Source organism: Marinobacter sp. (genome assembly GCF_034669625.1).
In the GTDB taxonomy this organism is placed as follows: domain Bacteria; phylum Pseudomonadota; class Gammaproteobacteria; order Pseudomonadales; family Oleiphilaceae; genus Marinobacter.
In genome coordinates, this window is sequence record NZ_JAXMOY010000013.1 from 1 (window position 1) to 57,671 (window position 57,671).

At 53.1% G+C, this 57,671-nt stretch carries 43 protein-coding genes and 2 tRNA genes (1 of these 45 running past the window's edge); 31 read left to right on the forward strand and 14 right to left on the reverse strand.

What is annotated here, in order from left to right; genetic code table 11:
* The first annotated feature begins 51 nt into the window (after window positions 1-51).
* The 5 genes from ispG (at window position 52) to der (ending at window position 5,838) form a co-directional block, all read left to right on the forward strand.
* Window positions 52-1,170 carry a flavodoxin-dependent (E)-4-hydroxy-3-methylbut-2-enyl-diphosphate synthase gene (gene ispG / locus VOI14_RS11720; protein WP_416361418.1) on the forward strand — a complete coding sequence of 373 codons (1,119 nt, stop codon included), beginning with the start codon at window positions 52-54 and terminating at the stop codon, window positions 1,168-1,170.
* 66 nt (window positions 1,171-1,236) lie between these two features.
* Window positions 1,237-2,484: a histidine--tRNA ligase gene (hisS, locus tag VOI14_RS11725; protein WP_416361419.1), complete on the forward strand. Its 1,248-nt coding sequence runs from the start codon at window positions 1,237-1,239 to the stop codon at window positions 2,482-2,484.
* Window positions 2,485-2,533: 49 nt separating this feature from the next.
* The gene (locus VOI14_RS11730; protein ID WP_323752238.1) at window positions 2,534-3,187 is read left to right on the forward strand and encodes a YfgM family protein; all 654 of its coding nucleotides are present in this window, start codon (window positions 2,534-2,536) and stop codon (window positions 3,185-3,187) included.
* Window positions 3,187-4,356, forward strand: coding sequence for an outer membrane protein assembly factor BamB (gene bamB, locus VOI14_RS11735; RefSeq protein WP_323752239.1), 1,170 nt, complete (start codon window positions 3,187-3,189; stop codon window positions 4,354-4,356). The genes VOI14_RS11730 and bamB overlap by 1 nt, the downstream gene beginning before the upstream one ends.
* Window positions 4,357-4,416: 60 nt before the next feature.
* The gene (der, locus tag VOI14_RS11740) at window positions 4,417-5,838 is read left to right on the forward strand and encodes a ribosome biogenesis GTPase Der (RefSeq protein ID WP_323752240.1); all 1,422 of its coding nucleotides are present in this window, start codon (window positions 4,417-4,419) and stop codon (window positions 5,836-5,838) included.
* A gap of 33 nt (window positions 5,839-5,871) precedes the next feature.
* Here the strand turns inward: der and pta are convergent, their stop codons facing one another.
* The 3 genes from pta to VOI14_RS11755 are packed head-to-tail and all read right to left on the reverse strand — an operon-like array spanning window position 5,872 to window position 11,675.
* Window positions 5,872-8,025: a phosphate acetyltransferase gene (gene pta, locus VOI14_RS11745; protein ID WP_323752241.1), complete on the reverse strand. Its 2,154-nt coding sequence runs from the start codon at window positions 8,023-8,025 to the stop codon at window positions 5,872-5,874.
* A gap of 27 nt (window positions 8,026-8,052) precedes the next feature.
* Window positions 8,053-9,237, reverse strand: a complete 1,185-nt coding sequence (locus tag VOI14_RS11750) for an acetate kinase (RefSeq protein ID WP_323752242.1) — start codon at window positions 9,235-9,237, stop codon at window positions 8,053-8,055.
* 20 nt (window positions 9,238-9,257) lie between these two features.
* The gene (locus VOI14_RS11755) at window positions 9,258-11,675 is read right to left on the reverse strand and encodes an EAL domain-containing protein (RefSeq protein WP_323752243.1); all 2,418 of its coding nucleotides are present in this window, start codon (window positions 11,673-11,675) and stop codon (window positions 9,258-9,260) included.
* A 276-nt stretch (window positions 11,676-11,951) separates the two neighbouring features.
* Here VOI14_RS11755 and ccoM point away from each other — a divergent pair, with 276 nt between their 5' ends.
* Window positions 11,952-12,107 carry a cytochrome c oxidase subunit CcoM gene (ccoM, locus tag VOI14_RS15640; RefSeq protein ID WP_416361420.1) on the forward strand — a complete coding sequence of 52 codons (156 nt, stop codon included), beginning with the start codon at window positions 11,952-11,954 and terminating at the stop codon, window positions 12,105-12,107.
* A gap of 10 nt (window positions 12,108-12,117) precedes the next feature.
* Here ccoM and VOI14_RS11765 read toward each other — a convergent pair.
* From VOI14_RS11765 to VOI14_RS11775, 3 genes are all read right to left on the reverse strand, one after another.
* Window positions 12,118-12,193: transfer RNA gene (locus VOI14_RS11765), tRNA-Glu, on the reverse strand.
* Window positions 12,194-12,280: 87 nt separating this feature from the next.
* The gene (locus tag VOI14_RS11770) at window positions 12,281-13,186 is read right to left on the reverse strand and encodes a TIGR01777 family oxidoreductase (RefSeq protein WP_323752244.1); all 906 of its coding nucleotides are present in this window, start codon (window positions 13,184-13,186) and stop codon (window positions 12,281-12,283) included.
* Between the two features lie 36 nt (window positions 13,187-13,222).
* On the reverse strand, window positions 13,223-13,600 hold the full coding sequence (locus tag VOI14_RS11775) for a CbiX/SirB N-terminal domain-containing protein (RefSeq protein ID WP_323752245.1): 378 nt from the start codon (window positions 13,598-13,600) through the stop codon (window positions 13,223-13,225).
* A gap of 54 nt (window positions 13,601-13,654) precedes the next feature.
* On the opposite strand from VOI14_RS11775, the gene VOI14_RS11780 reads away from it, so the two are divergent.
* The 4 genes from VOI14_RS11780 to VOI14_RS11795 all read left to right on the forward strand — a co-directional run bounded on the left by VOI14_RS11780 (window position 13,655) and on the right by VOI14_RS11795 (window position 17,385).
* A complete protein-coding gene (locus tag VOI14_RS11780; RefSeq protein WP_323752246.1) occupies window positions 13,655-14,257 on the forward strand; it encodes a DUF924 family protein in 603 nt (200 codons plus the stop codon).
* A 175-nt stretch (window positions 14,258-14,432) separates the two neighbouring features.
* Window positions 14,433-14,508 (forward strand) — tRNA-Gly (locus VOI14_RS11785).
* A gap of 136 nt (window positions 14,509-14,644) precedes the next feature.
* Window positions 14,645-15,442, forward strand: coding sequence for an MOSC domain-containing protein (locus tag VOI14_RS11790; RefSeq protein ID WP_323752247.1), 798 nt, complete (start codon window positions 14,645-14,647; stop codon window positions 15,440-15,442).
* 5 nt (window positions 15,443-15,447) lie between these two features.
* Entirely contained in the window at window positions 15,448-17,385 is a 1,938-nt protein-coding gene (locus tag VOI14_RS11795) for an ATP-binding cassette domain-containing protein (RefSeq protein WP_323752248.1), read from the forward strand.
* Between the two features lie 107 nt (window positions 17,386-17,492).
* Here VOI14_RS11795 and VOI14_RS11800 read toward each other — a convergent pair whose 3' ends face one another.
* Both VOI14_RS11800 and VOI14_RS11805 read right to left on the reverse strand, forming a co-directional pair.
* Window positions 17,493-17,924 carry a universal stress protein gene (locus VOI14_RS11800; RefSeq protein ID WP_323752249.1) on the reverse strand — a complete coding sequence of 144 codons (432 nt, stop codon included), beginning with the start codon at window positions 17,922-17,924 and terminating at the stop codon, window positions 17,493-17,495.
* A gap of 123 nt (window positions 17,925-18,047) precedes the next feature.
* Complete coding sequence (locus VOI14_RS11805; RefSeq protein ID WP_323752250.1) at window positions 18,048-18,866, reverse strand: hypothetical protein; 819 nt, start codon at window positions 18,864-18,866, stop codon at window positions 18,048-18,050.
* A gap of 340 nt (window positions 18,867-19,206) precedes the next feature.
* On the opposite strand from VOI14_RS11805, the gene fadB reads away from it, so the two are divergent.
* The 3 genes from fadB to topA all read left to right on the forward strand — a co-directional run bounded on the left by fadB (window position 19,207) and on the right by topA (window position 25,468).
* Complete coding sequence (gene fadB, locus VOI14_RS11810; protein WP_305897809.1) at window positions 19,207-21,354, forward strand: fatty acid oxidation complex subunit alpha FadB; 2,148 nt, start codon at window positions 19,207-19,209, stop codon at window positions 21,352-21,354.
* Between the two features lie 33 nt (window positions 21,355-21,387).
* Window positions 21,388-22,563: an acetyl-CoA C-acyltransferase FadA gene (gene fadA, locus VOI14_RS11815; protein WP_323752251.1), complete on the forward strand. Its 1,176-nt coding sequence runs from the start codon at window positions 21,388-21,390 to the stop codon at window positions 22,561-22,563.
* A 265-nt stretch (window positions 22,564-22,828) separates the two neighbouring features.
* The gene (gene topA, locus VOI14_RS11820) at window positions 22,829-25,468 is read left to right on the forward strand and encodes a type I DNA topoisomerase (RefSeq protein ID WP_323752252.1); all 2,640 of its coding nucleotides are present in this window, start codon (window positions 22,829-22,831) and stop codon (window positions 25,466-25,468) included.
* A 92-nt stretch (window positions 25,469-25,560) separates the two neighbouring features.
* Here the strand turns inward: topA and VOI14_RS11825 are convergent, their stop codons facing one another.
* A complete protein-coding gene (locus tag VOI14_RS11825; RefSeq protein ID WP_323752253.1) occupies window positions 25,561-26,430 on the reverse strand; it encodes an NAD(P)-dependent oxidoreductase in 870 nt (289 codons plus the stop codon).
* 82 nt (window positions 26,431-26,512) lie between these two features.
* A complete protein-coding gene (gene gltA / locus VOI14_RS11830; RefSeq protein ID WP_323752254.1) occupies window positions 26,513-27,787 on the reverse strand; it encodes a citrate synthase in 1,275 nt (424 codons plus the stop codon).
* A gap of 475 nt (window positions 27,788-28,262) precedes the next feature.
* Between gltA and sdhC the strand changes: the two genes are divergently transcribed.
* From sdhC to rluB, 13 genes are all read left to right on the forward strand, one after another.
* Entirely contained in the window at window positions 28,263-28,640 is a 378-nt protein-coding gene (gene sdhC / locus VOI14_RS11835) for a succinate dehydrogenase, cytochrome b556 subunit (RefSeq protein WP_303291960.1), read from the forward strand.
* Window positions 28,637-28,978, forward strand: a complete 342-nt coding sequence (gene sdhD, locus VOI14_RS11840; RefSeq protein WP_114335755.1) for a succinate dehydrogenase, hydrophobic membrane anchor protein — start codon at window positions 28,637-28,639, stop codon at window positions 28,976-28,978. Before sdhC ends, sdhD begins: the two co-directional genes overlap by 4 nt.
* 3 nt (window positions 28,979-28,981) lie before the next feature.
* The gene (gene sdhA, locus VOI14_RS11845; RefSeq protein WP_323752255.1) at window positions 28,982-30,754 is read left to right on the forward strand and encodes a succinate dehydrogenase flavoprotein subunit; all 1,773 of its coding nucleotides are present in this window, start codon (window positions 28,982-28,984) and stop codon (window positions 30,752-30,754) included.
* Between the two features lie 15 nt (window positions 30,755-30,769).
* Window positions 30,770-31,474, forward strand: a complete 705-nt coding sequence (locus VOI14_RS11850; RefSeq protein ID WP_323752256.1) for a succinate dehydrogenase iron-sulfur subunit — start codon at window positions 30,770-30,772, stop codon at window positions 31,472-31,474.
* A 314-nt stretch (window positions 31,475-31,788) separates the two neighbouring features.
* On the forward strand, window positions 31,789-34,626 hold the full coding sequence (locus tag VOI14_RS11855) for a 2-oxoglutarate dehydrogenase E1 component (RefSeq protein WP_323752257.1): 2,838 nt from the start codon (window positions 31,789-31,791) through the stop codon (window positions 34,624-34,626).
* Window positions 34,627-34,651: 25 nt separating this feature from the next.
* Window positions 34,652-35,875 carry a 2-oxoglutarate dehydrogenase complex dihydrolipoyllysine-residue succinyltransferase gene (gene odhB, locus VOI14_RS11860; RefSeq protein WP_323752258.1) on the forward strand — a complete coding sequence of 408 codons (1,224 nt, stop codon included), beginning with the start codon at window positions 34,652-34,654 and terminating at the stop codon, window positions 35,873-35,875.
* Window positions 35,876-35,910: 35 nt separating this feature from the next.
* Entirely contained in the window at window positions 35,911-37,353 is a 1,443-nt protein-coding gene (gene lpdA, locus VOI14_RS11865) for a dihydrolipoyl dehydrogenase (protein WP_323752259.1), read from the forward strand.
* A gap of 194 nt (window positions 37,354-37,547) precedes the next feature.
* Entirely contained in the window at window positions 37,548-38,714 is a 1,167-nt protein-coding gene (gene sucC, locus VOI14_RS11870) for an ADP-forming succinate--CoA ligase subunit beta (protein ID WP_323752260.1), read from the forward strand.
* Complete coding sequence (gene sucD, locus VOI14_RS11875) at window positions 38,714-39,586, forward strand: succinate--CoA ligase subunit alpha (protein WP_323752261.1); 873 nt, start codon at window positions 38,714-38,716, stop codon at window positions 39,584-39,586. The genes sucC and sucD overlap by 1 nt, the downstream gene beginning before the upstream one ends.
* A gap of 195 nt (window positions 39,587-39,781) precedes the next feature.
* Window positions 39,782-40,996 carry a tryptophan--tRNA ligase gene (locus VOI14_RS11880; protein ID WP_323752262.1) on the forward strand — a complete coding sequence of 405 codons (1,215 nt, stop codon included), beginning with the start codon at window positions 39,782-39,784 and terminating at the stop codon, window positions 40,994-40,996.
* Between the two features lie 38 nt (window positions 40,997-41,034).
* Complete coding sequence (locus VOI14_RS11885) at window positions 41,035-41,862, forward strand: ScpA family protein (RefSeq protein WP_323752263.1); 828 nt, start codon at window positions 41,035-41,037, stop codon at window positions 41,860-41,862.
* A gap of 16 nt (window positions 41,863-41,878) precedes the next feature.
* The gene (gene scpB, locus VOI14_RS11890) at window positions 41,879-42,541 is read left to right on the forward strand and encodes an SMC-Scp complex subunit ScpB (protein ID WP_323752264.1); all 663 of its coding nucleotides are present in this window, start codon (window positions 41,879-41,881) and stop codon (window positions 42,539-42,541) included.
* A gap of 39 nt (window positions 42,542-42,580) precedes the next feature.
* Window positions 42,581-43,588, forward strand: a complete 1,008-nt coding sequence (rluB, locus tag VOI14_RS11895; protein WP_323752265.1) for a 23S rRNA pseudouridine(2605) synthase RluB — start codon at window positions 42,581-42,583, stop codon at window positions 43,586-43,588.
* A 10-nt stretch (window positions 43,589-43,598) separates the two neighbouring features.
* On the opposite strand, the gene VOI14_RS11900 is transcribed toward rluB, so the two are convergent.
* On the reverse strand, window positions 43,599-44,525 hold the full coding sequence (locus tag VOI14_RS11900) for a GGDEF domain-containing protein (protein ID WP_323752266.1): 927 nt from the start codon (window positions 44,523-44,525) through the stop codon (window positions 43,599-43,601).
* 264 nt (window positions 44,526-44,789) lie between these two features.
* Here VOI14_RS11900 and VOI14_RS11905 point away from each other — a divergent pair, with 264 nt between their 5' ends.
* The 5 genes from VOI14_RS11905 (at window position 44,790) to VOI14_RS11925 (ending at window position 54,963) form a co-directional block, all read left to right on the forward strand.
* Complete coding sequence (locus VOI14_RS11905) at window positions 44,790-45,467, forward strand: GntR family transcriptional regulator (protein WP_323752267.1); 678 nt, start codon at window positions 44,790-44,792, stop codon at window positions 45,465-45,467.
* Window position 45,468: 1 nt separating this feature from the next.
* The gene (gene smc, locus VOI14_RS11910; RefSeq protein WP_323752268.1) at window positions 45,469-48,963 is read left to right on the forward strand and encodes a chromosome segregation protein SMC; all 3,495 of its coding nucleotides are present in this window, start codon (window positions 45,469-45,471) and stop codon (window positions 48,961-48,963) included.
* Between the two features lie 120 nt (window positions 48,964-49,083).
* Window positions 49,084-50,079: a cell division protein ZipA gene (gene zipA / locus VOI14_RS11915; RefSeq protein ID WP_323752269.1), complete on the forward strand. Its 996-nt coding sequence runs from the start codon at window positions 49,084-49,086 to the stop codon at window positions 50,077-50,079.
* Between the two features lie 23 nt (window positions 50,080-50,102).
* Entirely contained in the window at window positions 50,103-52,139 is a 2,037-nt protein-coding gene (gene ligA / locus VOI14_RS11920) for an NAD-dependent DNA ligase LigA (protein ID WP_323752270.1), read from the forward strand.
* 154 nt (window positions 52,140-52,293) lie between these two features.
* Window positions 52,294-54,963, forward strand: coding sequence for a hypothetical protein (locus tag VOI14_RS11925; protein WP_323752271.1), 2,670 nt, complete (start codon window positions 52,294-52,296; stop codon window positions 54,961-54,963).
* Between the two features lie 30 nt (window positions 54,964-54,993).
* On the opposite strand, the gene VOI14_RS11930 is transcribed toward VOI14_RS11925, so the two are convergent.
* From VOI14_RS11930 to VOI14_RS11940, 3 genes are all read right to left on the reverse strand, one after another.
* Window positions 54,994-55,629 carry a CBS domain-containing protein gene (locus VOI14_RS11930; protein ID WP_323752272.1) on the reverse strand — a complete coding sequence of 212 codons (636 nt, stop codon included), beginning with the start codon at window positions 55,627-55,629 and terminating at the stop codon, window positions 54,994-54,996.
* Window positions 55,630-55,726: 97 nt separating this feature from the next.
* On the reverse strand, window positions 55,727-57,613 hold the full coding sequence (mnmC, locus tag VOI14_RS11935; protein ID WP_416361421.1) for a bifunctional tRNA (5-methylaminomethyl-2-thiouridine)(34)-methyltransferase MnmD/FAD-dependent 5-carboxymethylaminomethyl-2-thiouridine(34) oxidoreductase MnmC: 1,887 nt from the start codon (window positions 57,611-57,613) through the stop codon (window positions 55,727-55,729).
* 5 nt (window positions 57,614-57,618) lie between these two features.
* Window positions 57,619-57,671, reverse strand: partial view of a peptidylprolyl isomerase gene (locus VOI14_RS11940; RefSeq protein ID WP_323752274.1) — the final stretch only. 553 nt of this gene lie beyond the right edge of the window; 53 of the gene's 606 nt are visible here — the last part of the coding sequence; its start codon lies off the right edge, out of view; it ends in the stop codon at window positions 57,619-57,621.

Consider the following 57,671-nt stretch of genomic DNA (forward strand, 5'->3'; position numbering starts at 1 on the left):
TCACACTCGAACCCTGAATTAAACGTCCGGATATAGTGTTGGTTCCTGTCAATGAAACAAGATTCCCCGATCAAAAGACGTAAATCCCGGCAGATCATGGTTGGTGATGTGCCCGTAGGTGGTGATGCACCTATCGCGGTTCAGAGCATGACCAACACCAATACCTGTGACGTGGCTGCCACGGTAGGTCAGATTAATGCGATTCAGGAGGCCGGGGCCGATATCGTTAGGGTATCTGTGCCGTCTATGGAGGCTGCTGAAGCGTTTGGTCAAATTCGTAAACAAGTATCGGTGCCGCTGGTAGCGGATATTCATTTCGATCATAAGATCGCGCTGCGTGTCGCAGAGCTGGGCGTTGATTGCCTGCGAATCAACCCGGGAAATATCGGTCGAGATGATCGTGTCAGCGCCGTGATCAATGCTGCCAAAGATCGCAACATTCCCATTCGTATCGGGGTGAATGCGGGTTCTCTTGAAAAGGCATTGCAGCGCAAATATGGCGAGCCGACGCCTGAGGCGTTGGTTGAATCAGCGATGCGCCACATCGATATTCTGGACCGCCATGATTTTCAAGACTTCAAGGTCAGCTTGAAGGCTTCCGAAGTATTTATGACGGTAGCTGCATATCGCTTGATCGCGGAACAAATTGAACAGCCTTTGCACCTGGGCATCACCGAGGCGGGTGGTTTCCGCTCGGGTACCGTGAAGTCTTCAATCGGTCTGGGAATGCTGTTGATGGATGGCATCGGTGACACCATCCGGGTATCACTGGCTGCGGATCCAGTCCAAGAGATTAAAGTTGGTTTTGATATTCTGAAAAGTCTCCGGTTGCGTAGCCGCGGGATCAATTTTATCGCTTGCCCGAGCTGTTCCAGACAGAACTTTGATGTTATTCAGACCATGAACGACCTGGAAGGGCGGCTGGAAGATGTGAACCGTTCGCTGGACGTTGCGATCATCGGTTGCATTGTTAACGGCCCGGGTGAAGCCCGTGAGGCGGATATCGGTTTAACCGGCGGTTCACCGAAGAATCTGTTTTATCTTCACGGAAAGCCAAACCAAAAGTTGGTCAATGAAACGCTTACGGATGACCTGGAACGGTTAATTCGAGAAGAGATTGCTCGTCGCGAAGAGCAGGACTCGCTGTTAATTGCTAAGTCCGAAGATTGATCTCCAAACATTTATTTAAGAAGCAATCAGGGTTTTACTTTGGCTAAAATTCAGGCAATTCGGGGGATGAACGACATTCTTCCGGACCAGACACCTGTCTGGCAGTACGTTGAATCAACAGTTCGAAAAGTACTTTCACAATACGGCTATCAGGAAATTCGTATGCCGATTGTAGAGCAAACCGATCTGTTCAAGCGTTCCATCGGCGAAGTCACCGACATTGTCGAAAAAGAAATGTATACCTTTGATGATCGCAACGGCGATAGCCTGACTTTGCGCCCGGAAGGTACTGCAGGATGTGTGCGTGCTTCGGAAGAGCATGGCTTACTGTTCAATCAGACTCGGCGCCTTTGGTACACCGGCCCGATGTTCCGTCACGAGCGTCCCCAAAAAGGCCGTTACCGCCAGTTCCACCAAATTGGCGTTGAGTGCTTTGGTATGGCTGGTCCGGATATCGATGCCGAGCTGTTGATGTTGACTGCTCGCCTTTGGGACGAGTTCGGCTTGTCTGCCCATGCCCGCCTGGAGATCAACTCCATCGGCACCAGTGAAGCCCGCAAAGTGTATCGGGAAGCATTGGTTAGCTACCTTGAGCAGTTTCGTGATGAGCTCGATGACGACAGCAAGCGTCGGTTAACGACCAATCCGCTTCGAATTCTCGACAGCAAAGATCCCAATACTCGAAAATTGCTTGAGAACGCTCCGAGCTTGGATGAGTATCTCGACGAAGAGTCTGTGGCGCACTTTGAACAGCTTAAATCACTGCTCGACGCGGCAGGTGTTGTATATACGGTGAATCCGGCGCTGGTCCGAGGTCTCGATTACTACGGTAAGACCGTGTTTGAATGGGTTACCGAAAGCCTCGGCGCGCAAGGAACCATTTGTGCCGGCGGTCGATACGATGGACTGGTCCAACAGCTCGGTGGCAAACCAACGGTTGCCGTCGGCTTTGCAATGGGCCTGGAACGTCTGATATTGCTTTTGGAAACGCTGAACTTGATTCCAGAAGACGTTAATAATCAGGCGGATGTCTATGTCACCGCGATGGGTGACCAGAGTGTGGCGTCGGCCATGGCTATTGCGAATACATTGAGAAATGAGTTGCCCGGCAAAGTCGTGATTACCCATTGCGGCGGCGGAAGTTTTAAAAGCCAGATGAAGAAGGCTGATCGTAGCGGAGCACGCTATGCAGTGATTCTTGGCGAAAATGAAGTGGCCAATCGGACCGCAGGCTTAAAGCCCTTGCGCGATGATCAGCCTCAACAGGAAGTCTCGCAGTCAGAGTTGGCCAGTGTTCTGGCTGCACTTGTGTAACGAATTCGACCGACTAACGGGCAACAACAAATAATTGACAGGAGTTTTCATGGCTGAGTTACGCACCGAAGAAGAACAGGTCCAGGCAATTAAGGACTGGTGGAAGAAGAACGGTAGCTCACTGCTAATCGGTATCGGCGCGGCCTTGGCCATTGTGTTTGGTTGGCAGGCTTGGCAAAACCATCAGGCTCAAGAGCGTGCGGAAGCCGCTAATCAATTTACAACGTTGCTGACAGCGTTCTCTACAGGCGATGAAGACAGCAAAAATACCGTTGAGTTCGTGGCCGAATCTTTGCGTGAAGAGCATAGCAGCAGTGCCTATGCCATTTATGGAAACCTGGTATTGGCACGTCAACAGATGATGGTAGAAAACGATCCTGAAGCGGCCATCGAATCGTTGGAATGGGCATTGGACAAGGCCGCTGATTACAAGGCGCTGTCGCTGGTTATCCGGAACCGCCTTGCTCAGGCTCAATTCGCGGCCGGTGATCACGATGCCGCATTGGCGACGTTGGATGGTGCAGGTGATGCGCAAACCTTCGCAGCTGTTTTTTCCGAACTGAAAGGCGACATCCTATTGGCGAAAGGTGACAGCGAAGGTGCGCGGAAAGCGTATCTTGCTGCACGAGAGCAAGGGCAGGCACGCGGTGGCGACTTGCTGGAGCTAAAACTGTCTGACCTTGGTGTCGGGGAGGGTGCTTGATGCCTTTGGGGCGCAATAAACCGTTTGGGTTAGTTTCAGCATGTGCTGCCTTGGTCTTGTTACTGGGCGGGTGCAGCGCAACGGATACGTTTGAGCAGCCAGCGCCGGTACCTGAGATTGAAACCAGTGTCGGTTTTGAGCGCGTTTGGAAAATGTCCGTCGGTGAAGGACATGACGGTGAATTTCTGCAGTTAGCGCCCTTGTATGCAGGTGACGTAATTTACGCTGCCTCTGCGGATGGTGAAGTGGTTACCGTCGCTGCGGAAGATGGCAAGGTGGTTTGGTCAAGGGAGCTCGATGACCGTATCTTCGCCGGCCCTGGTGCCGATGGGAATCAGCTTTATCTCGTAACCCGTGATGCAGAACTGATCGCATTGTCCAGTGAAGATGGCGCCGAAAACTGGCGCGTCGATTTGCCAACAGAAGTTTTGGCAGCACCGCAGTCAAATGGCTCTCTCGTGGTGGTTCAAACGACGGATGGCCGAGTGATCAGTTTTGATGCCGAAAAGGGTGAGCAGATTTGGCACTATGAAGCGCAAGTGCCCGTACTCACAATGCGCACAGCCGCAGCCCCTCTGGTAGGAGCAGACATTGTCATTGCCTCGTTCGCAAATGGCCGGGTGATTGCCCTTGGGGCTGAGAATGGCCAGCCTGTGTGGCAGTATCAGGTAGGGCAGGCGCAAGGGCGCACTGAATTGGAAAGATTGGTCGATATTGGCGGCCAGCCACTGGTATTGGATTCGGCCATTATGGTGGTCGGTTATCAGGGTAAGCTGGCGTTGGTTGACATTCGTTCAGGCCAGGAAATCTGGAGTCGCACGGCATCCAGTTACTATTCGCCTGCGATCGGCAATGGTAATATTTTCCTTGCAGTGGCAAACGGTGATGTCCTCGCACTGCGTGGTAACGACCGGCGTGAGCTTTGGACGCAAAGCGATTTGGCATGGCGTCAGGTGACTCGCCCTGCGGTGGCCGGAGAGTACTTGGTTGTTGGTGACTACGAAGGATATCTGCACGTAATGCAGATGAGCGACGGTCGCTTGGTCGGCCAAATGAAATATGACAGTGACGGTATCCGCGTACCTGTCCAGGTACTCAGTAATGGTAACCTGTTGGTTTATGGTAACGGTGGCAAATTGTCGGTTCTGACGCTTGAACAGGACGACTGAAGGCACGCTGAATTTACCCGGCTCAGGCCGGGTTTTTGTTTCTTTGTATAGCAGATAATTATGACCCCAGTAATTGCCCTTGTAGGACGCCCGAACGTTGGCAAGTCCACCTTGTTTAACCAAATGACCCGATCTCGGGACGCTTTGGTCGCGGATTTTCCGGGACTAACCCGTGATCGAAAGTACGGGGAAGGTTTCTGCGAGGATCGTAAGTTTATTGTTATTGATACTGGTGGACTCACGGGCCAAGAGGCCGGTTTGGACTCGGAAATGGCCCAGCAGTCCTTGCAGGCAGTGGACGAGGCAGACATTGTATTGTTTCTGGTGGACGGCCGTGCAGGTCTGACAGCCGGGGATGAAGTGATTGCTGATCATCTGCGTCGCTCGGATAAGCAAGCCCATCTGGTGGTGAATAAAACCGATGGCCAGGACCCCGATGTCGCGGCGGCTGACTTTTACAAGTTAGGTTTTCAGTCTGTTTTCATGATTGCAGCCGCTCATAACCGCGGCGTCCGTTCGTTGCTTGAATACTTGCTTCCGGAACCTGAAGAGCCGCTTGATCAAGATCGGGCGGATCGTTATCCAGGTATCCGTATCGGTGTTGTGGGGCGTCCAAACGTGGGTAAGTCCACTCTGGTCAACCGCATGCTTGGCGAAGAGCGAGTGGTGGTTTACGACATGCCGGGCACGACCCGGGACAGCATTTACATTCCTTACGAACGACATGGGCATGAATACACCTTGATCGATACTGCGGGTGTACGCCGAAGAAAGAACGTAAAGGAAGTGGTCGAAAAGTTTTCCATCATCAAGACCTTGCAAGCGATTGATGATGCCCACGTTGTGATTCTGGTGATTGATGCGCGTGAAGGCTTGGTTGACCAAGATTTGCACCTGATCGGCTTTGTGCTGGACGCCGGACGTTCGTTGGTCATTGCGATCAACAAGTGGGATGGCATGGGCTCGGAAGATCGAGCGAAAGTAAAAGAGCAGGTCGCGCGCCGTTTGGACTTCCTCGATTATGCTGATAAATACTATATCTCAGCGTTGCACGGTACCGGTGTCGGCACCATGTATGAGTCAGTACAGGCCAGCTATGAGTCTTCGATGGCCAAGTGGCCAACGAATCGGTTGACGGCCATTCTTGAAGATGCGATTGCGCAGCATCAGCCACCGATGGTCCATGGCCGTCGAATTAAGCTTCGATACGCCCACCAGGGTGGTTCCAATCCCCCTATTATTGTCGTACACGGTAATCAAGTGGGCTCTTTGCCAGGGGCTTACAAACGCTATCTTGAAAACACCTTCCGTAAGGTGTTGAAAGTGGTTGGTTCGCCAATTCGTTTCGAGTTCCGCGGCGGCGAAAACCCCTTCGCGAATAAAGTGGATCGACTCACTCCGAGGCAGAAGGTTAAGAAAGATAACGATATGAAGAAAGGTCGTATCGTGAAGAGAGTCCGACAGAAAAGCACAAAGCGCTGATCCGCCGGATTACCTGTCTGAACAGAGAGCGGCCTAGGCCGCTCCTGCATCTTCTACCTGTTTAGCCTGAACGCAGGTCAGTGCGATGGTGAAGACAATATCTTCTACCAGAGCACCCCTAGACAAATCGTTGACAGGTTTTCTCAGGCCCTGCAGCATCGGACCGACACTGACAACATTAGCGCTACGCTGAACGGCTTTGTAGGTTGTGTTGCCCGTGTTGAGGTCAGGGAATACAAAGACCGTTGCCTTGCCTGCCACTTTGCTGTCAGGTGCCTTCGATTTACCCACGCTCTCGATCACCGCTGCGTCGTACTGCAATGGGCCGTCGATTAAAAGGTCTGGCCGGCGTTCACGGGCAATGCGTGTTGCTTCCCGTACCTTTTCAACATCCTGACCTGTTCCGGATTCTCCGGTGCTGTAGCTGATCATGGCTACGACCGGTTCAATTCCAAAGGCTTCGGCGGATTCTGCACTCTGAATGGCTATGTCTGCCAGCTCCTCGGCGTTCGGGTCGGGGTTGATGGCGCAGTCGCCGTAAACCAGAACCTGCTGTGGCAACAGCATGAAAAAGACCGACGAGACCACCTTGGCTTTGTCGTGGGTTTTGATCAGCTGCAGTGCAGGGCGAACGGTATTGGCTGTGGTGTGTATGGCACCCGACACAAGTCCATCGGCTTCGTCCATGGCGACCATCATGGTTCCAAGTACAACGTTATCCTCGAGGAGTGCTTCGGCTTGATCCGCAGTCAGTCCTTTATGTTTACGCAGTTCTACCATTGGGGCGATATAGCGTTCGCGCACGGACTGTGGGTCGATAATCTCCATATCGTCCGGTATTTGAATGCCCAGCGAGTCGGCTACCGACTGCACCTCTTGGGGGGGGGCAATCAGCGCGCAACGGGCGAGTCGCCGTTCATGGCAGATGATGGCAGCCTGAACCGTTCTGGGCTCGCTACCCTCAGGCAGAACAATGCGTTTATCGGCCGCGCGGGAGCGCTCAGACAGTTGATAACGGAATGCCGGCGGCGAGAGTCGGCGCTGCCGTGTTACTTTCAGGTGCTCTTCAAGCCATGCCGTATCGATGTTTTTAGCGACCGCTTCCATGGTCTGCTCAACCCGTTCCGTATCGTCAATAGGCACTGTCGGGGAAAGACTGGCCAGTCTGTTGGCAGATTCATAGGTGTTGTTGTTGGAGCCAAGAATAGGTAGCCCTGTATCAAGCGCGCGTCGACAAAGTTCGATGACGTTGTCGTCGGGGATCAGGCCGCCTGTAAGCACCAGTCCCGCAAGCGGAACGCCATTCAGAGCGGCAACGGCCGTGGTGACGATAATATCGTCCCGGTCCCCCGGTGTGACCAACAGCGTGCCGGGCTTGAGTATGTCGGTCATGTTTCGGATGGTGCGGGCGCAGACGGATACTTTCTGTACCCGGCGTTGGTGCATCTGGCCTTCATGGAGTACGTCGATCCCCAACTCTCGGGCCACGTCCGACACTCGGGGCGCAAGGAGTTGGGGGTTCCAGGGAATTTGGCCCAACAAGTGGAATCGCCCGCTCGAAAATACCGTGCAGGCGATCGGGAAATCGATCGTAGGCCTGTCGTCTTTGGGCTGGAACGACAAATCCGGGCGTGACTGTTGAGGCTCGCCCACTTTGTTGAGAATAACGGCGATGACCTCCGGGTCGGAAGGCGCTGCGAATAAGCGAGCGGAGAAGTCGAGTTCTTCATCCAGCTCTTTCGCTGAGCAGTCTTTGGGGGCGCTCACGAGAATAACTTCAGAACCTAGATTGCGCGCTACCTCTACATTCAGGCGCGCGATGTAGGTCTCGCCGCTGTCGGGGACTAGACCTTCGATAATGACGACGTCGACTTCTTTGGCGACCTTTTGGTATTCGCCAATCACGTTTTCCAACAATAGGTCTGCTTTTCCGCGATTCAATAATTGTTGAGCTTTTTTCAGCGGGATTGGATCCGGAACTAGCTGTTCGCTGTGGGCGCGCACAAAAGCAACGGAGGAATCTAGACCACCATTATGAATGGCTTCTCCTTGATGTACGGACTGGGTGAAGGGTTTGTAAAAACCAACGCTAACTCCCTCTTGTTCCAGTGCCCTCAGCAGCCCGAGGCATACTGAAGTCAGGCCTGAATTCATTGACGTTGGCGCTATAAAAAGACTTTTTGCCATGATGTATCCAGTTTGAGTCGTAAGTGGTCAGGCGTTGGCGAGCCGGTTGGCTTCACGGGCGATCACTAATTCTTCATTAGTCGGGATCGTGAGCACCGGAAAACGAGAATCGACACTGCTGACTCGGTTATTACTCTGTGCACCGTGTTGCTGGTTCCGTTCGGGATCGATGTCCAGGCCTAGCAACCCCAGATGATTGATGGTTTCTTGTCGGACATGGGCGCTGTTTTCACCGATTCCGCCGGTGAATACCACCGCGTCTAGATGCGAAAGTGAAGCGGTCATTGCGCCGATATAACGCGCTAACCTGAAGCAAAACACGTCTATCGCTAACCGTGCGGGTTTATCGCCTTGATCGGCGAGGTCACACAGCGTACGCATGTCGTTGGTATGCCCGGATAGACCCATCAAGCCACTATCGTTATTCAGCATCGTATGGACTTCCGCCGCACTCACGCCGCGACCTGAAAGGTAATCGAACAAGCCCGGGTCGACGTCACCGCTACGTGTCCCCATGACAAGCCCCTCCAGCGGTGTGAGCCCCATGCTCGTATCAACGCTTTTACCATCTCGTATGGCAGTGATGCTGCAGCCGTTTCCTAAATGCGCTGAGATAATCGACGCGGTCTCCATGGGTTTGGCAAGTAACCGAGCGGCTTCTTGTGCCATAAAGTAGTGGCTGGTTCCGTGGAAGCCGTAACGGCGCACACCCCAGTCCTCGTAACAGTGCTTTGGCAGGGCGTAACGGTAGGCTTTTTCAGGCAACGTTTGATGGTATGCCGTATCAAACACAGCCACCTGAGGTACCGATGGAAATAGCTCTTGCATGGCTTCAATGCCAACCAGGTTCACGGGGTTGTGGAGTGGAGCAAGGCTAGAGACGTTTTTGATTGCTGTGATGGTTGCCGAGTCTATCAAGGCGGCTTCACGGAAGGTCTCTCCACCGTGAACCACCCGGTGGCCAATGGCCATGGGTGGGCCTTTGAGTAGTTCTTTTTGATTGAAAGTTTCTATGAGTACCTGAAGGGCCTGCTGGTGATTGGCGCCCTCTGGGAGTTCTATGGGATCGAGGTTGCCATTTATACGGGCACTAGCATCTTGATTATTGAGTCTTTCGGCCAGCGCCGAAGCTTTCTTCTTGTGGTGCTTGTCGAATAGCGCGAGCTTCACAGATGAACTACCGCTGTTTACGACCAGTATCGATTCGTCCATGGATTTTGCCGTTTTAATGCTTAGATATTGGCCCGATGGTTGTTCTCGAGCCAGTGGATAAACTCCTGCTCGGGCAGGGGGCGGCTGTAAAAGTAGCCTTGGGAGTAATCGCAATGCTCCGATTTAAGAAAGTGGGTTTGTGCTTCTTCTTCGACGCCTTCAGCAATGACTGTCAGACCTAAGCTGTGGGCCATGTTGATGATGGCTCTGACCAGTGCGAGGTCATCGGAATCGGTAAGAACATCTTGAATGAAAGACTTATCGATTTTAAGCGTATCAAAGGGGTACGTTTTGAGGTAGCTCAAAGCAGAGTAACCGGTTCCAAAATCATCAACCGATAGTCTGACACCGGCGACATCGAGTTGCCGTAGGATGTCGGCGGTTTCTATGGTGTTATCCAGAATCAGTCTTTCGGTTATCTCCAATTCGAGTAGCTCAGCTTTGAGATTGCTGTCAGTCAGCGCTCGGAGCACCACATCAGTAAAGCCGGGATCCCTAAATTGTCTTGGCGATACATTGACCGCAATACCCACATCGTAGCCAGTCAAAGCTTGCCAGCATTGCGCAGCCTTGCAGGATTCTTGGATAACCCACTCACCGATGGGAATAATCAGGCCTGTTTCTTCAGCTAATGGAATGAAACGGTCCGGCATCACGGTACCGAGCGAAGGGTTATTCCAGCGTAACAAAGCCTCGGCCGCGATGAACTTACCTGATGGTGTCTCAACAATTGGTTGGAATACCAACTGGAATTCATTGAGTTCTAACGCTTTTCGCATGTGTGATTCCATGTGAAGGCGTTCGTGCGAAACTTCGGTCATTTCCGGCGTGAAGAGCGCGTACGAGCTTTTGCCCTGATGCTTGGCTTCATACATCGCGGCATCGGCGTGTTGGAGCAGTGTGCCGCTTGTCTCAGCATCGTCCGGGAATGAGGCGATGCCAATGCTGGTTGTGACAAATACTTCTTGAGCATGAAGTATGAAAGGGGGGGAGAACGTTAGCAAAATGCGTTCCGCAACCTGGCACGCATCGCTCTGACCTGTCAGCCCGGGGAGTATGACCAGAAACTCATCGCCGCCAAGCCGTGCCACTGTACTTGTTCCGCGCAGGCAGCTGGATACCCGGCGAGCTGCTTCTACCAGCAAGGTATCACCCGCATCATGGCCGAGTGTGTCGTTAATGTGCTTGAAATTATCGAGATCGAGAAACATCACCCCGACTTGCGTGTTATCCCGACGGGCTTGAGCAATGGCGAGCTTCAAGCGATCGAGTGCGAGCATTCTATTCGGCAGGCCTGTGAGGATGTCGTAGTTGGCTTGTCTCAGCAGTTGTTGTTCATAACGCTTTCGAATGCTGATGTCTTCCCCGAGAATCAGGTAGCCGGTGGTTTCATCAACGGCACCTTTGATCGGTGTGATGACCAGTTGCTCCCAGTAGCGTTCGCCATTAGAGCGCGTGCTGTTTACTTCGCCTTGCCATACCCCCACGCGCTGAACCTGAAGGCGTATAGATTGCCAAAGTTGCTGGGCATCTCGTTCGGTCATGCTTTGACTGATGAGGCTGGATGGGTGCTGTTTTTTGATGTCCCCAAGGCGGTGGCCGGTAAGTTGCTGAAACTTCCGGTTGGCGTATTCAATGTGCCAGTACTTATCACAGATAAGAACTGAAGAAGGGCTTTGGTCAATGGCTTTTGAAAACTTGCGTATCTCGGCAGCATCGTGTTCGCGGCGCGCTATGTCTTCATTGAGCCTTTCCCGCATCTGGTTAATGGCCTCCGTCACCATGCCCAGTTCATCTTTGAGGTGACCTGCAGGCTCATGGCGGTCGAGCTGTAAAGGCCGAGAGAGGTCATCGAGCGATAAATCGCGAGTGTACTCCGCCATAGCTGTCAGATGACGGGTTACTAAGTGGCGGAAGATGGAAAGGATAACGATAGACACCACAAAGATGGTTAAAAACTGGGTAATCAAGGTGACACCAATCTTGGTTTTGAGATCGGCATACACGCGATCTAGGCTTGCCGTGATCGTCAGGCTGCCAAGCTTAAACAGCTCACCCTCGTAATGGTCGAGATCAAAGCTGTGGCTAAGCGTAGTCGAGTTGTTGGGGATGCTGCCCATGATCAGCTCGGAATCGGGTTCGATACGCAGCCGTAAATGGGAGATATCAGGTAGGCTCAGAATGCCTTCCATCTGGGTTTGCAGGAGTTTCTGATCCAGTGCCCATAAGCTCCGGGTGAGGCTTGATACATAGCCCGATTCAATGACTTCCATTCTGTCTTCGATATCGTTCAAGTCTTTTCGGTAGTCAGAGTATATTTGAACGCCTGATGCCAGCAGTGTCAGGGCCGAGCTAAAGATAAGGATCCAGCTAAGTAGCCGGAAGGAAAGGGGGGAGGTTCTTCGGAATCGCCTCAGACGACTGGAGATATCTGGCATGTTTTTAGTTTGGTCACCGCATAAAGTTCCGGGCTGGGCCGACATGTCCGGGGAAGTCCTGAATTGAGCGTCTTAACTCATGAGTTAAAACTGACTATAGCAGCAGTCTTTTTCAAATGCTTTTGAATTGCATATGGGGGACAGCAAAAGGAGGTGTACTTCTCAGCTTTGGTTGAAAGGCCTTGCAACGACATGCACTTGACGCAGGTCAATACTAAGTTTTTGACCACCGCGTAACCTGAGCACAGTCAATTTAGAGCTGTGTTGGGGAATGTTATGTTTATGGATGTGGTTGTTTTCGCCGGAATCGCGACTGTATTGCTGATGATCTGCTTTTTCGTCGGTGTTGGACTCTTTATTCGCAAAGATCAGGAGCGACACGATGAAAAAGCAAAACGGAAGGGTGATGCAAGCCAGGTTGGCTTGTCGTAGCGAAAAAAATTGGCGTCCCCTAGGGGGTTCGAACCCCTGTTGCCGCCGTGAAAGGGCGGAGTCCTAGGCCACTAGACGAAGGGGACGCAACGTTTTCTTCACTTGCCTCGTCGAGGTGGCGCGTATATTAAGTAACGACCGGTTGGCTGTCAATGGTTATTTTTTAAAAAGTTTCATTTTTTTACGCTGTCGCGCAATGCGCTCTGCAAATCGGTGTAGCGGAACTCAAATCCCTCCGATTGCAGTCGCACTGGTACGGCTTTTTGTCCGGTAAGAAGTAGCCCGGCCATTTCGCCAAGTGCCAGCTTGAGAACCGGTGCCGGTAGCGGGAGAAGTGCGGGACGCTTCAGCACCTTTGCGAGTGAGCGTGTAAACTCGGCGTTGGAAACGGGATGGGGGCTAACCATGTTGTATGGGCCTTGGGCAAGGTGGTTCTCCAACATCCAAATTAGACCCGCCACGACATCCTCTCTATGCACCCAGGGCATGTATTGCTGTCCGGTGCCGAGCTTACCTCCCAGTCCTAGCTTGAAGGGCAGTAACATTCGTTCAAGGAATCCGCCGTGCTTGCCTACAACAAGTCCTGTTCTCGAAAGGCATACCCGGACGCCATCCGATTGCAGAGAACGTGCCGCATCTTCCCATTCTGAGCAGAGCTGATGGGTAAACTCCGGATTCGGTGTCGTGTCTTCTGTGACGAGGTGGTCTCGTTGATCACCATAGAAGCCGACTGCCGAACCTGAAATCAATGTTTCAGGTAACAGGTTCCAGGTTCTGGCTACTTTGACTAGGCTGAGTGTCAGTGCGACGCGACTGTCTAATAGAGTGGCTTTTCTTTCGGAAGACCAGCGCTTGTCGGCGATGCCTTCACCCGCAAGGTTGAAGATGACATCAAAGCCTGGGTGAGCTTTTAGCAGGTTGAGGTCGGTTACTGGCTCTACTTGGCCGCAGGTGGCCTTAACTGTTGCTGGTTTCTGTCGGCTTAACACCGTGAGTGTATGGCCAGCTTTTAGCAGTTGTTTGCACAACTCCCGGCCGATGAAGCCGGTGCCTCCGGTAACAAGAATCTTCTTCGACATGCCGATCTCCCCGGTCATCGTTAATAACCGATGCGATTAGACTGCTGCTTTTGCCAGTTCTTCTTGCACGACATCTCTGATAGCTAGACCAAGTTGAGGGTTATAGCCAATCGGGTCTGCTAATCGCATGGTCACGTTGTGCTCCTCTGAGATGGCGTCAATCATTGCTGGTACGTCTTTACGTAAGTGTCGACCGGCCGCAAGAAATAAGGGGACCACGGTAAATTGTTCGGCTCCTTGTGCTTTAGCCTGGGCCACTATTGTGTCCATAGAGGGTTCTGCTAGCTCCATGTATGCAATAGTGGAGTTCTCTATAGCGTGGAGGGTGGGTTCTGCCAGTTTCTCGAACGTTTGGCACCAGCGCCTGTCGCTGCTGCCATGAGCGAGCAAAATGATATGGTGCGGGTTGGTCATAAAGTCTCCGGTAGTGTCTGCAGTTCTAACGTTAATGTATCAGGGAGTTAGGGAATGTTCGATTGGAAAGAGCTTTTGGATTTCTGGTTTGGTGAATTAGATGATCAGGGGCTGCCGGACAAGTTTCATCGAGGCCGCTGGTTTCGTTCCGATCGTGCTTTTGATCAGGAGATAAGGCGGCGTTTTATGTCGCTGGTTGTTTTCGCGTCCGAACAGGGGCTGGAGAATTGGAGGGCGCAGCCAGGGGGGGCTTTGGCTGAGATCATTTTGTTGGATCAATTTGTCCGGAATATCTATCGGGGCACTTCGCTTGCCTTTGAGCACGACCGACTGGCGCGGGACCACTGTAAGGCAGCCATGCGTAGAGGTTTTGACGTGGCCTTACCATCGGTGATGCGTGCGTTTATATATATGCCATTGCAGCACTCAGAGCGTTTGGATGACCAGGACTTGTCGGTGCAGTGTTATCGTCAGTTGGCGGCAACTGAAGGTGGTCTGCTTGGCGAGTTTCTTGAGAGTTTTGTGCAGTCCGCTGAGGACCATCGTGAAGTTGTTCGGCAGTTTGGGCGATTTCCACACCGAAATAGAGCCTTAGGGCGGATTTCCACAGACGAGGAGGGGCTCTATTTAAAGCGTGGTTCGCGATACGGACAGTAAGAGTCGGGGTCGCTCAGAATCGATGGGATAAGGAAAGGGCGATTCTCATGTTGAATAGTAGGTTGATATTTGAGCGAACGATAATTTGCCAAAAAAGTTTCAGAAAACTGTTGACGACCGGGCCGCGATCAGTAGAATACGCAGCCGTTGAGAGGCAATGCCTCACAGCTCAAAAGCGGGAATAGCTCAGTTGGTAGAGCACAACCTTGCCAAGGTTGGGGTCGCGAGTTCGAATCTCGTTTCCCGCTCCAGAATTTAGAAAAACCCGACCTTCGTGTCGGGTTTTTTGTTTTTGATTATCGGTAATTTGTCTCCTCCCTGCTTTAGTGGTCTGCCTCGGTTATAATCTGTCGTCTCATTTTTAACCCTGTGCTCGAAGAGTTCTCTATGAACGTTCAGTCCCTCAATATATACCCAGTAAAATCGCTGGCCGGTATCTCGGTGTCGTCCGTCGAATTGGATGATTTCGGCCCTTCCGGCGATCGTCGGTGGATGATCGTTGATGAGTTGGGGAAGTTTGTCACCCAGAGGCGAATGCCGCGCTTGGCATTGATTAAAACTGTGCTTGATGAGGGCGTGGTAAGTATTCGTATTCCAGAGCAGGGCGATTTTACTCTCGAGCCTACCTCTGAACAGATGGACGTAACGGTATGGCGCGATCAGGTTATCGCCAGTGGAGGGCAGGACGCTGTTAATGAGGCTTTGAGTCGCTTTACCGGTGAACGGTTACGGCTCGTGTATATGCCAGACTCAACGTTTCGTCGTGTTGATCCAGAGCGGGTACGTGATGTTCGGCGAGTGGGGTTTGCGGATGGCTTTCCCTTTCTCGTTGTGAATTCTGCATCTCTGGACGAGCTGAATAGTCGACTTACAGGAGCGGTCGATATTCGGCGGTTTCGCCCTAATATTGTGATCTCCGGCGCGAAAGCTTGGGATGAAGATCGATGGCGCTCGCTAGCCATCGGTAGTGTGAGTTTTAATGTGGTCAAACCGTGTTCGCGGTGTGTGCTTACGACCGTTGATCCGGATACCGGAGTGAAGGATCCCAATACCGAACCGCTCAAGACCCTGTCCGGTTACCGAAAGACCGGGGACGGGGTGATATTTGGTCAAAATGCAGTGCATGAGAGCCGCGGACGGATTGTTGTTGGGGATTCCGTTTCTATTTTCGAGCAGGAGTGTTGAATACAGTGCCTTTGTTAACCCTGGATAAAATATCCCTGTCGTTTGGTATGCACCCGTTATTGGATGGTGCATCTTTGCTTATTGATCCAGGTGAGCGGGTTTGCTTGCTCGGCCGTAACGGTGAGGGCAAGTCGACACTGCTCAAGATCGTTAAAGGTGACATAACACCTGAGAATGGCGTGGTTCGGCTCGAAGAGGGCGCTGTGTTGTCGGTGTTGCCTCAGAATTTACCCTCGGAGGACACGCGAACGGCGTATGAGGTGGTTGCGTCGGCTTTCCCCGAAACGGGCGAGTTGTTGGCGCAGTTTCATCAGCTGTCCCAGCAAGCGGATGAAGCCAGCCTGAACAAAATGATGGTGGTTCAGGAGCGATTGGAAACGCTGGATGGCTGGCGTTTGGATCAAAAAGTTACCACTATTCTGGCCCAGTATGGTGTCGAGCCGGACCGGGCTTTGAATACCCTGTCCGGTGGCTGGCAGCGGCGCGTTTTGTTGGCCAAAGCGTTGGTGGTTGAGCCCGACGTATTGCTGTTGGATGAGCCAACCAACCATCTGGATGTTCCAGCCATTGCTTGGCTTGAAGAGGCGCTGGCACAGTTTCGCGGCGCTATGCTGTTTGTGAGCCACGACAGGGCATTTATTCGTCGCATGGCGACCCGAGTTGTTGAGTTGGATCGTGGCCAGCTCGTGAGCTTTTCTGCTACTTACGATAAATACCTAGAACTCAAGGAAAAGGCGCTGGAAGAAGAAGAGCGGCAGAATGCGCTGTTCGATAAGCGCTTGAAGCAGGAAGAGACGTGGATCCGCCAAGGTATCAAGGCGCGGAGGACCCGTAACATGGGGCGCGTTCGTCATTTGAAAGCGATGCGCGAGGAGCATCGTCAAAGACGTGCGCGTGGAGGGACCGCGAGTTTTGCGGTGGAAGAAGCCGCGCGTTCCGGCAAATTGGTTGCTGAAGCCAATCACGCCGATTTTGCCTATCCCGGGCAGTCTCCGATTATTCGCGATTTGCAGCTAACCGTCATGCGCGGCGACAAAATTGGCTTGGTCGGTGAAAACGGAACAGGTAAAACCACGCTGGTTCGCTTGCTTTTGGGTGAACTAAAACCTAGTTCGGGCAGCATGCGGCTGGGTACCAATCTAAAGGTTGCGTATTTTGACCAACTTCGTGGTGAGCTGGATCTGGAGAAGAGCGCCCTTGATAACCTCTCTGAAGGGCGTGAATTCATTGAGATAAATGGCCAGAGCAAGCACGTTCTTGGCTACTTGCAAGAGTTTCTGTTTACGCCCGAACGGGCACGCTCCCCGGTCAGTGTGTTTTCAGGTGGTGAGAGAGCGAGATTGTTGCTGGCTAAGTTGTTCAGTAAGCCTGCTAATATTCTGGTGCTGGATGAGCCTACCAACGATCTGGATGTGGAAACTCTCGAACTACTTGAGGAGCAGGTATCCGAATTCAAGGGTACGGTGCTTGTGATCAGCCACGACCGTGAATTTCTCGATAATGTCGTAACCGATGTGATCTTTCTGGATGGCACTGGCTCGGCACGGGAGTATGTGGGCGGTTACAGCGATTGGCGCCGTCAAGGCGGTGCTTTTCCGTCTGAAGCGTCGGGAAGTCGTCCGGATAAACAAGATAAGCGTGGCAAGGAAGTGACTGAGGTGGTGGCTGCAAAGGCTGCTGGTGCCGCTGTTGAGCGGTCGCCAAAGCCGAAACAGGTCAAACTTAGCTACAAGCTGAAGCTTGAGCTTGAGCAATTGCCCGCCAAAATCGAACTGCTTGAAGCCCGCGTTGCGGAGTTACAGGAGGAGATTGCTGCGTCAGACTTTTATTCTAGAGCGTCAGACGAAGTGGCTTCCACTCTGGACGCATTAAGTGAAGCGGAGACGCAGCTGGAAGCGGTCATTGAGCGCTGGATGGAGCTGGAAGAACAGGCGGGCCAATGAGAAGTTCATTGCTTGCTTGAGTGCGACGGCGCCACTGGAGAGTCGGCTAAGATAACGGCACGCACGAGTGAGACAGGGGGCGTAAGCTTGCCCCCTTGCTTTCGGATTCAATGGATTCTGATGGCCATGACGTCGCATTCTGTTCCGTGCAATACCCCGTTTGCTGTGGAGCCGAGCAGTAACTGAATGCCTTTTCTGCCGTGGCTACCGACAATCGTCAGGTCAATATCGTGTTCGGATACGAGTCGGTGTATTTCAGACTCCGGTCGGCCTACGGTAACGATTTGATCTTCTTTGCTGATTCCGTATTGCTCGCCGTACTTTCCTAGTTGTTCTCGCGCAGCTTTATCCAGTTGTTCCTGCAATTCCGAGAGGTCCATGGGGATATCACCGCCATAAGCATAGCCAACTGGCTCAACCACGTGCGCGAGAATGAGCCTGGCACCATGGGCTTCACAGATCGCTTTTGCTTTGTCTAAAACTTGCGGGGCCTCTTCCGTTAAATCAATCGCCACCAGCATTCGCTTGTAGGTTGGCATTTTTTCACTCCTTCGTGATTTACAAGGCATGAACCAAGCATAGTACCGTTAGGTAATCGATGAAAGGGGGCGAGGAGAGCGGAGGAAGCCAAGTCAACGGAAATTGACCTGGCGCAAGTAGCTTTAGCTATTGTTGCTCATCAGTTCGATGGCGGAAGCCAGGCCATTAATGATGCCTTTCGAGTAACGGTCGATAATGAAAGACACGTTGTTGTCGTTGTAGTTGACGTAAGAGTTACGAATAAACTGCCACTTGGAGAAGATGTCGCTCAGGGTTGTCTTGAGGTCGCCTGATGGCGAGCCAGTGCTCACGTTTTTCAGATGATCTTCGAAGACTTTAGCCTGTTCGTCCAGGGGGACTTCGGTGTTTGCGCCTTGAAAGGTTTGGGATACAGACGAGTGGGTGCGGGCCGCGTAACGCGCCATCATCTGCGCCATAATGACCGACGCAGACCGTGCGGACTCAATTCGATCGTCTGCTTTTGCGCCGCTATTTTCCTGAGCGACACTGTAAAGCTCCGTTGCGGTTGTGTTCATTGTTAAGGCTTGGTCGGCCATGTCTGCCATTAATCGAAGGTCTGGATAGCCTCGATCACGCACCTCATTAATGTTGCTGCGCATCAGACTCTTGAACTTATCAAATGACTGGTTGAGCTCCTCAATCTGATCGCTGGAGAGTACGCCGCTGGTGCTGGCAATCACCGAATTCATGGCATCGTTCGCTTTGTTAATGGCGACCACGATCCGGTTCAGGGTTTCCGTGTCGCCCGTTGTGCTGAAATTGTAGAAAGCGTCGACGGCGAGGTAGTTGTTGATGCGAAAGTCATGAAGGTCAGCCAGAAATTCTCCGCCCGTCTCTTGAGCTCGAGCTCCAAAGCTCGCAAGTAAACAAAATAGAACTGCCGTGACGATAGAATTGATACGCGTGCGATTGCCGGTCATCGGAAGAGTCTCCGTAATGCGGTTTTATTATTGTGGTTTATTATCGTTCAGCGAAGTTAAAGTAACTCAGCGGGCTTATCAAGTAGTTTCCCGCAGTTACGAAGAGTTCCGTGAGCTAGTTCCGCCCGATTTCCAGGTGAGTTTCTCGGAGCTTCCGAAAGAAACAAATTGACAAACGCTCCGTTTTTTTTCATCGTGTGCCCTCACGATTCAAACAACTGTATGAATATTGGATCGGAAAGATCGGGCAGTGACCGAAATCTCGCTGCACAAACAGCCGGTTTAACGCATTGCGTTGGCTGGCTGACAGCAGTTCCAAACACAGACTGGAGATCAGTTGATGATTTACGAAGGTAAAGCCATCACGGTTAAAGAGATCGACGGTGGGATCGCTCAGTTGGACTTTGACTTGCAAGGCGAGTCAGTCAATAAGTTCAACCGTCTCACTATCGAAGAGCTAGGCGCCGCAGCTGAAGCACTCAAATCCCAGAAGAACCTGAAGGGTCTGGTTGTAACCAGCTCTAAAGACAGCTTCATTGTCGGTGCAGACATCACCGAATTTACCGAGCTGTTTGCGGGTTCAGAGGAAGAGCTTGTCGCCAACAACTTGAAGGCGAACGAAGTATTCAACGCCATCGAAGACCTGCCGTTCCCGACCGTTACCGCCATCAATGGTATCGCTCTGGGTGGTGGTTTCGAAATGTGTCTGGCTACGGACTACCGTGTAATGGCACCTAAAGCCAAGGTAGGACTACCAGAAACCAAGCTGGGTATTTTCCCGGGCTTTGGTGGCACCGTACGTTTGTCGCGTCTTGTCGGCGTTGATAACGCGGTTGAGTGGATTGCCGGTGGTACTGAGAATCGTGCTGATGCCGCTCTGAAAGTTGGCGCTGTTGATGCCGTAGTTGCTCCAGACCAACTGGTTGCCGCTGCTGTTGCCATTATCAATCAGTGCAACGAAGGTAAGCTGGATAATCAGGCGCGCCGTGAAGAGAAAAAGGGCAAGATCAAGCTGAACGCCATGGAAAGCATGATGGCGTTCGAGATCTCCAAAGCGTTTGTTGCTGGCAAAGCGGGTAAGAACTATCCGGCACCAGTTGAAGCGATCAAGACCATGCAGAAGCATGCCGGCATGACTCGCGACAAGGCTCTTGAAGTCGAAGCCAAAGGCTTCGCCAAAATGGCCAAGACCAATGTTGCCGCTTGTCTGGTAGGTCTGTTCCTGAACGACCAGGCGCTGAAGAAGAAAGCCAGCGCATGGGAAAAAGAAGCCTCTGATGTGAAACTGGCCGCTGTATTGGGCGCCGGTATCATGGGTGGTGGTGTTGCTTACCAGTCCGCACTGAAAGGCACGCCGATCATCATGAAGGACATCAACCAGGACGGCATCGCGCTGGGCCTGAAAGAAGCCAAGAAGCTTCTGTCCAAGCGTGTTGATAAAGGTCGTATGGACGCTGGCAAGATGGCCGACGTTCTGAACAGCATCACTCCAACCCTAAACTACGGCGATTTCAAGAACGTAGACCTGGTTGTTGAAGCGGTTGTTGAGAACCCGAAGGTGAAAGATGCCGTTCTGCGTGAAACCGAAGATGCGGTTCGCGAAGACGCTATCCTGACCTCTAACACCTCCACAATTTCCATCAACCTTTTGGCTAAAAACCTGAAGCGTCCGGAAAACTTCTGTGGCATGCACTTCTTCAACCCGGTGCACATGATGCCGCTGGTTGAGGTTATCCGCGGCGAGAAGACCAGTGACCGCGCGATCGCGACCACCGTTGCTTACGCCAAGGCCATGGGCAAGACTCCGATCGTTGTTAACGATTGCCCGGGCTTCCTGGTTAACCGTGTACTGTTCCCGTACTTTGGTGGCTTTGTAGGCCTGGTCCGTGACGGCGCCGACTTCCAGAAAGTCGACAAGGTTATGGAAAAGTTCGGCTGGCCGATGGGTCCTGCGTATCTGCTGGACGTTGTTGGCATGGATACCGGCAAGCACGCTGGTGAAGTCATGGCCGACGGCTTCCCGGATCGTATGAAGCACGCAGAAACCACTGCTATCGACGTAATGTTTGAAAACAACCGTTACGGTCAGAAGAACGATGTTGGTTTCTACAAGTACGAGCTGGACCGCAAGGGCAAGCAGAAGAAAGTTGTAGACGAAGAAACCTACAAGCTGCTTGAGCCAGTAGTACAAGCCAAGAACGAATTCAGCGACGAAGACATCATTGCCCGTATGATGATCCCTCTGTGTCTGGAAACTGTACGCTGCCTGGAAGATGGCATCGTAGAAGATCCTGCCGACGCAGATATGGGCCTCATCTTCGGTATCGGCTTCCCGCCGTTCCGTGGTGGTGCGCTGCGCTACATCGATGATATGGGTGTAGACAAGTTCGTTGAACTGGCAGACAAGTTTGCAGATCTGGGTCCTTTGTATCACCCGACCGAGAAGCTGCGTGAAATGGCCAAGACTGGCGAAAAATTCTTTGGCTAACCCTGAAAGAGATTTCCGAACGGAGAAAGATCAATGAGCCTTAATCCGAGAGACGTTGTCGTCGTCGATTGCGTACGGACTCCGATGGGTCGTGCCAAAAACGGTTGCTTCCGTAACGTACGTGCGGAAACCCTGTCGGCTACGCTGATCGACGCACTGTTCGAGCGCAACCCAAAGCTCGACCCTAAGCAAGTTGAAGATGTGATCTGGGGCTGTGTAAACCAGACTAAAGAGCAGGGCTTTAACGTGGCTCGGCAGATTTCTCTGCTGACCCGTATCCCGCACGAGTCTGCAGCACAGACCGTAAACCGCTTGTGTGGCTCCGCGATGAGCGCCATTCACACTGCGGCCCAGGCCATCATGACTGGTAACGGTGATGTATTCATGGTTGGTGGCGTTGAGCACATGGGTCACGTGCCTATGACCGCTGGTTTCGACCACAACCCGGCGTCATCCAAGTATTCCGCTAAAGCTTCCAATATGATGGGCCTGACCGCGGAAATGCTGGCCAAAATGCACGGTATCACCCGTGAGCAGCAGGACGAATTTGGTGCGCGTTCTCACCGCTTGGCTCATGAAGCCACGCTTGAGGGCCGCTTCAAGAACGAAATCGTTCCAGTGCAAGGTCATGACGAAAACGGCTTTGTGAAGCTGATTGAAGAAGACGAAACCATTCGTCCAGAAACCACTGCGGAATCCTTGGGCCAGCTGAAGCCGGCTTTCGATCCGAAGAACGGTACTGTGACGGCTGGTACTTCTTCGCAGTTGACTGACGGTGCTGCTGCGATGGTACTGATGTCGGCAGAGCGTGCTGAAGAGCTTGGTCTGAAACCGATTGCTAAGATTCGCAGCATGGCAGTAGCCGGTTGTGATCCCGCGATCATGGGTTACGGTCCAGTTCCGGCGACCAAGAAAGCGCTGAAGCGTGCAGGCCTGAAAGTTGAAGATATCGACTTCTGGGAGCTGAACGAAGCCTTTGCTGGTCAGTCTCTGCCAGTGCTGAAAGACCTGAAGCTTCTGGGTGTAATGGAAGAGAAGGTTAACCTGAACGGCGGCGCGATTGCTCTTGGGCATCCGCTGGGCTGCTCTGGTGCCCGTATCTCTACCACCCTGCTGAACGTCATGCAGGCCAAAGGCGGTAAACTTGGTGTATCCACCATGTGTATCGGTTTGGGCCAAGGCATCGCAACGGTCTGGGAGCGTCTCTGATCGAATAATCAAGATCAGTAGCGCTTGCTCAGGAGGCCCGGCTTATGCCGGGCCTTCCTGTTTCTGGCGCTCCCTTTTGGTGCCAAAAATTCAGAAAAACACAGTTTCAAGTCAAAGAATGGGTTGTCTTGCTATTCTTGACCCTGTAAAACAGTGTGCCTATACATAATGGCAACCCTTACGTTTCCAGTTGCCTGATTTTTATGCGAGTTTGCGGTTTGTTCAGTTGTTAACCGATTCGCCGCCAAGGATATAGATCTCCGATATGGGTAAAAGTCTCGTTATTGTCGAGTCTCCAGCGAAAGCGAAGACCATCAACAAGTACCTGGGCTCAGACTTCATTGTGAAGTCGAGCGTTGGCCACATTCGTGACCTGCCAGTCAGTGGCAGCGGTAGTCAGTCTGACCCGAAAGAGCGGGCGAAACAGGCTGCGGCTACACGAAAGTTGAGTCCCGAGGAAAAGGTCGAACACAAAAAGCGTAAAGCCAAAGAGCAGCTGGTAGCACGCATGGGTGTTGATCCGGATCGCGACTGGAGCGCGCGTTACGAAGTCCTTCCGGGCAAAGAGAAAGTGGTCAGTGAACTTAAGCGTTTGGCTAAAAACGCAGACCACATCTATCTCGCAACGGATTTGGATAGGGAAGGGGAGGCCATTGCCTGGCATCTTCAGGAAACCATCGGTGGTGAGCCCGAAAAATATCGTCGGGTCGTGTTTAACGAGATCACCAAGCGTGCAATTCAGGAAGCGTTTGAAGATCCGGGTAATCTGGATACTGATCGCGTGAACGCACAGCAGGCCCGTCGTTTCCTGGACCGGGTCGTAGGCTATATGGTCTCGCCGCTGCTCTGGAGCAAGATTGCCCGTGGTTTGTCTGCTGGCCGTGTTCAGTCTGTAGCTGTTCGCCTCATCGTTGAGCGTGAACGCGAAATCCGTAAGTTTATTCCGGAAGAGTTTTGGCAGTTGCACGCCGACTTGAATCCGAACGACGCTAAACAACCGGTGCGGTTTGAGGTCACTCGCCACGCTGGCAAACCCTATCGTCCCGTCAATGAAGCTCAGAGTAACGAGCATGTAGCGCGCCTCAAAGAGGGTGGCTTCAAGGTTGCAAAGCGGGAAGATAAGCCAACGCGTTCCAAGCCCTCTGCGCCGTTTATTACGTCAACGTTGCAGCAGGCTGCCAGTAACCGGATGGGCTTTAGTGTTAAGAAAACCATGATGCTGGCCCAGCGTTTGTATGAAGCCGGCTACATTACCTACATGCGTACGGACTCGACCAATCTGAGTAAAGATGCGGTTGAAAGCTGCCGTGAGTTTGTTCAAAAACAGTTTGGCGACCGTTATTTGCCGGATGCCCCCCGTCTGTATGGCAGCAAAGAGGGGGCTCAGGAGGCGCACGAGGCCATTCGTCCATCCGATGTGACTCGTAGGCCGTCTGATATTTCCGGCCTTGAGAAAGATGCTGAGAAGCTCTACGACCTGATCTGGCGTCAGTTCATTGCCTGTCAGATGGCGGATGCAGAGTTTCTGAGTACGTCTATTGTGGTTGCGAGTGGCGATTACGAGCTGCGCACCCGCGGGCGCATCGTTAAGTTTGAGGGCTTCCTGAAAGCGGCGCCTCAATCTTCCAAGAAAGACGAAGATCTGGCGTTGCCTGATATCAAGGTTGATGAAGTGCTTGATCTGAGCAAGCTTGATCCCACCCAGCACTTCACTAAGCCGTCGCCGCGATATACTGAAGCGAGTTTGGTTAAAGAATTGGAGAAGCAGGGGATTGGCCGGCCTTCGACCTATGCGTCGATCATTTCGACCATTCAGGATCGTGGCTATGTTCGCTTACAGAATCGCCGATTCTACGCTGAGAAAATGGGCGAGATTGTAACCGAGCGTTTGGCGGAATCTTTCCCGAACTTGATGGACTATGACTTTACTGCCCGCTTGGAAGACGAGTTAGACCATATCGCTGGTGGTGAAGTGAAGTGGAAGAAGGTGCTCAACGATTTTTACGCCAAGTTCCGCAAGCAGCTCGACAGTGCGAGCCAGACGGAAGACGGCATGCGCGCCAACACGCCAACAGAAACAGACATACCTTGCCCGAGTTGTGGTCGCAACATGCAAATCCGTGTGGCCAGTACGGGTGTTTTCCTGGGTTGCTCAGGCTATTCACTGCCCCCCAAGGAGCGTTGCAAGACGACGATCAATTTGGTGTCGGGTGACGAAGTCGTGAGTGCTGATGAAGACGTGGAAGGTGAAGGTGAAACTCGTCTTCTGCGAATGAAGCGTCGGTGCGGTCAGTGTGGTACTGCCATGGACAGCTATCTGGTTGATGAAAACCGTAAGTTGCATGTGTGTGGTAATAATCCTGATTGCTCCGGGTATGAAGTGGAGCAGGGTACATTCCGAATTAAGGGCTACGACGGTCCTACGCTTGAGTGTGATAAGTGCGGTTCTGAAATGCAGCTGAAGACCGGCCGATTTGGTAAGTACTTTGGTTGCACAAATGATGACTGCAAAAACACGCGCAAGCTGCTGAAAAGTGGTGAGCCTGCGCCGCCCAAGATGGATCCGGTGCCAATGCCAGAGCTGAAGTGCCAGAAGGTTGACGACACGTATGTGCTGCGTGATGGCGCCTCTGGAATGTTCCTGGCAGCGAGCAAATTCCCGAAGAACCGGGAAACACGCCCGCCTCTGGTTATGGAGATCAAGCCGCACCGTAAGGAAATCGATCCTAAGCACGATTATTTGATGGAGGCTCCGGAGAGAGACCCTGAAGGTAATCCGACCGTGATTCGCTACAGCCGGAAGTCCAAGGAGCAGTACGTTATGTCCGAAAAGGATGGCAAGGCGACGGGCTGGTCTGCTTGGTATGAAGGCGGGCGTTGGGTGCCGAGAGACAAGAAAAAGTAATGCTGAGTAGCGAATGCTACGGGAAGCGCCTCAAGGAGTGGCGCTTCCCGTGAGTAATGACTGAAGTTGCTCGTGATCGATTGGGGCTTTGTTTATTTCTTGCGAAGCCGTTGGATTAGCGAGGACGTGTCCCAGCGATTTCCACCCATCTTTTGAACATCTCCGTAGAATTGGTCCACCAGAGCAGTGACCGGCAAGGTTGCGCCGTTCCGGTTGGCTTCCTGCAGGCATATCCCCAAGTCTTTTCGCATCCAGTCCACGGCAAAGCCGTAATCGAATTTTCCGTCCGCCATGGTGCCCGAGCGGTTTTCCATCTGCCACGACTGGGCGGCGCCTTTGGATATAACATCCACGACTTTTTTAACGTCCAGTTCGGCTTGCTCGGCGAAATGTAGCGCTTCTGAAAGTCCCTGGATCAAGCCGGCGATGGCGATCTGGTTTGCCATCTTGGTTTTTTGGCCGCTGCCTGCAGGCCCCATTAAGTTTAGGGCGCGTGCGTAGTGCTCCATGATCGGCGCGGCTTTGTCGTAATCTTCCTTCTGTCCGCCGCACATGATCGTTAGTTGTCCGTTTTCCGCGCCTTGTTGACCGCCGGATACCGGTGCATCGATAAAGCCTTGGCTGGCCTTGGAGGCGGCGCTAGATAAGTGTTCGGCGATGCCGGCAGAGGCTGTTGTATGATCAATCAGAATCGCGCCTTTGGCGGCGTTCTCAATTACGCCGTCCGGCCCTTCATAGACGGCGAGTAGATCTTTATCGGCACCGACGCAAGTCATAACGAAGTCAGCGTTCTGCACAGCTTCTTTGATCGTTTTGCAGGCTTTCCCGGAGAATTCGGAGGCCCATTTAACTGCTTTGTCGCCAGAGCGATTCCATACTTGGACCGAGATGCCTGCTTTGGCTAGATGGCTGGCCATGGGGTAGCCCATAACGCCAAGGCCAATAAAAGCTGCTGTTGTCATTGTTGAGCTCCTTTTTTCGATACAAACACAAAGGCCGCTGAATTCAGCGGCCTTTGTGTGTTTTCCGGTGTTCCCAAAACAATTACTTGTTTGGGTAATCGCGCTTCGGAGAGCCGGTATACAGCTGGCGCGGACGGCCGATGCGGTTGGCGCCGCTGACCATTTCGTTCCAGTGTGAGAACCAGCCAATCGTCCGGGACATTGCGAAAATAACGGTAAACATGGATGTTGGAATACCGATAGCTTTCAGGATGATGCCGGAGTAGAAGTCGACGTTCGGGTAAAGCTGACGCTTTACGAAGTATTCGTCTTCCAGAGCGATTTTTTCCAGGCGCTGGGCGATCTTCAGTAGCGGATCGTTTTCCAGGCCAAGTTCGCTCAGGACTTCGTGGGCTGTCTCTGCCATCACTTTGGCGCGTGGGTCGAAGTTCTTGTAAACCCGGTGTCCAAAGCCCATCAAGCGGAACGGATCGTCTTTGTCCTTTGCTTTTGCGATGAACGTTTCGATGTTGGACTCGTCGCCGATTTCAGCCAGCATATCCAAAACCGCTTCGTTCGCACCGCCGTGTGCCGGACCCCACAGGGCTGCAATGCCGGAAGCGATGCAGGCGTATGGGTTGGCGCCGGTGGAGCCAGCCAGACGGACGGTAGATGTGGATGCATTCTGCTCGTGATCCGCATGCAGAATGAAGATCTTGTCCATCGCGTTGGCAAGAATCGGGTTCGGTTTGTAATCCTCGCAGGGGTTTCCAAACATCATCTGCAGGAAGTTCTCTGAGTAAGAGAGGTCGTTCCGCGGATACATGAACGGCTGGCCTACCGAGTATTTGTAGCACCAAGCTGCGATGGTCGGCATTTTTGCGATCAAGCGGTGGCCGGTGATCTCACGCTGCGTGGGGTCGTCGACATCCATCTGGTCGTGGTAGAACGCAGACAATGCGCCGACAACGCCACACATGATGGCCATAGGATGCGCGTCACGGCGGAAGCCGTTGAAGAAGTTGCGCATCTGGTCGTGCAGCATGGTGTGATTTTTAATGGTGTTGTGGAAGCGCTTGTTCTCTTCTTCGTTAGGCAATTCGCCGTTAAGAAGGAGGTAGCACACTTCAAGGAAATCAGACTTTTCGGCGAGCTGATCGATCGGGTAGCCCCGGTGCAGCAGAACGCCTTTGGCGCCATCGATGTATGTGATAGCCGATTCGCAGGCTGCGGTAGAGACAAAACCTGGATCGTATGTAAAAACGCCTTCCTGTACCAGCCCGCGTACGTCAATAACGTCAGGGCCGACGGTGCCGGAATAAACCGGAAGCTCAATGGACTTATCTCCCACCGAGAGCGTGGCTTTCCTGTCGGTCATGGTGCTCTCCTGTTCAATTAGCTTTAACAGCTCTTTGCATTTTAGATGCGCGAGAAGGCGCGTATTATCGCAAAACTGGCGGCAAAATATAGGGCGTTAGCTTTTTTTGTCAATCTATTGATGATGAAAACACGGATTTACATTCCCAAAATTGGCCTGGGAAGCACGGAATTCCGGTGCTTTGCGGTTTGAAAATTGTTTGTCAATAAGCTTAATAGGGGATGCGGTTGTGCGGCTGGCAAGGCTTTCAGCTTGGTTGCAGGTTTGTAATTACCGAGGTGTCTCCTTATAATCCGTAGCCCGGAATCGGGGATGCGCCTGCCTGCAGGCTAGAGCATAGCAAGCTATCGGGTTGTCATCCGCCCTCCTGAACCAATCGGTTATCGGTTTCGTATCGATTCTCCGGTCCCAACATACTAACCATCCGCTGCCGGAATATCGGTTTTGCGGAACCAAAAGAGAGTGTGAGAGCGCTGTGAATAGCAAACGACCAGTAAATCTCGATCTCGGCAAGTTCCATTTTCCGCTGCCAGCCATTACATCGATCCTGCATCGCATCAGCGGCATCATCATCTTTGTGGGTGTTGCTTTCCTGATGTACGGTTTGGATCTCTCCTTGTCCGGAGAAGATGGCTTCAATCGTGTAAATGAACTGCTGGACAGCTTCCTGGCAAAGCTGATTACCTGGGGCATCCTGTCTGCTCTGCTGTACCACCTCGTTGCGGGTATTAAGCACCTGCTGATGGATGCTGGTGTCGGCGAAGAGCTTGAGAGCGGTCGCCTTGCCGCAAAAATCACGCTAGTGGTTTCCATTGTTCTGATTATTCTGGCAGGAGTCTGGGTATGGGCATGAACAGTGTAACGAATATCGGTCGTAACGGGATTCAGGATTGGATCATTCAGCGTGCCACAGCCTACGTGCTGGCCCTTTATACGCTGTTCCTGTTGGGTTTCTTTATCACGACTGATGTTGACTACCAGGCTTGGGCAGCGCTGTTCAATCAGGGCTGGTTCAAGATCTTCAGCCTGCTGGCGTTATTGTCTATTGCCGGACATGCCTGGGTTGGTTTGTGGACCGTTTCTACCGACTATATCCAATCGGCACTTCCGCGCTTTTTGCTGCAGGCAGCCTGCATCATTGTGATGTTTGTGTATGTCGTGTGGGGCATTCAGATCCTTTGGGGGCTTTAATCGATGGCTAACATCAAAACCATGTCTTATGACGCGATTGTTATCGGTGGTGGTGGAGCTGGTATGCGAGCCGCCCTCCAGCTGACCGAGTCTGGCCTTAACACCGCGTGTATCACGAAAGTATTTCCAACCCGTTCGCACACTGTCTCCGCCCAAGGCGGCATTACCTGTGCGATCGCAAGTGCCGATCCCAATGACGATTGGCGCTGGCACATGTACGACACCGTTAAAGGTTCTGATTACATCGGTGACCAAGACGCCATCGAGTACATGTGTTCTGTAGGTCCTCAGGCTGTATTTGAGCTTGAACATATGGGGCTGCCGTTCTCCCGAACAGAGCAGGGCCGTATTTACCAGCGTCCTTTCGGTGGTCAGTCCAAAGGTCCTGATAACCCGACTCAGGCTGCTCGTACCTGTGCTGCTGCTGACCGAACTGGTCACGCTCTTTTGCACACTCTGTACCAGGCGAATCTGAAAGGCGGCACTAGCTTCCTTAACGAATGGTATGCCGTCGATCTGGTCAAGAATGCCAAGAATGAAGTTGTTGGTGTTGTGGCTATTGAGATCGAGACGGGTGAGGTTGCTTACATCAAGTCTAAAGCAACGGTTCTGGCGACTGGTGGTGCTGGCCGTATCTACGCGTCCACGACTAACGCACTGATCAACACCGGTGATGGTATTGGTATGGCGCTGCGTGCCGGTTTCCCGGTTCAGGATATGGAAATGTGGCAGTTCCACCCGACGGGCATATATGGTGCCGGTACACTGGTGACGGAAGGTTGCCGGGGTGAGGGTGGTTACCTGATCAACTCCGAAGGTGAGCGTTTCATGGAGCGCTATGCTCCGAACGCTAAAGACCTGGCTGGCCGTGACGTTGTTGCGCGCTCCATGGTTCTTGAAATTCTGGAAGGCCGTGGTTGTGGTCCTGAGAAAGATCACGTACTGCTGAAGCTGGATCATCTGGGTGAAGAAACTTTGAACCTGCGTCTGCCGGGTATCTGTGAGTTGTCTCGTACCTTTGCTCACGTAGATCCTGTTAAAGAGCCGGTTCCTGTCGTTCCGACCTGTCACTATATGATGGGCGGTGTTCCGACCAACGTTGGCGGTCAAGCGTTGACCCAAGACGAAAGCGGTAACGATCAGCCTATTCCAGGTCTGTTTGCTTGCGGTGAGGCGGCTTGCGTATCGGTACACGGCGCTAACCGTTTGGGCGGCAACTCCCTGTTGGATCTGGTTGTCTTCGGTCGTGCAGCTGGTTTGCACATTGAAGAACAGATTCGTGGTGGTTTCGAGGTAGATAGCGCCAGTGACGAAGACATCAAGCGTGCGATGGCGCGTCTGGATCGCTTGAACGCTGCCTCTGAAGGTGAAGACGTGGCAGCGGTTCGTAAGGACCTTCAGAACTGCATGCAGCTGTACTTCGGCGTATTCCGTGACGGTAAGAGCATGGAAGAGGGTCTGAAGAAGCTTGAGGCTATTGGTGAGCGCGTTCGCAAGACCAAGCTGGCTGATACCAGTCAGGCCTTTAATACAGCTCGTATCGAAGCGCTTGAGCTTGATAACCTGTATGAAGTTGCGCTGGCGACCGCTATTTCAGCGAATGAGCGTAAAGAAAGTCGTGGTGCTCATGCCCGTAACGACTTCACCGAGCGTGATGACGAGAACTGGCTGAAGCATTCCATGTACTTCCCGCTCGAGCAGCGCGTGGGCAAGCGTGACGTGAACTTCGCACCGAAGACCGTTCCGACCTTCCAGCCGAAAATCCGGACCTACTAAGGGGAGATTCTGAATATGTTGGTAAGTCTGTATCGCTACAATCCAGAAGCTGATAATGCCCCTTACATGCAGGACGTTGAAGTTGAGATGCCTGCTGGCAAAGACCTTATGGTGCTGGATGTTCTGAATCTCGTGAAGGAGAAGGATCCTTCCATGAGCTACCGTCGCTCCTGCCGTGAAGGCGTGTGTGGTTCTGACGGTATGAACATGAACGGCAAGAACGGTTTGGCTTGTATTACGCCGGTTTCCGACGTGGTCAAGAACAACAAGCTGGTTCTGCGCCCTCTGCCGGGTCTGCCAGTTATTCGTGATCTGGTTGTCGACATGGGCCTTTTCTACAAGCAGTACGAAAAGGTCATGCCGTACTTGGTCAACGATAAGCCGGCGCCAGCTATTGAGCGCCTGCAGACTCCCGAAGAGCGTGAAAAGCTGGATGGCCTGTACGAGTGTATTCTCTGTGCGTGCTGTTCCACGGCCTGCCCGTCCTTCTGGTGGAATCCAGACAAGTTCATTGGTCCGTCTGGTCTGTTGCAAGCATACCGCTTCCTCGCAGACAGCCGCGACACAGCTCAGGCTGAGCGTTTGGCCGAGTTGGATGATCCGTTCAGTGTATTCCGCTGCCGGGGCATCATGAACTGTGTGAGCGTTTGCCCGAAAGGTCTCAACCCGACCAAGGCTATTGGTCATATTCGGAATTTGTTGCTGCAAAGAGCCACCTGATCGGCAAATTCTGAAGAAATAGCTATACTGGCTATCCGATGCCAGTTAGCACTCCTGAAGGCCTCGCTTATGCGGGGCCTTCAACCAAAGGCTTATAGTCAAAAGTCTTACCAGGATGCAAACTGAGTTCGCTGCCTGGTTTCCTCTCTTTGGTTTCCTTGCAGTGTCGCTGAGTACAACAAATCACAGGGGACGGAATCATCCGTAATGGTTGTGGTATAAGATTGTCATGCCGTAATAACCCGTATTGACTGGAAAATACCGCTGGCCGACCATACCCGCTCCCCCGCACCAGCCAAGGTGAGCTATTCAAAATGCACGAAAGCATCATGGAGCAGTTATGGCAGACTTCCCACTTACAGGGTGGGAATCTAGCCTATGTTGAACAGCTTTTTGAAACCTACCTGACAGACCCCAACGCTATTCCTGAAGAGTGGCGGAGCTACTTTGACAAGCTCCCCAGCGTCGATGGCCAGCAAGGTCGCGACGTTATTCACTCGACCATCCGTGAACAGTTTGAGCACATCTCGCGAAATCAGCGTTTTTTGGCCAGTGGCGGCGTACCGGCCAGCGCCACATCCGATGCTGACAAAAAACAGATTCGTGTTCTCCAGCTGATTAACGCGTACCGTTTTCGTGGTCACCAGGAATCCAAACTTGATCCACTGGGTGTCTGGCAGCGTGAACCTGTAGAAGATCTCGATCCGGCTTTTCACGAATTGCGTGAGTCCGATCTTGATCTGGAATTTCAGACCGGCTCGTTGAGCTTCGGTTCTGAGACGATGAAGCTTAGAGATATTGTTGACGGGCTTCGTCAGACTTATTGCCAAAGTATTGGTGCTGAATACATGCACGTGGTGGACACTCGTATTAAGCGGTGGTTCCAGCAGCGCATGGAGCCGGTGCGATCCCGCCCACAGTACGAGCCTGAAACCCGCAAGCATCTTCTGGAGCGTCTGACAGCTGCTGAAGGGCTTGAGAAGTATCTGGGTTCCCGTTACCCGGGCGTTAAGCGTTTTGGCCTGGAAGGTGGTGAGAGCCTTATTCCTTGCTTGGACGAGTTGATTCAGCGCGCAGGCTCATACGGTGCCAAAGAAGTCGTGTTGGGCATGGCGCACCGGGGTCGTTTGAACGTGTTGGTCAACACGCTCGGCAAGAACCCAAAAGAATTGTTCGACGAATTCGAGGGCAAAAAGCTGGCGGATTCGGGCTCTGGCGACGTTAAGTATCACCAAGGCTTTTCTTCCAACGTCATGACCTCGGGTGGTGAAGTTCATCTGGCGATGGCGTTTAACCCGTCGCACCTGGAAATTGTTGCTCCGGTAGTCGTTGGCTCGGTTCGAGCGCGTCAGGATCGCCGTGACGACAAAGACGGAAGCAAAGTTTTGCCGATCGTGATGCACGGCGATGCAGCCTTTGCCGGTCAGGGTGTGGTGATGGAAACCTTCCAGATGTCCCAGACACGGGGCTTCGGGGTTGGCGGTACGATCCACGTTGTGATCAACAACCAGGTTGGTTTCACCACCAGTCGACAAGAAGATGCCCGGTCAACTGAGTACTGTACCGACGTTGCCAAAATGGTTCAGGCGCCTATCCTGCATGTAAACGCAGATGATCCTGAAGCCGTTATGTTTGCGACCCACTTGGCCGTTGATTACCGAAACGAGTTCAAGCGTGATGTAGTCATCGATCTCGTTTGTTACCGCCGTCGTGGTCACAACGAAGCCGATGAGCCGGCAGCAACCCAGCCGTTGATGTACGACAAGATTCGTAAGCTTAAGACAACGCGGAACATTTACGCTGAGCAGTTGATGCAAGCCGGAATTCTCAGTGAGGATGACGTCAAGCAGATGGAGATGGAATACCGGGATGCGCTCGACAATGGCGAGCACGTGGTTAAATCTCTGGTTAAAGAGCCTAACAAAGACCTGTATGTGGATTGGGCGCCATATCTCGGGCATGAGTGGACAGCCAAGTGCAAAACCAGCGTAGCGGCTAAAACGATCAAGAAGTTGGGTGCACAGTTGACGCAGGTACCGGAAGGGTTCAGCGTGCAACGCCAAGTGTCCAAGATCGTAAACGATCGCGAGAAGATGACTGCAGGGGCGCTGCCACTGAACTGGGGCTATGGTGAGATGATGTCGTATGCGACACTGCTCAACGAAGGCCACCCGATTCGCCTGATCGGTCAGGACGTAGGTCGTGGCACGTTCTCTCATCGTCATGCGGTACTGCATAACCAAAAAGACGGATCTTCTTACGTATCGCTTCAATCGCTTTCCGAAGACCAGCCGAGCTTTGATATTTACGACTCGTTGCTGTCTGAAGAAGCGGTTATGGCGTTTGAATACGGCTACGCAACTACACAGCCTGACGCGTTGATCATCTGGGAAGCACAGTTTGGTGACTTCTCTAATGGTGCACAGGTTGTTATCGACCAGTTCTTGACCAGTGGCGAGCATAAGTGGGGCCGGTTGTGCGGTCTGACACTGTTGTTGCCTCACGGTTATGAAGGGCAGGGCCCCGAGCACAGTTCAGCTCGTTTGGAGCGCTTCCTTCAGTTGAGCGCGCAGCACAACATTCAAGTGTGTGTGCCGACGACGCCGTCGCAGGTATTCCACATGTTGCGTCGCCAGGTTAAACGTCCATTGCGTAAACCTCTGATTGCGATCACGCCGAAGAGTCTGCTGCGCCACAAAGAAGCCACCTCAAACTTGGACGATTTGACGTCTGGCACATTCCAGACCGTATTGCCCGAGAAAGATCTTCCGGATCCGAAGAAGGTGACTCGCTTGGTTATGTGTAGCGGCAAGGTGTATTACGATCTGCTGGATAAAAAGAAAGCAGATGAGCGTGATGACGTTGCGTTGGTTCGCATTGAGCAGCTTTACCCGTTCCCGGCTGACGACCTTGATGAAATTCTGGGTCAGTATCCTAAGCTGAAAAACGTGGTTTGGTGTCAAGAAGAACCGATGAACCAAGGCGCTTGGTACCCAAGTCAGCACCATATGCGTAACGCACTGCACCGCCTGAACCCAAAACTCTCCCTTCAGTATGCCGGTCGTGAACCTTCCGCTGCTCCTGCGTGTGGACATATGTCTGTTCACATCGAAGAGCAGAAGAATTTGGTTAACGACGCGTTCGAAATCTGACGAGCTACCGAGCTAAGGAATCGTAATGACAACAGAGATTAAAGCCCCAGTTTTCCCTGAGTCGGTTGCCGAAGGCACCGTCGCGACTTGGCATAAGCAGCCAGGTGAAGCCTGTTCACGTGACGAGCTGATTGTCGACATTGAGACCGACAAAGTTGTGCTCGAAGTGGTTGCTCCGGCTGACGGTGTGATTGAAGAGATCGTAAAAGCCGAAGGCGACACCTGCGAAAGCGGCGAAGTTATCGGTAAGTTTAAAGCAGGCGCTGCTGGTGAATCCAAGCCAGCACAAAGCGAAGCTGAGGACAGCAAGACCGAAGAAAAGTCAGCGGGTAGTGAAGAAACTGCCGCCTCTGGTGATGCCATTCTGAGCCCGGCAGCCCGTAAGCTGGCTGACGAAAATAGTGTTGACCCAGGGGCTGTAAAAGGCACGGGCAAAGACGGTCGGGTGACTAAAGAAGATGTGCAGAATCACATCGAAAGCAAGAAGTCGTCCGGTAGCGCCTCCGCCAAACCTGCTGCAGCACCTGCAGTAGAAGTTGCGCAGGGCGAGCGTCCAGAAAAGCGTGTGCCGATGACTCGCTTGCGAGCCAGTATCGCCAAGCGTCTGGTTGAAGCTCAGCAGACTGCAGCTATGCTGACAACGTTTAACGAAGTTAACATGGCGCCGATCATGGAACTGCGTAAGCAGTACCAGGAAAGCTTCGTGAAGCGTCACGACATCAAGCTTGGTTTCATGTCGTTCTTCACTAAAGCAGCGACCGAAGCGTTGAAGCGCTTCCCGGCTGTGAACGCATCAATCGACGGCAACGATATGGTGTACCACGGTTACCAGGATATCGGTGTCGCCGTATCTACCGAGCGTGGTCTGGTCGTGCCTGTTATCCGTGATGTTGACTCACTGGGTCTGGCGGACATCGAGAAGAAGATCGTTGAATACGGTACCAAGGCCAAAGGCGGTAAGCTGGGTATTGACGAAATGACCGGCGGTACCTTCACCATCACTAACGGTGGTACTTTCGGTTCGTTGATTTCTACACCGATCCTGAATCCGCCACAGACGGCTATCCTGGGTATGCACAAGATTCAGGAACGCCCAATGGCGGTGAACGGCAAGGTTGAGATTCTGCCTATGATGTATCTGGCACTGTCATACGATCACCGTATGATTGACGGCAAAGACGCCGTACAGTTCCTGGTAGCGATCAAGGAAATGCTTGAAGACCCGGCGCGCATCCTGCTGGACGTGTAAGCTGATACTCAACGAATCTGAGAACAGGAAAAATTATGTCCGATAAGTACGATGTCATTGTCATTGGTGCCGGCCCTGGTGGTTACGTGGCAGCTATCAAGGCTGCTCAGCTCGGGCTGAAGACCGCGTGTGTTGAGTCCTGGACAGCGGAAGACGGTAAAAGCCAAGTGCTGGGTGGAACCTGCTTGAACGTAGGGTGTATCCCATCCAAAGCGTTGCTGGAAGTGACTCACAAATATGAGGAAGCCAGCCACGATTACGAATCCATGGGTATTTTGGCTAAGAGCGTCGATATCGACGTAGCTAAAATGATGGAGCGTAAGGCAGGTATCGTTAAGCAGCTGACCGGCGGCATCGCAGGTCTGTTCAAGGCCAACGGTGTCACTTCGATTCATGGTCACGGCAAATTGCTTAATGGTCGTAAGGTTGAAGTTACCGACAAAGACGGTAAAACCAAGACCTACGAAGCCGAAAACGTCATCTTGGCGAGTGGCTCAAAGCCGGTTGAAATTCCACCTGCACCGTTTGACGGTGATTACATTGTGGATTCTGAAGGCGCGCTCGAGTTCACCGAAGTACCTAAGCGCTTGGGCGTGATTGGTGCGGGTGTTATCGGTCTGGAGTTGGGTAGTGTTTGGGCTCGATTGGGTTCCGAAGTTACCATTCTGGAAGCGCAGGATAACTTCCTGCCCGTGGTTGACCAGCAGATTGCTAAAGACGCTTTGAAGCAGTTCAAGAAGCAAGGCCTGAACATCATCACCGGCGCTCGCATGACCGGTGCTGAAGTTAAGCGCAAGCTGGTGAACGTAAGCTACGAAGATTCCAAAGGTAAGCAAGAAGCGAAATTCGATAAGCTGATTGTCGCTGTTGGTCGCCGCCCATATACCGACGGCCTGCTGGCCGAAGATTCTGGCGTGAAGCTTGATGAGCGCGGTTTCATCTTTGTTGATGATAAGTGCAAAACCGAAGCGCCAGGTGTTTGGGCTGTTGGTGATATCGTTCGTGGCCCGATGTTGGCCCACAAGGCATCTGAAGAAGGTGTCATGGTTGCCGAGCGCATTGCCGGCCACAAGCCACAGGTTAATTACGACTGCATTCCGAATGTGATTTACACAACGCCAGAAGTGGCTTGGGTAGGGAAAACGGAAGAGCAGCTAAAGGCGGAAGGCGAAGACTACAATGTCGGTACTTTCCCATTTGCAGCGAACGGTCGAGCCATGGCGGCTAACGCCGCTGCCGGTTTGGTCAAGATCATTGCAGATGCGAAGACAGACCGTATTCTTGGCTTCCACGTTGTTGGGCCGCAGGCGTCAGAAATCGTTGCTCAAGGCGTAATTGCCATGGAGTTCGGCTCGACTGCTGAAGACTTGGCCTTGACGTGCTTCGCGCATCCGACTCTGTCTGAGTCTGTGCATGAAGCCGCATTGGCTGTTGCGGGTGGGGCGATTCACGTCGCTAACCGTCGCAAAAAGAAGTAACGCAGACCAGAAGCGAAGGGGCGCCTGAAGAAGCGCCCCTTCGCTATAAAAAAAAGATTTCTGGTTGCGGGCATGGTGAGCTGAGGTGATCCCCTGCTCATCAAATCGAATTCGCGTTTAAGGCTTCCCATGAGGGGAGTGGCGGGTTCTTATCCGTACGTGGTTATCCTCCATCAAATAGCGGGACATTAACTATGAATTTGCATGAATATCAGGGCAAGCAGCTATTCGCTGAATATGGCCTGCCTGTCTCACAAGGCATCGCCTGTGACACCCCGGAAGAAGCAGTTGCAGCTGCCGAAAAAATTGGCGGCAACAGCTGGGTTGTTAAAGCGCAGGTACACGCTGGTGGCCGTGGTAAGGCTGGTGGTGTAAAGCTGGTTAAGAGCACCGACGACATCCGTGCATTTGCCGAACAGTGGTTGGGCAAGAATCTGGTGACTTTCCAGACCGATGAAAACGGTCAGCCGGTTAGCAAGATTCTTGTCGAGTCACTGACCGACATCGATCAGGAGCTTTACCTGGGTGCGGTTGTAGACCGTGGTACTCGCCGTATCGTATTCATGGCGTCCACCGAAGGTGGCGTTGAGATTGAAACGGTTGCTGAAGAAACCCCGGAAAAGATCCTGCGCGCAGAAATTGATCCGCTGGTTGGTCCTCAGCCATATCAGGGTCGTGATCTGGCATTCCAGCTGGGCCTGGAAGGCAAGCAGATCGGTCAGTTCACCAAGATCTTCATGGGTCTGGCGAAGCTGTTCGAAGACTACGATCTGGCATTGATGGAAATCAACCCGCTGGTTATCACTCCGGCCGGCGACCTGCACTGCCTGGATGCCAAGATTGGCGCCGATGGCAATGCTCTGTACCGTCAGAAGAAACTTCAGGAAATGCGCGATCCTTCACAGGAAGACGCCCGCGAAGCGGAAGCTGCTGCCTGGGAACTGAACTATGTTGCGCTTGAAGGTAACATTGGTTGCATGGTTAACGGCGCTGGACTGGCGATGGGCACCATGGACATCATCAAGTTGTCCGGCGGCAAGCCAGCTAACTTCCTGGACGTTGGCGGCGGTGCAACCAAAGAGCGTGTATCCGAAGCGTTCAAGATCATCCTGTCTGATGACGCTGTGCAGGCCGTTCTGGTTAACATCTTCGGTGGTATCGTTCGTTGCGACATGATTGCCGAAGGCATCATTGGCGCAGTGAAGGAAGTAGGCGTTAAAGTTCCCGTGGTGGTTCGTCTTGAAGGTAACAACGCTGAGCTGGGTTCCAAAGTTCTGGCTGACAGTGGCTTGAACATCATCGCCGCTAGCAGCCTTGCTGATGCTGCAGAGCAAGTCGTTAAAGCCGCAGGGGGTAAATAATGAGCATCCTGATTAATAAAGACACCAAGGTTATCTGTCAGGGCTTTACCGGCGCACAGGGTACTTTCCACTCTGAGCAGGCTATCGAATACGGCACCAAAATGGTTGGTGGCGTAAGCCCGGGTAAAGGTGGAACTGAGCACTTGGGCCTGCCGGTATTCAACACCGTGCGTGAAGCTGTAGAGAGCACAGGTGCACAGGCTACCGTTATCTACGTTCCAGCTCCGTTCTGTAAAGATGCCATCATCGAAGCGGCAGACGCCGGTCTCGAGCTGATCGTTTGCATCACCGAAGGCATTCCGACTATCGATATGCTGTACGCCAAAGAATACGTTGATCGTAAAGGCGTTCGCATGATCGGGCCTAACTGTCCGGGTGTGATCACACCGGGCGAAAGCAAGATCGGCATCATGCCGGGCCACATTCACAAGCCAGGCAAGGTCGGTATTGTATCCCGCTCCGGTACCCTGACTTACGAAGCGGTCAAGCAGACCACAGACTTTGGTTACGGCCAGTCTACTTGCGTAGGTATCGGTGGCGACCCGATCCCGGGCTCTAACTTCATCGACATCCTTAAGCTGCTGCAGGAAGACCCGCAGACTGAGGCCATCGTGATGATTGGTGAAATCGGTGGTACTGCTGAAGAAGAAGCAGCAGCGTTCATCAAAGAGAGCGTCACCAAGCCTGTTGTTTCCTACATTGCCGGTGTAACCGCACCTCCAGGCAAGCGTATGGGCCACGCAGGTGCCATCATTTCAGGTGGTAAGGGCACCGCGGATGAGAAATTCGCAGCCCTGAACGATGCCGGTGTTAAAACCGTGCGCAGCCTTGCTGACATCGGCAAAGCTCTGCAGGAAGTGACTGGCTGGTAAGCCTTTTCACAACCTGTGACAAGCCCCCGGATTCGTAAGAATGCCGGGGGTTTTTCGTTTGCGGACGATTGTTTTAATGCTGTTTGTTTAACGCAGGCGGGTGTTAAGACTATAATGGCCGGTCAGCCTGATTACTCAACCCGTGACCTCACGCTATTTCAGGCGCTCTATAAATAGAAAGAAGGAGTTTGTGCTTTGAGTTCCGTCGATTCCCAGCAAAGAATTTTGTCCGGCATGCGTCCGACCGGCAAGCTTCACCTCGGCCACTACCACGGTGTGCTGAAAAACTGGGTTAAACTCCAGCACGAATTCGAGTGTTTCTTCTTTGTCGCCGACTGGCATGCGTTAACCACGCAATATGACGATCCCTCTGGTATCGAACAAAGTGTCTGGGACATGGTTGTGGATTGGTTGGCTGCGGGTGTGAATCCGGGCTCGTCCACCATGTTTATTCAGTCTCAGGTTCCGGAACACGCAGAACTGCATTTGTTGCTCTCTATGATCACCCCGTTGGGTTGGCTCGAGCGAATCCCGACTTATAAAGACCAGCAGGAAAAGCTGCGGGAGAAAGATCTCGCGACTTATGGATTCCTTGGGTATCCGCTGTTACAAAGCGCAGATATTCTGATGTACCGCGCCGGGAAGGTGCCGGTTGGAGCCGATCAGGTTTCACACGTGGAAATTACCCGCGAGATTGCCCGTCGCTTTAACCACATCTACGGCCGAGAGCCGGGTTTTGAAGAGCTCGCTGAGGCGGCCATTGTAAAAATGGGTAAGAAAAACGCCAAGCTGTACCGCTCGCTGAAAAAGCGTTATCAGGAAGAGGGCAGCACCGAGGCGCTTGAAATCGCCCGAGCTTTGTTGAAAGAGCAGCAAAATATTTCTCTTGGTGATCGTGAACGCCTGTACGGTTACATTGAGGGCGGCGGTAAAGTAATACTGCCTGAACCGCAGCCGTTGCTGACCCCGGAATCCAAAATGCCGGGTCTGGACGGTCAGAAGATGTCCAAGTCTTACAACAACTACATTGGCCTGCGAGAAGCGCCGGACAGCGTTTCGCAGAAAGTGCGCACCATGCAGACCGACCCGCAACGTGTTCGTAGAACCGATCCGGGCGAACCCGAAAAATGCCCGGTGTGGGGTATGCACAAGGTCTATTCGGACGAAGCAACCTGTGCTTGGGTTCAGGAAGGGTGCCGCAGTGCCGGTATCGGTTGTCTTGAATGCAAGACGCCACTGATCGAAGCCATTGTGGAAGAGCAGAAGCCACTGCACGAACGGGCTAAAGAATACGAAGATAATCCGGATTTGGTGTACTCGATCCTGCAGGAAGGAAGAGAGCACGCGAGGGATGCTGCACGAGATACCCTTGAAGAGGTTCGGGAAGCGATGGGGCTCAGTTATCGCTGAGTCGGGCTCGGCCATTCATTGAGACAGGCGACGGTGGTATGACGGACGAGATCAAGGAGCCAGTCGACTCTCCATCCAAGGAAATGGAGCAGGTGCCGCTTGCCCTAGTTTCCGGCAAGCCTCTGGTTGATGTTCCCAAAGATCTCTACATACCGCCCGATGCCCTTGCGGTCTTTCTAGAGGCCTTTGAAGGGCCTCTGGATTTGCTGTTGTACCTGATCCGTCGCCAGAATATGAATATTCTGGACATTGATGTCAGTGAAATTACCCGGCAGTACATGGAGTACATAGGGGCTGTCGAGTCTATGCGTTTCGAGTTGGCGGCCGAATACCTCGTCATGGCGGCGACGCTTGCCGAGATCAAATCCCGGATGCTCTTGCCTCGCCAGGAAAGTGACGACGATGAGGAGCTCGACCCGAGAGCCGAACTTATTCGACGGTTGCAGCAATATGAGCGTTTCAAAAAAGCAGCTGAAGATATCGATCAGATGCCGAGGATGGAGCGAGACAGTTTTGTAGGCTCAGCCGCTCTGCCCACACTTCCATCAAGCCAGCCGCACCCCGATGTGGATATGCGAGAGTTGATTCTAGCGCTTCAAGGCGTGCTCAAGCGCGCGGATTTGTTTACCAGTCACCACGTTGAAAAAGAGCGTCTGTCCACCCGGGAGCGCATGTCGCACATCCTTTCAATGCTGCAGGGGGATCGATTTGTCACCTTCGAGAGCCTGTTTACCGTTGAAGAAGGGCGACTCGGCGTTGTAGTGAGTTTTCTGGCAACGCTTGAGTTGGTCAAGGAGCAATTAATCGAGATTGTGCAGGCAGAGGTGCTAGGGCCCATTCACGTCAGGGCTCGAGCCGTCAGCTGAAGGATAATGAATTATCATGAACGAAGACGATCTTGTCAGAATTCAGGCCATCGCCGAGGCGGCCTTATTGGCCGCTGGAAAGCCCTTGTCGCTTGAAGAACTCCGGGAGCTTTTTTGGGAAGGCGAACGGCCGGCCAGACAGGTTATGGAGCATGCCATGGCAATGGTTGAAAAGGCGTGTGAAGGCAGAGGGTTCGAATTAAAGCGAGTCGCTAGCGGCTATCGTCTTCAGGTGAGGGAAGAGTTCGCGCCATGGGTAGGTCGGCTGTTTGAAGAAAAGCCGCAACGGTATTCCAGGGCGCTTTTGGAAACTCTCGCGTTGATTGCTTATCGGCAACCGATCACCCGAGGCGAGATTGAAGAGATTCGTGGTGTTACGGTAAGCAGCAATATCATTCGTACCCTGCTTGAGCGAGAGTGGGTGCGTGTTGTGGGGCATCGTGATGTGCCGGGCAGGCCTGCTATGTATGCCACCACCAAACAGTTTTTGGATTACTTCAATCTCGCTGGTCTGGACGAGTTGCCCGCTTTGTCAGAAGTGCGGGATTTGGAAGCGATCGGCCGGGAAATTGAAAAGAAGATGCAGGGTGAGATTGAGCTTGACGTCCCCTCCGCAGAAGGTGAGGAAGCGGATGAACAAAATCTGGACGAATCGCCCTCAGAACAGACAATTCACTGACGCCGCGAAGGGGTCAGATACTTATTAAGGAAAGAATACATGGCGGCATCTAGCCCCGGAAAACCACGTACAGGCAAGAAAACTGTACAGGGTGATAAATCAACGACTGAAGGCCCCGAACGCATTCAGAAACTTTTGGCGCGCGCGGGTGTAGGTTCACGCCGCGAGATTGAAGGCTGGATGGACTCTGGCCGTCTGTTGGTTAACGGTAAGCCAGCGGTGCCCGGCCAGAAATCGACGATAGAAGATACCTTTGAACTGGACGGCAAGAAATTGGATGTCTCGTCAGCAGGTCAGGTTGTTCGCCGAGTTCTGATTTACAACAAGCCAGAAGGTGAAGTCACCACCCGTAAAGATCCTGAAGGTCGGCCCACGGTGTTTGATCGTTTGCCGCGCTTGAAAGATCAGCGCTGGATCTCCATCGGGCGTCTGGACCTTAATACTACCGGTCTGGTTTTGTTCACCACAGATGGAGAGTTGGCGAATCGATTGATGCATCCCTCGCGCCAGATCGACCGAGAGTATGCCGTTCGAGTGTTCGGTGAAGTTGATGACGCCATGATTCAGCGTTTGCTTCAGGGCGTGTTGCTCGAAGACGGCATGGCGCAGTTTTCCGACATCTCCGAAGCAGGCGGCAGCGGCATGAACAAGTGGTTTCATGTCACATTGCTCGAAGGGCGAAACCGCGAAGTGCGTCGGCTTTGGGAATCCCAGGGTGTCCGTGTGAGCAGGCTTAAGCGTGTGCGTTACGGGCCAATATTCTTGCCAAGTCGTCTGTCGTTAGGCAAGTGGGAAGAGTTGGAGCAGAAAGCGGTGGACTTGCTCAGCAGTGCAGTTGAGTTGCAATCCGTACCAGTTCCCCAGAAGACGCCGGGAGAACAAGCGGAGCATGATCGGAAGCTTCGTAAAAGTCCCGGCAGATCTGTGCACAAATCCAAGCGAGGTAGCTGGCAGGTTAGTGATGCTGGTCAGCCAAAGGCTAAGCGAGATACCAAAAAGAAAACGGCTGGGGCTCCGCGCCCGGCCAGGAATAACCGGGGTTCTTAACCCCGGCTTTTTATGGAATAGAGGCAAAGACGCGGCTGCAGTTGCGGCCGCCAGCTTTGGCTTGATACAGAGCCTCATCGGCACGGGCGAGCCACTGCTCGGTCTGTTCACCCGGTAGGTGGGCGGCGATACCGCAGCTGCCCGTTACGGCGATGAATGTCTCTCCGCCGTCCACTCGTATGCTTTCCAGTGACAAACGAACACGTTCAGCGACTGTTTTCGCTTCCTCGATATCGGTGTGAGGCAGCAAGATCGCAAACTCCTCGCCTCCGAAGCGGTACACGGAATCCGAATTTCGTATCGCCTGTTCTAAATTTTCTGCTGCTTTCGACAGTATATGGTCACCGACAACGTGACCATGGTTGTCGTTAATCCGTTTGAAATGGTCCAGGTCGCACAAGATCAAGCTGCAAGGCAGTTCGAGACGGTCTGAAAGCGAGCTGGCGCGAGTCAGCTCCTCTTGGAGTGCGCGCTTATTTCCGATGCCGGTGAGAGAATCGGTCAGCGCTGCTTGCTCAATGGCAATGAACTGGCAAGCGTTTCGCAGTGGGCAGATGACCGCTGACAGCATTATCTCGATACCTGTCAGTTCTTCCTCATTAAATTTATGGCGCCGATGGAAAGTCAGGCAGCCATAATGACTGCCTTCCAACGAGAGACGATATTCGCAGCGGTGCGGCCCACCGATTCCTGTCGAAAATACAAAATCCTGCTTGGCAATTCGGTGGCGGTATTGCATGGAATCGAAGGGAATCGTCGCTGCAATTTCTTCCGCCATAATCTCCAGCTGGTTTTCCAGTGACAGGGTGGTTGACAGCTTTTTGGTCAGTCGCACCAGTGGGTCCGGGTCCTGACTCCATGCCTGAAATGCCTGTCTTAGCGCTGCCAATTGGGCAGGTTGCGATTTAGAAGACTGGATTGATGTCAGGTTTTTCACGGCGGCTCGCTCGTTCCGGAATATAGAGATACTTTGCCTTTGCATCTTTAATGCCAGCTTCTAATTCTGTTGTAAAACCATACAGATAAGAGCGTTGATTACCATTTTGACGGTTGGTTTAGGTATTGGTGCCAATATTCCGGCAGCATCTTGCCGGTTTCTGAAGAGACGCAATCAAAATGTCCGACAAGGGTGTGGGCCGTTTGAGCGCCTGTGATAAACTTCGGCGCTTGAATGCAAACGCAATAGGTGAGCACTTTTAGTATGAGATTTGAGGCCCCCGAGAGTCTTTCAGAGCAAATAGCCCAGCATATCGGTCAGCGTATTGTCGTCCGTAATCTTAAGCCGGGTGAGCGTATTCAGGAGCTCAAAGTAGCCGGTGAACTGAACGTTAGTCGTGGTTCTGTGCGCGAGGCTTTGCTCATTCTCGAGCGTCGTCATCTGGTCGAGATATACCCGCGCAAGGGGGCGGTTGTTTCTGAAATGACGGTCAGCTCGGTGAATGCTCTCTATGATATTTACATCGATTTACTGTGCATGCTTGGGCGAAAGGTCATTGAACGCTGGTCCGGGCGTGAGCTCAGCGGGTTAGCGGAGCAGGTGCGCGAACACGCGGCGGTGCTTGGAGACTTAAATTCGACAAGGGATAATCCTGAGCAAGTCATCGATGCCGGTTTCGATCTGGTCCGTAATGCTTACCAATTGGTCCAAAACCCGTTCCTTCAGGAAACTCTGGAGAACTTCCGGCCCGCCATCAGTCGTACCTATTATGTGGTGTTGGAGAATCGTGCTGCTGAGGCTGCAGAGACCGGCGTGTTATTTCAGCGCCTAGCGGATGCCGCCATCCAGGAGGATGCGTCTCGGCTTCAACAGGTTATTCGGGATTACGGTGAGCACCAACGCACACAGATTTTGAACATTCTCATGGAGGAGAACGCCTGATATGAGGCTTAAGTCCATTAAACTGGCCGGCTTCAAATCGTTTGTCGATCCCACAACCGTTCCATTTCCTACTAATCTCACTGCGGTAGTGGGTCCGAACGGTTGCGGCAAGTCGAACATTATTGATGCCGTGCGCTGGGTAATGGGCGAAAGCTCCGCCAAATACCTGCGGGGCGAATCCATGTCAGACGTCATCTTCAATGGTTCAACCGCGCGCAAACCGGTTGGTCAGGCGTCTATCGAATTGGTGTTTGACAATGATGCGGGCAAGGCGCCGGGTGAGTTCGTTAAATTTAACGAAATCTCGGTTAAGCGCCGTGTGTCCCGTGAAGGACAATCGGAGTACTTTCTCAACGGCTCTAAATGCCGTCGGCGCGACATTACAGATCTATTCCTTGGAACCGGTCTTGGGCCTCGCAGCTACGCCATCATCGAACAGGGGATGATTTCCCGGCTGATCGAAGCCAAGCCTGAAGAACTACGGGTGTATATCGAAGAAGCGGCGGGTATTTCCAAGTACAAGGAGCGTCGTCGAGAAACCGAGAACCGGATCAAGCGTACTCAGGAAAACCTCGAACGATTGACAGACTTGCGGGAAGAACTTGGCCGACAGCTTCAGCATCTGGAACGTCAGGCCGCTGCCGCCGAAAAGTACAAGGCTTATAAGCTTGAAGAGCGACAAAAGAAGGCGGAGCTGACGGTGCTCCGCTGGAAAGCGCTAGATAACGACCTGCAAACCTGGCGCGCAAAAATCCGTGATACCGAGTTGGAACTAGAAAAACTGCTCACCGAACGGGTCAACCTCGAGACCTCTTTGGAATCCCTGCGTGAGGCTCATCACGAACGCACCGAACACTTCAGCCGCGCTCAAGCCAAATACTATGAGGCCGGGGCGGATATTGCCCGCATTGAACAGAGTCTTGAGCATCACCGCGATCGCAGTCGTCAAGCCGCGATGGAATTGGATAAGGCCGTTTCCAACCAGCGCGAAATACAGGGCGAACTGGAGCAGGATGAGGACAAGCTGGCGACCATACTTGAAGAGCTCAGCATGATTGAGCCGGAGCAAGAAGCGCTGTCGATGCGTTCGGAAGAGTCTGGTGAGAAATTACAGTTGGCTGAAGATGCGATGGGCGACTGGCAACACCGCTGGGATGAGTTCAGTACACGTTCTTCCGACGCTCGCCGTCAGGCGGAGCTTGCTCAATCACGGATTCGCTCGCTTGAAGATGCGATTGCTCAGTTACAGACCCGCCACCTGAAGCTGAAAGATGAGCAAGAGCTGTTGGAAAGTCAGCTAGACCGATCTGAACTTGAAGAGCTGCTTGAACAGCAAGAAACTTTCGAGCTCCAAAGGGAAGAGGCCACTGAACGAATTCAGCTGCTTCAAGACGATGTGTATCAGGCCCGGCAACGCCTCAAAGAAGCAGAAGAAGAGGTGTCTGGTCATCGCCAGCAAGTGCAAAGCCTTCGTGCGTCATTGGAGTCCCAGCAGGCGCTTTTGGATGAGCAAATGGGCGGGCAAGACGATGCTCTGCAAACTTGGCTGGCCGAGCATGGGTTGTCGGATGCACCGCGCGTGGCTGCACAGCTCAACATAGAAAGTGGTTGGGAATTCGCTGTAGAACAGGTGATTGGTCGCTTTACCCAAGGCTTGACCTTGCCCGTGCTTGAGAATCTTGATGACGTTATGGCTCGAGCCCCCAAAGGGGTTGCGGTGGTGGCTCAGCAAACGGCCGGGAGCGCGGTAAAGCCAGGATTGGCGACCAAGATTAGTGGGCTTGGAGCCATTGAGCGCCTGGTGAACCACATCGATACAGCGAATTCCACGGAAGAGGCTTTGGCGCGCCGTGCGAGCATGGGCGAAAAGGACAGTGTGATCACACCGGAGGGTGTGTGGGTCGCTCGTGATTGGGTGCTGATGCCCGATTCCGACGCGGGGCAGATAGGTGTTATTGAGCGGCAGAAAAAGGTGGATGAGCTTCAGCTCCAATTGGCTGAAGCTGAACAGAAGTTGGAGCTGGCAATTGCTCGGTTAGAACAGCTGCAAGAGCAGGGCGAACGTGCGGAAACCGCTCGGGAAGATGCTCAGGGTCTTTTGAGTGAGGTCCAGCGGCAGTTGTCAGGACTGTCCTCGCAGGTCAGCGGACTAAAGGCGCGAGCAGAGCAGATCGATGCCCGTATTGCTCGCATCCACGATGATATTAAAGACGTGAGCGCCAACCTCGAAGAGCAGCAAGCTCAGCTACAGGACGCTAAAGAAGAGTGGGATATGGCGTTAGCGTCCAGCGAAGACAGCGATGAAGAGAAAGAGCGCTTGCTGGAGCAACGAGATGCTCTCAGGGAAAACCTTGACCGATTGCGACACGATGCCCGCCATGACCGGGATCGTGCTCATCAACTACAGCTCCAGTTGCAAACCCTGCAAAGTCAGCGAGACGCCCTGAAACAAACCATCGATCGAATGCAGCTGCAAAAAGAACGGCTTGAAGAGCGCCTTGAGGTGTTGCGCGAAACCCGAGAAGGTTCAGAAGAGCCAATCGAGGATCTCAAGCTTCAGTTGGAAGGGCTGTTGGAAAGACGCTTGGCGGAAGAAGAAAAGCTGAGTGTTGCCAGAGACGCACTGGAAGACATTGATAAACAAGTCCGCGATCGGGAGCAGGGGCGAAGCCGCACCGATCATGTCGTTCAGGATGTTCGGGCAAATCTCGAAAAGCTGAAAATGGAGTCGCAGGCGCTTGAGATCCGTTCGGGCAACCACATTGAACAGCTCACAGAGCTTGGCGTGAAGTTGCACGAGGTTCTCGGCGAGTTGCCGGACGATGCCGACGAAAAGGTTTGGGCTGAAGAGCTTACCAAAATTGCCAATCGCATCCAGCGCTTGGGGGCGATTAACTTGGCCGCCATCGAGGAGTATCAGGTCCAGAGCGAACGTAAAAACTATCTGGATGAGCAGAACGACGACCTGATGGAGGCGCTAGAAACCCTGGATAATGCCATTCGCAAGATTGACCGGGAAACCCGGCAACGTTTTAGGGAAACCTTCGACCAGGTCAATGGCGGCTTGCAGGCGTTGTTCCCGAAGGTCTTTGGGGGTGGCAACGCCTACCTAGAGTTGACTAGCGATGACCTTCTGGAAACCGGTGTCGCCATCATGGCGCGGCCCCCGGGCAAGAAGAATAGCACCATCCATTTACTGTCCGGTGGCGAGAAAGCGCTGACGGCGATTGCGCTGGTCTTTTCGATCTTCCAGCTGAACCCGGCGCCATTTTGTATGCTGGACGAAGTGGATGCACCTTTGGACGATGCCAACGTAGGGCGTTACGCAAATCTGGTGAAAGAAATGTCCAAACAGGTACAATTTATTTACATTACTCATAACAAGATTGCCATGGAGATGGCGGATCAGCTGATGGGTGTCACCATGCATGAACCCGGCTGCTCTCGGTTGGTAACCGTTGATGTAGAAGAGGCGGCGGCTTTGGCTGAAGCCTAGGGTTGGTGGAAAAGTCGCCAACCATGACAATACGGCCATCTGGGCCCGGTGTGCGTTGTATTCGCCACGGGCTTTTCTTAGAGTAACAACGTTGCAAACTGCGAACAGGACAGCAGAATTATGTCACTTAGGGAATGGTTAATTGCCATAGGTACCCTGGTTATTATTGGGATCGTCGTCGACGGCATCCGAAGAATGCACCGTGCCCGGAAAGAGTCCATTGCGATATCGTCTGGAATGGGCGTGGATGAGCTGGACGACTCCCCTCTGGATCAGGATTTTAATCCTGAACTTCCCAATGGCGGTGCGCGCATTGTTTCGAGAGGGACGCTCGAAGAACAAGGCTATTTGAAATCGGATCATTCGGAGTCTTTGAACAGTTTGGATGACGACAATGATATTGCGCCGGAGTCTGGATGGGGTGCTGAACGAGATGATGCCTATATCCCGGATGAGCAAGAAAAAACCATTCACCCGCAAGCATCAGAACAGACTGGTTTGTCTGAAGAAGACGACAGTCGTGATGTGGCTGCTGCTCAGCCGGTAGATGATGTCACACCGCATGATGCTCGCTCAGAGCCAATGCGTGAAGCGGTGGTCTCTGACGTTCAGGAAGACACCGCAAACCGGCAAGTCGCTCATCACGATGCAAATCGGCCTTTGGCTGGCGCAAATCGGCCAGAAGCTAAGGAAGTTCTGGTGATCAACGTACTTTCGCCACAAGACAAGCCTTTCGAAGGCGTTGTCCTTAAAAAGTTGTTCGAAGCCTGCGGCTTGGAATTTGGTGATTTGGACATTTACCATCGTCATGAAGGCAGTGATACCACTACACCAGTCCAGTTTAGTGTGGCCAGTGCGGTTGAACCCGGCACCTTCCGGCCGGAAGATATGCCTGCGCTCAGCACGCCAGGAATCAGTTTCTTCATGAGCATGCCCGGTCCAACCAATTCGCTGCAAGCCTTTGAGTTCATGCTGGAAACAGCCCAGTGTGTGGTTCGTAATATGGGCGGCGAGTTGAAAGACGAGCGTCGAAGTGTGATGACCCCTCAAACCATTGAACATTGTCGCCAGCGCATCCGTGAGTTTGAACGTAAACAGCGTTTCCATCGGGTGTAACGCTTAACCAGGACACCCACCTGATGACTCAGATCCCTTCAGAAATTCGACTGCGCGCAGAAGAACTGCGCGCAGTTCTCGACGATCATAATTATTACTACTACGTTCTGGATGATCCCCGAATCCCCGATGCCGAATACGACCGGCTGTTTCGGGAACTGCAAGCGTTGGAAGCAGAACACCCGCAGCTTGCTTCGGACGATTCCCCTACGCGCAGAGTCGGTAGCAGCGCCAATACCAGCTTTGCCGAGGTCACCCACCGAGTGCCGATGCTTTCGTTGGATAACGCCTTCAGCGAAGAAGAGCTTCAGGAATTCGATCGTCGTGTTCGCGACAGATTGAAGGCCGATGAGCCCATCGAGTATGTGTGTGAGCCGAAGCTTGATGGTTTGGCGGTCAGCCTTCACTACGAGCAAGGGCTGCTCACGCGAGCGGCAACCCGAGGTGATGGGACGACTGGTGAAGACATCACCGCCAACATTCGAACCATTCCGTCGGTGCCCCTCAAATTGAGAGGGAATGATTTTCCCGATCTCGTAGAGGTGAGGGGCGAGGTGTACATGCCCAAAGCCGGGTTCGAAAAGCTGAATAAAGGGCTGGCGGATCAAGGCGAGAAAACCTTCGTAAACCCACGTAACGCAGCGGCCGGCAGCCTGCGTCAGAAGAAGTCGACCGTAACGGCTAAGCGGCCGCTGGAAATGTGTGCTTATAGCATGGCGGTTCTCGATGAAGACCAGTTGCCCGCCACACATTGGGAGAGCTTGCAGTTGGTGAAAGGCTGGGGCTTTCGGATTAACCCCGAAATGCGCCTGGCGACAGGGGCCAAGGATTGCCTCGAAGCCTACAATGCTTTGATGGATAAGCGTGCCGGCTTGCCCTATGAAATTGATGGCATTGTCTTCAAAGTGAATCGGCTCGACCTACAGAACCAGCTTGGTTTCGTATCCCGTGCGCCTAGATGGGCCATCGCTCAGAAGTTCCCGGCTCAGGAAGAGCTCACGACCATTGAAGGCGTGGAGTTTCAAGTTGGTCGAACCGGAGCTGTCACACCCGTTGCTCGTTTGAAACCCGTGTTTGTGGGTGGTGTGACGGTATCCAATGCCACGCTTCATAACATGGATGAAGTACGCCGACTGGATGTTCACATTGGTGACACCGTGTTTATTCGTCGTGCCGGTGATGTGATTCCCCAAGTCGTCAAAGTGGTACCCGAGAAGCGCCCTGAAAATGCCGAAGGGGTGGCAATGCCCACGCAATGCCCGGTGTGTGAATCTGACATCGTGCAAATTGACGGTGAAGCGGTCGCGCGATGTTCCGGCGGCCTTTATTGCCCGGCTCAGCGCAAAGAGGCCATTCGCCACTATGCTTCCCGTAAAGCCCTCGACATTGAAGGTTTGGGCGACCGGCTGATTGAAGTGTTGGTTGATGCAGGCATGGTCGCCACCGTTACAGACCTGTATCGCTTGACCAAGTTCCAGATATCCAGCTTGGAGCGCATGGGCGATAAATCGGCCAGCAATCTTGTTGCAGCAATCGATCGTTCCCGCAATCCCGTACTGTGGCGGTTTTTGTACGCTTTGGGTATTCGGGAGGTTGGCGAAGCGACGGCAAAATCGTTGGCGTCGTATTTCGGTACGCTTGAAGCCATTTCGGACACTAGTGAAGAGGCCCTGCAACAGGTGCCGGATGTGGGCCCGATTGTGGCAGGTCATATCCGCAGCTTCTTCGATCAGTCCCACAACCAGGAAACTCTGAAGGCACTGAAAGAGGCTGGCGTTATCTGGCAAGATGAGCAAGTGACCCCTGCCGATGAGCAGCCGCTGGCTGGTGAAACCTGGGTGTTGACCGGCACCTTGTCGCAAATGACTCGGGATCAGGCCAAAGAAAAACTGGAAAGGCTGGGTGCAAAGGTTGCCGGTAGCGTCTCCAAAAAAACCGCCTGTGTAGTAGCCGGCGAAGCCGCGGGCTCAAAGCTTGCGAAGGCTGAGCAGCTTGGTGTGAAGGTGTTGGATGAAGCGGCACTTCAGGCCTTTTTCAATGAACACGGAATGGAAGTGTGACCACAGGCCTGCCGAGTGAATCTGAGAACTCGCGCAGGTCTTGCCCTGAGCAAATTGGCTACCATGGCGTTGATCTGTAACGGTGTGTAACTCGGGTTTGTGTGAGAGAGCCTGATCACCGTTCTAACAACAACGTCAAGAAACGGATTTTTGCATGCGTGCCGATTTGTCTCCCCGTACCTGTCTGGCAGGCCGCTTGGCCGGCCTTGTACTCCTTGCTTTGGTTACTGTTGGCTGCAAAACCGAAAAAGATCCCGATCAGCCTACTTTGTTAGGTGCACCTGCGCAGACGGCTTATCTCGGCGTTGAGTATTACTACAACTGGGGAGCTTTCGGCGGAGAGGATATTCTCGATTACTCGCTGGTTAACGCCCCGTCCTGGCTCGCCTTGGAAGATACCTCAAACAAGGCCCGACAAGGCATTATTATGCGGGGCGTACCCGGTTTGTCCGGGGGGAATCGCGGTGAAGCGGATCTTGTTAAGAACACGAATATTGAGATCGTCAGCACCGACGGCAAATTGTCGGGCTTCCAACCGTTCGATATCGAAGTAAAGCGCAACGTGCTGTCGGTCGAGGTTACTGAATTCACGGAGGGCGAGGCTGCTGAGGTTGAACAAGCGCCTAACGTGGTCACCTGTGCTGTGCCGGATCTCACTGCCCAGGGGCAGCACTCGTTTGAACTGAATCTTTATGAGGAAGATGGCACTTTCAAACAGCCTGAGGAGACTACCAGTACGACCCACCGCACCTACGCAAAGGTCACTCTGGAGAAGCCTTCCGTTACTCGAATAGACGTCGAATTTCGGTTGGACAGCGACTTTAATCCGGAAAATTGCGACGCAGGCGTCAGCGCTCCGCACCAAAAATGCGAGTACAGCACATCCAATACCGGGCGCGCGATCATAGGTCAGGATATCGTTGTTCTTGGCTCTGATTCAGATAAAGCCGTTGATAAAGACGGAAACCCTCTTTCCTATATTACCTTCCAGAAAAACGACGCCAATGTGTACGATCGCGGGGTACTGACACTAGAGCCGGGCATCACTGAATGCTACATCCCGTTGGAGGTTGTTGATGATCGCATTCCGGAGTCCAGTGAGCTGGCGTTTATCCGTTTGACGGAAGTGCGCGAAGGTATTGCGTCGCTGGGGCTGAATAACACTGGGACCCAAGCCGCAATTACCATACTTGATAACGAGCCCGTGGTTTCCGTTCAAACGCTGAAGGGAGGGACAAAGGATGCGATCAACGCTGATGACAATTCTCAGCCCATCACTTACAAGGCTATCCTGACCGGTGAGAGAGATGGCGTAGTGAAGGTTCGATTTGCGGAGCAGGGTAAAGGCTCCGGTGCCAAGAAAGGCGCGCATTTTGAAATACTCGACCCCGCTGGCACGGTGACGTCTGAGCTTTTGTTTCCCAACGATCAGAACGAGGTCGAGTTCGGTATTCGCGGCAAGACGCATAGCCTGGCGGCAGACGACGGCTACGACGATTTATTTTTGAGCTTGGCGGTGGATGATGGCTATCAAGCGGGGCGCCAAGGTTATGCAAGGGGCGCTAGTGACGCTTTATTGCGGGTCAACTTGAATCGGTTGATCTCAGCAAGAACCTTCAACAACTTTACACCTACGGATATCGAACTGGGCCATGCCAGCCGGCTGTTTGTGGCCGGGTATACCAATACGGATTCAGAAGTTCGTATATACGATCAAAAAGGCACCTTGCTGGACACAGTGTCTGTCGCGCCCACGGTGACGGGTACCGACGTTTACATCAGTATTGCGGAGCGAGTCGATAGTTCAGCAACCCCGAGAGTGACCTATCACGAATTGGCAGTAGGTTACTCCGTGCCCGGAACGAAAGGCGGTCAAGACGCCCACGCCGCTCTATTTCGGTTTGATGGTTCGACCTATCTTCCGGTCTGGAGCGATGCGTACGAAGCAGGCTCAAATGCTGATGATCATGTCCGTTGGGTCGGTTTGATCTCAGACCTTGGCAAACCCGTGGTGGTGTTAGCCGGTGATACTGAGGGTAGCTGGGAAGGCGAGAGTAATGCCGGTGGCAGGGACGTGTTTTTGGTCGAAGTTGAAGACGGCGCAGGTACGGGTGAGAAAAGAGCTGCCACGTTGATAGGGTCGAGTGCTGATGACCGATTGGCTGCTGCTGGACTGAGTTCAGCGAAACTGTTTTTGTTTGGCCAAACGCCGGTTACGTTGGATGGAACAAGTACCATGGGCCCGTTCTTGACCACAGGCAGTGCAAAGGCGGGGCTTAACATTGTGCAGGTTGGTGCTGACGCATCCGAGACGTTAAGGCACGGCGTTTACGGTTCGGGTTTGGCTTGGATGGTGGGTGATTCAAGTGGGCTTTCCTACGGCATTAAGAAGGTCGAGGGTGAGGCCAATGAGCTGACCCGGAGTCGCAGCCAGAATAGCCAAGCCGGCTTTGTCTGGGGGCTTGAGGATGATGGCGCTCCCAAGTACGTTTACCAAGTGAATGATTATGCTGATACGTCGAAAGAAACACTCACGCAAAGTTTGTTATTTGACGGAGATATAGTGCTGGCGGGTAATACTGATGGGCGGTTGGATGAAGACAGTGCAAGTGCCACCGATAACGATGGCTTTCTGGCGCGTCTAAGCTCTCAGGATGATCTGGACTCCCGAAACTGGGGCAGCCAAATTCCCCGGGATATGATGTTTCTTGATCTGGTGAATTATCGTGATGACGAGGTCATGGCGCTGGTTGATGTCGCTGGTGTTCGGCAACTGCTCGTATTCAGTCCTGAAGGGAGATTGCTAACACCCATTGTGCCTTAACCGGAGCGCCTAACGCAGGAAAGAGGGGGCCTAGACGGCTCCCTCCTGTCGGCTCGCGCTGGCATAGAGTTTCAAATAATCAGTGCTTGTGACAATGCCGGAAGGCTGGCCGCTAGAAGCGTCTACAATAAGCGCTGCATTGAGGCGGTGGGCAAGCATTAACCGAGCGAGTTGGTGTGCGTCTGTCTCGGGGAATGCGGTCAGAAATGCGGGCAGCTCGATGTTGAGCAGGCTTTGGGTATCGGCTTCAGCACGGTTCTCGTGTATCCACGTCAGTAGCCATTTAAAATCGATTAACCCCGCAATGTTGTCATCCGACATCACGACTAAGTGGTGTACGGCATTGTCTTCCATGACGGCTAAAGCTTGGCTCATGGTGGCGGTCGCCGACACAGCGTATTGCGCCGGTGACGCGATCTCCGATACCGGAAGGTAAACTCTCTCTTCTTTTCTTTCTCCTGCCGCGACAGTGCCATATTGTTGCAGCGCCCTGTGCCGGCCGCTGTTCGCCGCCTGCTGAAATTCCGCGTCCGTCGCTTCGTTGTGAGTATTCGAGAGCGCGCTGGAGGGCTCAAGTTCAGTGACTTCACCAACCGTGCGGTTCCGAAATACCTCCGGAAGACGAGTGCCAATGGGGCGGCCCGGTTCACTTACATGAATAGACATAACAACACCTATTATGGCCGTTGGACCATATCCCTGTGAGCTTCATTAACTGTTTATCGGCCCCGCCGCCGAAAACTTCAGTGATACTGCTCCATTGCTACGACTCAGGTTTAGGGTACAGGCGCAGAGTATCCACCCGTCGGGCAAGATCACTGGGTAGGCAGGGCGGTTGCCCGGTTATCAAGTCCGCCAGATATTCCGCGAGTAACGGCCCCCAAACCAGGCCTTTGCTGCCAAGCCCCGTAAATAGATACGCCTCTTCAACTTTGGCACCAGATTCCGTTCGCAGTTCCCCGGCCACGGGTTGGTAGTCATGGGTGGTGCAACGGAAGGCTACACGGCCCTTGAGTCCTTCGGCCGAAGGAGCCTGCTTCAAAGGAAGGTTGGGGAGCATTCGCAGGAGCTCATCCATATTTTCTTGATGGCCTTCGACGGTTACCTCGGGATTATCATTTCTGATGTCGAAGGTTGCGCCGGTGGTTGCTTGCCCGTTGGCAACAGGGTTTAAATATTTTGAACCACAGATCACCGTTGCTGGCGGATTAACGGTGGCTTCCGGTAAATAAGTGACCTGCCCACGAATGGGCTTTAATCGAAGCGTTCCTGTCACCGGGGCAATGTCACCGGTTTGATGACCGCAGGCAATGACAAGTCTCGAAACCCGGTGCTTGTTGCCCTGAGTGCTCAGGAGAGACCAGTCATGTTCGAGGCGCTCAATCTGAGCAACGTCAAAACCATACAGCGTCGTAATCAGAGGGTGCTGGGAGAGGCGTTCACAGGCTTTGGCCGGTTCTATCCAGCCTGACTGCGGAAACCAAAGCCCTGTAACAGGGATGTCTATGCCGGCAAGTTCTGAGGCTCTCGCCGCGCTCACAGGGGTCAAAAAGTTCTCGGGATACTGGTTTCGCTCACAAAACTTACGTTGGCGCTCGGTTTCTTTGTCGGTCGTGGCCAATTGCAACAACCCGGTGGGGTGCCAAAAATCGTCCTGCCAGCGGTGATAGTAGCGCTGGCTGAAACTCAAGGCTGTTGCCGCCAGTGCTGCCTGAGCGTTGTATTCGATGCCGAGCTTTGCATACAGAGCGCCTTGGGCGTTACCTGACGCCGCTGAGCCGGCACTGTCGGCTTTGTCGATCAGTAGAATAGGGATGCCGCGATCGGCCAGATTACGGGCTAAAAGCGTTCCCGCGATACCTGCCCCAATGATGGCAACGGTGTCGGCGGGCGATATCGCGGACGTAGGGGGCTCGGTGGCTGCCGCTAACGTACCCGATAGCATTTCACGTTTACGGCCAAAGCCCGGTAGCTTTGACGTTTCGAATCCTGCAGCTTCAAGGGACCGCCGAATTCGGCCCGCCACGGTGAAGGTGGAGAGACTGGTACCTGGCTGGCTGTGATCCCGTACGGCTTGGATAACCCCATCGGTCCACATGTCCGGATTGTACTGAGGGTCAAAACCATCGAGAAACCATGCATCGGCATTGAATGAGAGTTGCTCGAGGCCGTTGCGAAGCTCGCCAAAATATAAGGTGAGTCTTATTCGGCCACCCTCGAAAACCATCCGGTGAACGCCATTCATTAGCGGTGGATAGTGGCTGATCAGTTGTTCTGCCAAGGGGGCAAGTTCTGGCCAGCGCGCTAAAGCGAGCTTCAGTTCTTCCTGGGTTAGCGGATATCGCTCAAAGGAAACAAAGTGCAGTGTGGTGTTCTGATGCTGTGCCGTTTGCCGTGCCCATTCCTCCCAGGTAGCCAAAAAGCTCAGACCCGAGCCAAAGCCTGTTTCCGCGATGACAAAGTGACCATGACTCGGCAGTTTGGCGAAACGTTCAGGCAGGTTGGTCGGTTCGATGAATACATGACGGGTTTCGGAGAGTCCGTCATTGCGGTTGAAATACACATCGCCGAAACGGGCAGACTCGGGAACGCCATCTTGCCAAATCAATTCCGCCGGCTCTGTGGCCGGCGGTTTTAGGGTTCCGGTTATGGCCATCAGTCTTCAGCGGTAACCTTGGTCACACTTTGAATGACCACCGGGGAGAGCG

What these genes read in the sequence shown, in the direction of transcription:
- ispG (WP_416361418.1), top strand. Translation starts at nt 52, where the DNA reads ATGAAACAAGATTCCCCGATCAAAAGACGTAAATCCCGGCAGATCATG.
- VOI14_RS11925 (WP_323752271.1), top strand. Translation starts at nt 52,294, where the DNA reads ATGCGTGCCGATTTGTCTCCCCGTACCTGTCTGGCAGGCCGCTTGGCC.
- smc (WP_323752268.1), top strand. Translation starts at nt 45,469, where the DNA reads ATGAGGCTTAAGTCCATTAAACTGGCCGGCTTCAAATCGTTTGTCGAT.
- pta (WP_323752241.1), bottom strand. Translation starts at nt 8,025, where the DNA reads ATGGCAAAAAGTCTTTTTATAGCGCCAACGTCAATGAATTCAGGCCTG.
- VOI14_RS11755 (WP_323752243.1), bottom strand. Translation starts at nt 11,675, where the DNA reads ATGCCAGATATCTCCAGTCGTCTGAGGCGATTCCGAAGAACCTCCCCC.
- VOI14_RS11930 (WP_323752272.1), bottom strand. Translation starts at nt 55,629, where the DNA reads ATGTCTATTCATGTAAGTGAACCGGGCCGCCCCATTGGCACTCGTCTT.
- scpB (WP_323752264.1), top strand. Translation starts at nt 41,879, where the DNA reads ATGAACGAAGACGATCTTGTCAGAATTCAGGCCATCGCCGAGGCGGCC.
- VOI14_RS11730 (WP_323752238.1), top strand. Translation starts at nt 2,534, where the DNA reads ATGGCTGAGTTACGCACCGAAGAAGAACAGGTCCAGGCAATTAAGGAC.
- VOI14_RS11885 (WP_323752263.1), top strand. Translation starts at nt 41,035, where the DNA reads ATGACGGACGAGATCAAGGAGCCAGTCGACTCTCCATCCAAGGAAATG.
- VOI14_RS11850 (WP_323752256.1), top strand. Translation starts at nt 30,770, where the DNA reads ATGTTGGTAAGTCTGTATCGCTACAATCCAGAAGCTGATAATGCCCCT.
- odhB (WP_323752258.1), top strand. Translation starts at nt 34,652, where the DNA reads ATGACAACAGAGATTAAAGCCCCAGTTTTCCCTGAGTCGGTTGCCGAA.
- zipA (WP_323752269.1), top strand. Translation starts at nt 49,084, where the DNA reads ATGTCACTTAGGGAATGGTTAATTGCCATAGGTACCCTGGTTATTATT.
- der (WP_323752240.1), top strand. Translation starts at nt 4,417, where the DNA reads ATGACCCCAGTAATTGCCCTTGTAGGACGCCCGAACGTTGGCAAGTCC.
- rluB (WP_323752265.1), top strand. Translation starts at nt 42,581, where the DNA reads ATGGCGGCATCTAGCCCCGGAAAACCACGTACAGGCAAGAAAACTGTA.
- VOI14_RS11825 (WP_323752253.1), bottom strand. Translation starts at nt 26,430, where the DNA reads ATGACAACAGCAGCTTTTATTGGCCTTGGCGTTATGGGCTACCCCATG.
- gltA (WP_323752254.1), bottom strand. Translation starts at nt 27,787, where the DNA reads ATGACCGACAGGAAAGCCACGCTCTCGGTGGGAGATAAGTCCATTGAG.
- VOI14_RS11800 (WP_323752249.1), bottom strand. Translation starts at nt 17,924, where the DNA reads ATGCCAACCTACAAGCGAATGCTGGTGGCGATTGATTTAACGGAAGAG.
- VOI14_RS11770 (WP_323752244.1), bottom strand. Translation starts at nt 13,186, where the DNA reads ATGTCGAAGAAGATTCTTGTTACCGGAGGCACCGGCTTCATCGGCCGG.
- VOI14_RS11790 (WP_323752247.1), top strand. Translation starts at nt 14,645, where the DNA reads ATGAACGTTCAGTCCCTCAATATATACCCAGTAAAATCGCTGGCCGGT.
- VOI14_RS11855 (WP_323752257.1), top strand. Translation starts at nt 31,789, where the DNA reads ATGCACGAAAGCATCATGGAGCAGTTATGGCAGACTTCCCACTTACAG.
- hisS (WP_416361419.1), top strand. Translation starts at nt 1,237, where the DNA reads ATGAACGACATTCTTCCGGACCAGACACCTGTCTGGCAGTACGTTGAA.
- ligA (WP_323752270.1), top strand. Translation starts at nt 50,103, where the DNA reads ATGACTCAGATCCCTTCAGAAATTCGACTGCGCGCAGAAGAACTGCGC.
- sucD (WP_323752261.1), top strand. Translation starts at nt 38,714, where the DNA reads ATGAGCATCCTGATTAATAAAGACACCAAGGTTATCTGTCAGGGCTTT.
- sdhA (WP_323752255.1), top strand. Translation starts at nt 28,982, where the DNA reads ATGGCTAACATCAAAACCATGTCTTATGACGCGATTGTTATCGGTGGT.
- VOI14_RS11775 (WP_323752245.1), bottom strand. Translation starts at nt 13,600, where the DNA reads ATGACCAACCCGCACCATATCATTTTGCTCGCTCATGGCAGCAGCGAC.
- fadB (WP_305897809.1), top strand. Translation starts at nt 19,207, where the DNA reads ATGATTTACGAAGGTAAAGCCATCACGGTTAAAGAGATCGACGGTGGG.
- topA (WP_323752252.1), top strand. Translation starts at nt 22,829, where the DNA reads ATGGGTAAAAGTCTCGTTATTGTCGAGTCTCCAGCGAAAGCGAAGACC.
- VOI14_RS11805 (WP_323752250.1), bottom strand. Translation starts at nt 18,866, where the DNA reads ATGACCGGCAATCGCACGCGTATCAATTCTATCGTCACGGCAGTTCTA.
- bamB (WP_323752239.1), top strand. Translation starts at nt 3,187, where the DNA reads ATGCCTTTGGGGCGCAATAAACCGTTTGGGTTAGTTTCAGCATGTGCT.
- sucC (WP_323752260.1), top strand. Translation starts at nt 37,548, where the DNA reads ATGAATTTGCATGAATATCAGGGCAAGCAGCTATTCGCTGAATATGGC.
- VOI14_RS11780 (WP_323752246.1), top strand. Translation starts at nt 13,655, where the DNA reads ATGTTCGATTGGAAAGAGCTTTTGGATTTCTGGTTTGGTGAATTAGAT.
- sdhD (WP_114335755.1), top strand. Translation starts at nt 28,637, where the DNA reads ATGAACAGTGTAACGAATATCGGTCGTAACGGGATTCAGGATTGGATC.
- VOI14_RS11750 (WP_323752242.1), bottom strand. Translation starts at nt 9,237, where the DNA reads ATGGACGAATCGATACTGGTCGTAAACAGCGGTAGTTCATCTGTGAAG.
- VOI14_RS11905 (WP_323752267.1), top strand. Translation starts at nt 44,790, where the DNA reads ATGAGATTTGAGGCCCCCGAGAGTCTTTCAGAGCAAATAGCCCAGCAT.
- fadA (WP_323752251.1), top strand. Translation starts at nt 21,388, where the DNA reads ATGAGCCTTAATCCGAGAGACGTTGTCGTCGTCGATTGCGTACGGACT.
- ccoM (WP_416361420.1), top strand. Translation starts at nt 11,952, where the DNA reads ATGTTTATGGATGTGGTTGTTTTCGCCGGAATCGCGACTGTATTGCTG.
- lpdA (WP_323752259.1), top strand. Translation starts at nt 35,911, where the DNA reads ATGTCCGATAAGTACGATGTCATTGTCATTGGTGCCGGCCCTGGTGGT.